This is a genomic window from Allobosea sp., assembly GCF_048595345.1.
In the GTDB taxonomy this organism is placed as follows: domain Bacteria; phylum Pseudomonadota; class Alphaproteobacteria; order Rhizobiales; family Beijerinckiaceae; genus Allobosea.
This window is the reverse complement of sequence record NZ_JBMDWH010000173.1, coordinates 1-54,706: the sequence shown is the minus strand read 5'-3', so window position 1 is coordinate 54,706 and position 54,706 is coordinate 1. Positions and strand designations below refer to the sequence as shown.

Genomic DNA, 54,706 nt, shown 5'->3' with positions numbered 1-54,706 from the left:
CACTGCCTATGACGCCAAACGCGACTCCACCTATTCGATGACGGTCAAGGTGGGAAAGGGCGAATTGACCACGCGCGGCTGCATTCTCGCCAAGCTGCTGTGCCGGGACGTCGGCTGGAAGGCGGTCGACTGATGACGACCGCGCCCGATCCTCACCCGGCAGTGAACCGCCTTCGCAACGGGGCCGTATGTTGATATGGCCTCGGCGCTCGTCATACCCTTCTCGGAGATGCGTGCGGCGCGGGCCGCCACGCAGCGCTACCGGTTCGTCGCCTTGTTCGACCCCAACGCTCTGATCGCCGCCATTGCGCGCTCGGCCGACCGGGACGCTTTTGCGCAGCTGTTCGACCATTTCGCTCCGCGCGTGAAGGGGTTGCTCATGCGCGGCGGCGCCTCGGCGGAGCTCGCCGAGGAAATCGCGCAGGAGACGTTGTTCTCGGTCTGGCGCAAAGCCGCATTGTTCGACCCGGGCAAGGCCAGTGCCTCGACCTGGATCGCCACGATCGCGCGCAACCAGCGGATCGATATCGCCCGTCGCGAGGCACGCTCGCGGCTTTCGCAAGTCTATGAGATCCTCGATGAAGAATCCCCAGAGCAACCCGACGAGACCCTTTCCGGCGCCCAGCGCGAGGCGCGGGTGAGGGCGGCCATGACCGGGCTTTCCAAAGAACAGTATCGCGTCGTCGAACTCGCCTTCCTCGAAGGGTTCAGCCATCAGGAGGTGGCTAGTCGTTTGTCGATTCCGCTCGGCACGGTCAAGTCGCGGCTGCGGCTGGCGCTGGCGCATCTGCGCTCGCGGCTGGAGGATCTGCGATGAGCGTCACCCATCGCCCTTCCGACGAGACGCTGGCCGCCTTCGCCGCCGGCCGTTTGGATGATGGTTTGGCCCTGGTCGTCGCGAGCCACCTCGAAATCGACCGCTCCAGCCGGGCGCGCGCCCGCGATTTCCAGTCCGTCCACGGCTCCCTGCTCGATGCGGTGGAGCCTGAAGAAATGGAGCTGACCGCGGCCGAGGCGCTCGCACGGATGCCCGCCATGCCGGCCCGGCGTGTCCCCGTCGCGCATGAGCCGGGCATGCCGCAGGTGCTTGCGCCTTATGAACTCGGCCCCTGGCGGAAGATCGGCCTGCGCCTCGCCATGCGGCGGGTCGAAGTGCCCGGCTCGCAGGCGCGCGTCTTCATGCTGAAGGCCGGCCCGGGTGTCGCCTTGCCGAACCACAAACATACCGGCTTCGAATGGACCACCATCCTGTCCGGTGCTTATGAGCACGAGTTCGGCCGCTTCGGCGCCGGCGATTTCGACGAGGCCGATGCCGAGCACGAGCACACCCCCCGCGTCGATCCGGTCGAGGGCTGCATCTGCATCGTGGCGCTGACGGGCGATGTGCTGCTGCAGGGCTGGTTCGGGCGGATGCTGCAGCCGCTGGTGCGATTTTGACGGCCGCCTCGCTCGGCCTGGCGCTTCTGTGCTTATGGCTGGCGATGGCGGCGATCATGGCCGGCGCCACGCTCATCGAGCGGCGAACCGGCAATTCGGGCTGGATCGACGTGGTCTGGACGTTCGGCCTCGGTTTCACCGGGTTGTGCGGCGTGCTGCTGCCCTTCGGTGACGGGCCGCTGAGCAGGCGGCTCGTCGTCGGCGCGCTGATCGTCGCCTGGGCGCTCCGGCTCGGGCTGCATATCGCCGGGCGCACCCGCGGCATCGGCGACGATCCGCGCTATGCGAAGATGAAGCGCGACTGGGGCGATCAGGCCGGCCGGAAGATCGCCGGGTTGCTCCAGATCCAGGCGGTCGCCAGCGTGCCCTTGGCGCTGGGCGTGATCCTCGCAGCGCATCGTCCGGCGCCCTTCGGCGATTGGCAGGACTGGCTTGGGCTGGCGGTTTTCGCCGCCGGAATCATCGGCGGCGGCGTAGCGGATTCGCAGTTGCGCGCCTTCGCGCGCTCGGGCGCGAAGAGCGTCTGCGACCGCGGCCTGTGGGCCTGGTCGCGCCATCCCAATTACTTCTTCGAATGCGTGCTGTGGACCGCCTATGCCGTGATCGCGACGAGTCCCGGCTTCGCCTGGGGCTGGCTCGCCTGGCTGGCGCCGGCCTGCATCACGCTGCTCCTCGCACGGATTTCGGGCATCCCACCGCTCGAGGAACACATGGTTTCCAAGCATGGCGAGGCCTATCGCGCCTATCAGCGCCGGACCAGCCCGCTCATCCCCCTGCCGCCCAAAGGAAACGCGCCATGACGATCATGCAGAAGCTGTCGAACTGGGGCGAGGCCTTGCCGGTGCCGGATGCGGTGAGCCGCATGGTGATCGGCTCGCTGGTCGGGCGCACCGATCGCGACCTCGCCCGCGCGCCGATCGACACCGCCGGCTTCGCGCGAGACATGGCGTCCTTCCCGATCGCGATGCATACCGACGCCGCCAATGCGCAGCATTACGAGGTGCCGGCCGCGTTCTTCGAGAAGGTGCTGGGGCCGCGCCGCAAATATTCCTGCTGCTACTACAACTCGCCCGCCGACAGCCTCGCCACGGCCGAGGAAACCGCACTGGCGCTGACCGCCGAGCATGCCGGGCTCGCCGACGGCCAGATGATCCTCGAACTGGGCTGCGGCTGGGGCTCTCTGTCGCTGTGGATGGCTCAGCATTACCCGCAGGGGCGGATCGTCTCGGTGTCCAACTCGGCTTCGCAGCGCGCTTTCATCGAGGAACAGGCGCGCGAGCGCGGCCTGACCAATCTCACCGTCGTCACCGCCGACATGAATGACTTTGCGACGCAGGAGCAATTCGACCGGGTCGTCTCGGTGGAGATGTTCGAGCACATGGCGAACTGGCGGTCGTTGCTCGAGCGCGTGCGCGGCTGGCTGAAGCCCGAGGGCCGCCTGTTCCTGCATGTCTTCACCCATGCGACCGGCTGCTATCGTTTCGACGTCGCCGATACGGGGGACTGGATCGCGCAGCATTTCTTCACCGGCGGCATCATGCCGAGCGCCGCGCTGGCCCATCAGTTCCCGGATCTGTTCACGGTGGAGCAGGACTGGCGCTGGAGCGGCGAGCACTACCGCCTCACGGCCGAGCACTGGCTCGAAAACTACGACCGGAACCTGCCTGAGATCGAGCCGATCCTGCGCTCGGTCTACGGCGACGACGCTTCTCTCTGGCGGCGCCGCTGGCGCCTGTTCTTCCTGGCGACGAGCGGCCTGTTCGGCCATGCGGGCGGCGCCTCCTGGGGCGTGAACCACTATCGGCTGAAGCCGGTCTGACCGGAGCAGCGCGCTAGCTGCCGCGCTCCTTCTCGCGACAGCGTTCGGCCATGCCGATGCAGAACCCAGGCGCTGGCCTTCTCCTGTAAAAAACCCCGGATGGCCGACGGCATCCGGGGTTTTTATCATGGACGAGGTCGAAGGAGGACGCTCAGAACCAACCCATCGCCGAGCCGCGGCGCACCACCTCGTATGAAATCCAGCTGCAAAGGCCGACGGCGACGGTGCCGTAGACGATATCCGCCATGGTGATCGTCAAGGTCCAGGGGCGCAGCGTGGCATAGTTGGTGAGGTCGTAGGTGGCATAGGCGAGCATGCCGATCAGCGCGCCGTTGATCAGGGCCTCGCTGCCGACGCCGCTGCGCAGGGCCGGCATCACCGCGAAATGCAGCACGCCCAGCGGGAAGCCGAAATAGAAGATGGCCGCCGGCACATAGCGGATCGGCTCGACGATGAGATCGCCCAGCGCCGGCCGATACAGCCTTGCGGTCATCGTGCCGAGCCAAAGGGCATCGCAGATGCCGAAGGCGATGAGAAAGGCGATGTAGCTCGCGGCGAAGCGCATGACGACCTCCAGAAGCGGATGCCACTGGATACGGCCCCCGAGGCCCAACGGTTCAGCGGGCTGCGATATCCGGGCTGCGCGTGAAGGTGAGGGTTGCGGAGCGACTCGGCTGGCGCCAATCGAACGCCTTGCAGCCCGAGAGCCGCCGGGAACCGAACACGATCGAAGGAGAGAGAATGTGGTAGCGAGGGAGGGACTCGAACCCCCGACACGCGGATTATGATTCCGCTGCTCTAACCAGCTGAGCTACCCCGCCACATGCGCCGCACGCCGAGGGCGCCCGTCACAGGGGCGCGGTATAGGCGGGGCCCGCCGGGCTCGTCAAGCCTCGGCTTGCGAATATTCCCGGCTCAGGATGCGAGCGAGGCGAGCTTGCGCAGCCGCACGACCTTGAAATAGCCCCGACCGACATGGACCGTCTCGTAGCGGCCGGTCGCCGAGGCCCAGTTCGTCAGGCGGCTGACCTTGAAGTCGCTGCTCCAGCCCACGGCCTTGGCCAGCGGCGCCACGGCTGCCCAGAACGGCGCGAGCAACCCGCCATCGTCGACCAGCCGGCTGGAGATGACGATCTCGCCACCCGGCTTCAGCACTCGGTCCATCTCCGCCAGCGCCTGCTCGGGCTGGGGGACGAGGGTGATGACGAACTGCGCCGTCACGGCGTCGAAGCGCTCGGAAGAGAAGCCGAGGCGACAGGCATCCATCACGGTCAGGCCGCGAACATGGGCGAGGTTCTGCGCCGTGACCTTGCGCTGCGCGACGCGCAGCATGTCGAGCGAGAGATCGGCGCCGACGACGCGGCTGGCGGGGTCGAAATAGGGCAGTGTCAGCCCAGTGCCGACGCCGATTTCGAGGATGTCCGGTCCGCAGGCGCAAGCGGCAGCGACGGCCTCCCGCTGCGGGCGGGCCAGCATGCGCTGATAGATGCGGTCGTAGAACTTCGCCCAGGTCGCGTAGACGCGCTTCTGGCCATCGAGGTCATAGGTCACCGGCATCGGCAGATCCGCTTCAGGGCAAGGCGCAGCAGGTCGCCGTCAGGACAGGGCGAGGGCGACAGGGGAGGCGGGCGCCCCGGCAGGTTCCGCAGGACGGCGCAGGATGGTGCCGCCGCCGAGGACGCGCGCGCCCGGACCGGCATCGGCATAGATCACGCAGGCCTGTCCGGGCGAAACACCTTCCTCGTCGGCCGCGAGCTCGATGCGCAGGCCTTCGGGGTCGCGCAGCAGGCGGGCGGGGCGGGGCGGGCGGGTGGAGCGCACGCGTACGGCGACCTCGAGCCCCTCGGGCGGCAGCCGGTCCAGCCCGGTCTCGCCGAGCCAGTTGATGTCGCGCAGCCGGATTTCCCGGATGCTGAGCGCTTCGCGCGGGCCCACGATCACCCGCGCGCCATCGGCATCCAGCCGCAGCACATAGAGCGGTTCGCCGGAGCTGATGCCAAGGCCCTTGCGCTGGCCCACCGTGTAGTGAAGCACGCCCTCGTGCCGGCCCAGCACCCGGCCGTCGAGATGCACGATCTCGCCAGGGCGGGACGCGCCGGGCTTCAGCCGCTCGATGACGTCGGCATAGCGGCCGTTCGGCACGAAGCAGATATCCTGGCTGTCGGGCTTGTCGGCGATGGCGAGGCCGAGTTCGGCCGCCAGAGCGCGGGTCCGCGCCTTGTCGATATGCCCGAGCGGGAAACGCAGCAGATCGAGCTGCTCCTGCGTCGTCGCATAGAGGAAGTAGCTCTGGTCGCGGTTGGCGTCCGCGGCGCGGAACAGCCCGCGATGCCCGCTGCCGAGATCGCGGCTGAGCACGTAGTGGCCTGTGGCGAGCGCATCGGCGCCCAGCTCCCGGGCGAGGTCCAGCAGGTCGCGGAACTTCACGGTGCGATTGCACTCGACGCAGGGAATCGGCGTCTCGCCGGCCAGATAGCTCTCGGCGAAGCGCTCGATCACCGCGTCGCGGAAGCGGCTTTCGTAGTCGAGGACATAATGCGGGATGCCGATGGTCTCCGCGACCCGGCGGGCGTCGTGGATGTCCTGCCCCGCGCAGCAGGCGCCGGCCCGGTGGACCGCCGCCCCGTGATCGTAAAGCTGCAGGGTGACCCCGATCACGTCGTAGCCCTCGCGCTTCAGCAGCGCGGCCACCACGGAGGAATCGACGCCGCCCGACATCGCCGCGACGACGCGCGTGGCCGCCGGCGGCTTGGCGATGTCGAGGGAATTGAGAATGGTCGTCATCCGAAAAGCGGGTTTAAGGACAGTGCGGGCTCGAAGGGCGCCGAAGGCCGCTTCTATACCGGCTTTGGCGCGAAGCTGCCAGCATGATCGGCAAATCCTGCCGGGGGCGGGTCGGATGAGGGCGCTTCCTGCCGCGGAGCGCAGGGCGCTGTTGCGTCCAAGTTACTGATATCAAACGATGTCGCCTCTGGCTTGCGTCTTGCTGCGCGGGCGGTGGGCGGCTCATGCGCCGCCATACGGACCCGACCATGGCCATCGATCCCGTTTTCTCGCCCCCTGTTCTGCCGGAGCCGGCTCCGCAGCGCCCCCGCGCCTCGGATGCCAGGGACGGGTCGGCGGAATTCACCCTGCCCGAGCGGCGGGACGACAAGCCCGCACCCGCACAGGACAGCCCCCGCCGCGCTGCCGATCCGGCCGCGAAACCTGATGCCCCGCCGCGTCACGACCATAAGGCGGAGGATGGCAAGGCGCCGTCCCAGGCCGCGAACGCCGGCGACTCTGCGACCGCCAAGCCCGCTCCCGCCGAGGGGACCGAAGCGAAGCCGGCCGCTGCGGTCGTGCGGCAGCCCGACGCCGCCAATGGCAAGGCCGCTCTCCCGATCAACGATATCGGCACTCTGGCGAGCCTGATCGTCGCCGCGCAGGATCAGGCGGCCGAGACGCAGGCCGCCCAGACACCGGCCCCTGCGAGTCCCGCCGCCGATCCGGCCAAGGCCGTGACGAACCCGGCCATGGCCGCGGTGGCTCAGGAGGCTGAAAGCACCCTTCTGACGCCCGGCAAGAAGAAGTCGGGCGAGGAGACGGAAGCCGCAGCCGAAGCGTCCGCCGGCGTGACGCAGCAGGCGCAGCTCGCTCCTGGCGATGCCGGCCTGCTCGCGCTGATGACCGCAGCCGCCACGACGCCCGCTGCGGCGCCGGCCTCGCAGCCGAACGCATCGGCCACCGCGGCGGTCGCGGCCAAGGGCCAGCCCGCATCCGGCGCCGCCGGCCCGGCCAATGCCGTGGCTGCACCGATCGGCGGCAATGCCGGGGCCGGTCCAGGCGATGGCGGTCAGGCCACCACCGGCGCAAATGCTGCTGCGGTTATCGAGGCCGCGCTGGGCGGCAAGGTCTCGGCGGAGGGCAAGGCCTCGGCCGACGGCAAGGTCCCGGCGGATGGGAAGGTTACGGCGCCAGCCGATCCGGCCGCCACCTCTGCCACACCGCAGCCGGCCGCCGAAGCGGCGGCGCGGTCGGAGACGCTTCAGCAGATCCTCGCGCCGATCGATCTCTCCGGGCTGACGGCCCATGCGGCAGGCAAGGCGCAAGGGCATCCGCAGGCCGCTCCCGCCGTTCAGGATCCTGCGGCGGCGGCCGCTCAGTTGCAGCAGGCGCAGGCCGGGGCGGGCGCGCCGACGCCGCTGCATGTCGTGCCGATCGAGATCGGCATGCGCGCGCTGGCCGGCGCCAAGCGCTTCGACATCCGGCTCGATCCGGCGGAGCTCGGTCGGATCGACGTCAATCTCTCGATCTCCGACAAGGGCGAGGTCCATGCCAAGCTCGTGGTCGACCGCGTCGAGACCCTCCATCTGCTCCAGCGCGATGCACGCACGCTCGAGCGCGCCTTCGAGCAGGCGGGCCTGAAGCCCTCCGATAGCGGCGTCGATATCAGCCTGCGCGACGATAGCGGCCAGGCCTTCCGCCAGCAGCGCCCGCAGGACGAGGCCCCGCAGCGCCAGCGCCGCGGCCGCGCCGGTGACGAAGTGGACGATGTCGGAACCATTGCGGCGACCGCCGCGCAGCCCCAACGCCGGATCATGCGCCTCGGCGGCGTCGATCTGAGCATCTGAGGAGGATCGCCCCATGTCCATCGTCACCAGCGGCGGCACGTCCTCCTCGGGAACAGCCTCCGGCAGCAGTGCCAGCAGTACGGCGAAGTCCGGCACGTCCAGCAGCGCGACCGGTATCGCCAATAATTTCGATCAGTTCCTCACCCTGCTGACGACGCAGCTGAAGAACCAGTCCCCGCTCGATCCGATGGACACCAACCAGTTCACCCAGCAGCTGGTGCAGTTCGCCGGGGTGGAACAGCAGCTGAAGACCAACGACACGTTGAGCTCGCTGCTGAGCCTGAACGCGGCCGGCACGGCGACCAACGCGGTCGGCTTCATCGGCTCGACGATCACGGCCGATGGCGCGACGGCTCAGCTGACGGATGGCAAGGCGGCCTGGAAGGTCAATTCCTCCGCCGGCGGCCAGGCGACCGTGACGATCAAGGACGCCAATGGCAACGTCGTGCAGACGATGACGCGCAGCCTCACCGCGGGCGACCAGTCGCTGAGCTGGGACGGCACGACCTCGGTCGGGACGCAGGCGCCGGCCGGGGCCTATACGATCACCGTAGACGGCAAGAGCCTGGCCGGCGATGCGCTGACGGTGAAGACGCAGATCAGCGGCACGGTGGACGGCGTGGACTTCACCAGCTCCGTCCCGACCCTCAAGATCGGTTCGATCGGCGTGGCGATCGACAAGGTCAAGAGCGTGGTGCGCAGCCAGTGAGGCCCGCGAATCACTCTGCGCGATCACGATCCATCGCTTTAGGCAAATCTTAAAACCGCATGGATACGCTCCCCTCCAGTAGCTCTGTTGAGTTGTGTGAGAGTATCATGACCGAGCCAATGCGACCGCGGGTAAAGTACGTGATCGGGCCGGACGGCAGTCCGCTGACGATCGCGGACCTGCCCCCGATGAACACCAGGCGTTGGGTCATCCGGCGCAAGGCCGAGGTCGTCGCCGCCGTGCGCGGCGGCCTGCTCAGCCTGGAAGAAGCCTGCCAGCGTTACACCCTGACCGTGGACGAGTTCCTCAGCTGGCAGATGTCCATCGACCAGCACGGCCTCGCCGGCCTGCGCACCACCCGCATCCAGCATTACCGGCAGTAATCCGGCTTCTGCAGGCGGATTTTTTGGCAGGCGCCGGTTCCTCGGGACCGGCGCCTTTCGCGTCTGAACCGACCCTCGAACAGGAAAGTTAACGCCGCGGCCGGAAAAATTAACCGACCGCTAACCATGCACCGGGAAAAACTTGCCTAGTGGATCGCGCCAGGCGCGCGGTGGCCACGGTCTTGTGGAACGGATGGCGGCGTGAACGCGGTTCTCGAGCAGTTTGCGAGGTTCGGCGCGGCGCGGCTGGCAGCCATGCTGGCTGTCACGCTCGTGCTCGTGGGCTTCTTCGCCTTCGTGATGATGCGCATGTCGCAGCCGGCCTTGACCGTGCTGTTCGCCGACCTGTCGAGTCAGGACGTCAGCGCCATCGTCAAGGACCTCGATACACGCGGCATCAAATACGAGCTTCGCGGCGACGGGCAGACCATCCTCGTTCCGAAGACCGACGTCGCCCGCCTGCGCATGGACCTCGCGGGCAAGGGCATCCCGGCCGGCGGCGGCGTGGGCTACGAGATCTTCGACAAGGGCGATGCCTTCTCCTCGACGAGCTTCGTCCAGAACATCAATCATCTGCGGGCCCTGGAAGGGGAGCTCTCCCGCACCATCCGCTCGATCGGCCGTGTTCAGGCGGCGCGGGTGCATCTCGTCATTCCCGAGCGGCGCCTGTTCGAGCGCGACCGCGAGCCGCCGCGGGCCTCGATCGCGCTCAAGCTCGCCGGCGAGCTCGATGCCGCGCAGGTGCGCGCGGTGCGTCATCTCGTGGCCTCGGCGGTCGACGGGCTCAAGCCGGAGCGGGTCTCGATCGTCGACGAGCGCGGCCGGCTGCTCGCCGATGGCGCGCAGAGCGATGGCGGCCTCGCCGGGCTCGGCGTCGAGGAACGGCAGACGGCGATCGAGAAGCGGCTGAAGTCGCAGGTCGAGGATATCGTGGCCAGCGTCGTCGGCTATGGCCGGGCGCGGGTGCAGGTCTCGGCGGCGCTCGACACCAACCGGGTGGAGAGCCGCTCGGAAAGCTTCGATCCCGAAAGCCGCGTGCTGCGCTCCAGCCAGAACCGCACGGAAGCCTCGACCACCAGCGATGGCGGCAACGGCACCGTCACCGTCGGCAACGAACTGCCCGGCGCCCAGCAGACGCAAGGCGCGCAGAGCCAGCGCGAAAACTCGCAGAAGAACGAGGAGGTCGCGAATTACGAGATCTCCAAGACGATCCGCACCGAGATGCAGGAGGGCGGCCGCGTCAGGAAGCTGTCGGTCGCGGTGCTGGTCGATGGCGTCTACACCCGCGGCGCCAATGGCGAGGCGACGTATCAGCCGCGCAGCAACGAGGATCTCGACCGGATCGGCGAACTCGTGCGCACCGCCGTCGGCTTCGACCAGGGCCGGGGCGACAAGGTCGAGGTCGTCAATCTGCGCTTCGCGGAGGCGCCGGCCGCACCGCAGGATCTGGTCGAGCAGAGCCTGGTGCAGCAGCTGATGTCCTTCACACGGGAGGATATCGTCCGCTTCGCCGAGCTGGCCGTGATCTCGCTGCTGACCCTGATCGTGCTCATGACGGTGGTGCGCCCGCTGCTGAAGCAGATCCTGGCGGCCGACAACAGTGTCGCCGTTCGCCCGATTCCGAGCTTCATGCGCACCGGCGCCGTCGCGGTGCCGGAAGGCACAGGCGATCCGGCCATGCTCCCCCGCAGCGCCGCTTCGGAGGTCTCGGCGGCCGATTACGAGATGCCCTCGGAAAAAATGCTCGCGATCGCTCAGATCAAGGGCCAGCTCAAGGCGCAGTCGGTCGAGAAGATCGGCGCGCTCGTGGCGCAGAACCCGGCGGATTCCGTCGCGGTGCTGCGCAGCTGGATCCACGAACGGGCGGCGGCGTGACGGAGGCCTGACCCATGGCGGATGCCCGTTCCCTCGTCGCCGGCAATATGAACCTCGGAGAGATCGAGGGCGGTGGCATCGGCGTCTCCACCCTCGCGGAGATGACCGGCCCGCAGCGGGCCGCCGTCATTCTGCTGGTGCTGGGCGAAGACCATGGCCGCACGATCTGGCAGCAGTTCGACGACGACGAGATCCGCATCATCACCCGCTCGATGGCCGAGCTCGGCACCGTCAATGCCGACGAGGTCGAGCGGCTGATGCTGGATTTCGTCGGCAAGCTCTCCAGCGCCGGCGCGGTGACCGGCTCCTTCGACCGCACCATCTCGCTGCTGGAGAAGATCCTGCCGACCGAGCAGGTCGCGCTGATCATGGAGGAAATCCGCGGCCCGGCCGGCCGCAACATGTGGCAGAAGCTCGGCAATATCGACGCCGTCGTGCTCGCCAACTTCCTCAAGAACGAATATCCGCAGACGATCGCGGTGATCCTCTCGAAGATCAGGCCGGAGCACGCGGCAAACGTGCTGCGCAACCTGCCAGGAGATCTCTCGATCGAGGTGGTGGGCCGGATGCTGCGGCTGGAATCGGTGCAGAAGGAGGCGCTCGACCATATCGAGAACACGCTGCGCACCGAATTCGTCTCGACACTGACCCAGACCCGCCGGCGCGATCCGCACGAGATGATGGCGGAAATCTTCAACGGCTTCGACCGCCAGACCGAGATGCGCTTCCTCTCCGCGCTGGATGTCTCGAACCAGGAGGCCGCCGAGCGCATCCGCGCTCTGATGTTCACCTTCGAGGATCTCGCCAAGCTCGACCCGGCCGGTTTGCAGACACTGGTCGCCCAGGCGGACAAGGCGGCGCTCGCCCGCGCGCTGAAAGGCGCCAGCCAGCCGATGCGCGACTTTTTCTTCGGGGCCATGTCGGCCCGCGCCGCCAAGAACATGCAGGACGACATGGAGGCGCTTGGCCCCATGCGGCTGAAGGACGTCGACGAGGCGCAGACGCAGCTGGTGCAACTCACCAAGGAGCTCGCCGACAAGGGCGAGATCACGCTCACCAAGGGCGGCGCCGAGGACGAACTGGTGTACTGACATGGCAGCGGCGACGAAATTCATGTTCGGGACGGATTTTCGCGAAGGCGGCCGCAAGGCCGCCGGCGAGGCCGATCTCGCCGCCGCCCGAGTCGAGGGTTTTCGCCAGGGGCTGGAGCAGGGGCGCCAGGAGGCGGAGGGACAGGTCGCCGGCCTCGCCGTGCAGATCGCGCGCTCGGCCGAGCGCCTCTTCGCGATGGAGGAGGCGCGGGTCGCGGCCATCGAGGAGCAGGCGGCGCAGCTCGCCATCGCCACGGCGCAGGCGCTCGCCGGCGCGGCGCTCGCCGAAAAGCCGCTCGCCCTGCTGGGCGACGCGGTGCGCGAATGCCTGAGCCATGCCCGCCAGGCCCCGCATCTGGTGGTGCGTGTCAATGAAGCGATGGTCGAGGCGGCCGAGACGCTGGTGAAGCGGCTGACGCTGGAAACCGGCTTCGCCGGCCGGCTGATCGTGCTCGGCGAGCCGGACATCATGCCGGGCGATGGGCGCATCGAATGGGCCGAGGGCGGTTTCGTGATGGATCGCGACCGCCTCACCGGCCTCATCCAGACCGCCGTCGCAGAGGTGTTTCCCGCCCATGCCGCCTCCGGCATGGCGGGCCATTGAAAGTCTGAGTCATGAGCCAGGACAACGACATCAATCTGCCTCCGCTGAACCAGGCCGACCTGTCTTTCGACATGGGGGAGGGATCGGTCGCGCGCTCCGGCCCGGTGCCGGTCAAGACGGCCGAGGATCTCGAGCAGGTCTTCGACGTGCCCGTGACGGTCTCGGCGGTGCTCGGCTCCTCCAAGGTCGCAGTCGGCGACCTGCTGCAGATCGTGCCCGGCACGATCCTGGAGCTCGACCGGCGCGTCGGCGAGGCGATCGACATCTTCGTCAACGAGCGGCTGGTGGCGCGCGGCGAGGTCGTGGTCGTCGAGGACCGCCTTGGCGTGACCATGACTGAAATCATCAAGGCGGATCGCTGATGCGCGCTGCGCCGATCCTCCTTTCACGCACAAGGACCTGAGCCATGCGCCTCATCATTGCCGGCGGTCTCAAGGGACAGATCATCGCCGCCGCCAGGATCGCCATGGCGAAGGGCGCGGCGGTGACGCACACCGAGAGCCTCGACCAGACTCTGGCGGTGCTGCGCGCCAAGGGCGCCGATCTCCTGATGATCGACGTCGCCCAACCGATCGCGGCCTATGTCGCCGCTCTGGAAGCCGAGCGCATCCGCACGCCCATCGTCGCCTGCGGCACCTCGACCGATGCTCGCGCGGCCGTCGCGGCGATCCAGGCCGGGGCGCGCGAATATGTGCCGCTGCCGCCGGATCCGGAGCTCATCGCCGCGGTGCTGGAGGCGGTCGCCGCCGACCAGTCGAGCCTGATCTGGAAGGATCCGGCGATGGAGCGCGTCGTTCAGCTGGCCAATCAGATCGCCCGGTCGGAAGCGCCCGTGCTCGTCACCGGCGAAAGCGGCACCGGCAAGGAGGTGATCGCCCGCCATCTCCACCAGAAATCCGGCCGCAAGGACAAGCCCTTCGTCGCGGTTAACTGCGCCGCCATTCCGGACAATCTGCTGGAATCGGAGCTGTTCGGCCATGAGAAGGGCGCCTTCACCGGCGCGATCGCGCGGCGCGTCGGCAAGTTCGAGGAAGCCAATGGCGGCACCCTCCTGCTCGACGAAATCTCGGAGATGGATGTGCGCCTGCAGGCCAAGCTGCTGCGCGCGCTGCAGGAGCGGATGATCGATCGCGTCGGCGGCACGCAGCCGGTGAAGGTCGATATCCGCATCATCGCGACCTCGAACCGCAATCTCGGCGATGCCGTCCGCAAGGGGGCCTTCCGCGAGGACCTGTTCTACCGGCTCAATGTGGTGCATCTGCGCCTGCCGGCGCTGCGCGAGAGGCCTGGCGACATCCTGGCGCTGGCGGAGCATTTCGCCCGCAAATATGCCGATCTCAACGGGCTGCCGCCACGCCCGATCGCCGCCGATGCGCGCAAGCTGCTGCTCGCCAATGGCTGGCGGGGCAATGTGCGCGAGCTGGAAAACACCATGCACCGGGCCGTACTGCTGGCGAGCGGGCCGGAGATCGCCGCCTCGTCCGTGCTGACACCGGAAGGCGATGCGCTCGGCGCCGCGCCGGGGCGCGATACGGCGTCGCGTGCGGCGCAGACGGCGGAGGCGGTGACGCGGTCTCTGGTCGGAAACACGGTGGCCGATGTGGAGCGCGAGCTGATCCTCGACACGCTCGACCACTGCCTGGGTAACCGCACGCATGCGGCGAAGATTCTCGGGATCTCGATCAGGACGCTGCGAAACAAGCTCAGCGAATACAGCTCCGCCGGCGTCAGCGTGGCGGAGCCGGGCCAGACGCGCATCAGCGCCGCCTGACCCGGCCCGTCATCCGATTTTACCAGTAGCGGCGGCGATAATAGCGCGGCCGGGGGCGGTAATAATAGCGCGGACGGTAATAGGGCCGCGGCCGGTAATAGGGGCGCGGGCGAGCATAATAACGCGGCCGGCGATAATAGTAGTACTGGCTGAACTCGGCGTCGGTCTTGTCCAGCGCCTCCTTCATCTCCGCCGTCACTGCCTCGTCGCCTTTGGGCTGAGCGGGTTCCGGCTGCGGGGCCGGCGCGGGCGGGGCTACCTTGGGCTGGGCTGCTTCGGCAGCGGCGATGCCGCCCATGCCGGCAGCCGCGAGGCCCCCGACCAGCGTCATCAGGAATGAGCGTCTGTCCACGACGACCTCCAGACTGTTTCCACCAATCCCGCGATCATAGGGCGGGCTCATCATAATGCACGCGGCGAGGCTCTTGTTCCACCCGGTACGAGGCAACGTGGTGAAGGCGCATCAATCCACGGCTGTCAGAGGCCGCGCCACCGCCTCCAGCGGCTGACGTTCCGCCCTGACGGCGAAGCGCGCGGCGACGAAAGCCGCGATCAGCATCAGCAGCGCGCCGAACAGATAGCCGCCGAAAACGCTGGCGCGAGAGCCGGTGTCGATCAGCGCGCCAAAGATCCAGGGGCCGGCGACACCGCCCGCGCCGGTGCCCACCGCGTAGAACAAGGCGATGGCGAGCGCGCGCATCTCGACCGGGAAGGTTTCCGAGACCGTGAGATAGGCCGAGCTCGCCGCGGCGGAGGCGAAGAAGAAGACGACGCTCCAGCAGGCGGTAAGCTGGCCCGCCGTCAGCAGGTCGCGCCAGAACAGATAGCCGGTGCCGGTCAGCAGGACGCCCGAGAGCGCATAGGTCGCCGCGATCATGCTGCGTCGGCCGACCGTGTCGAAGAGGCGGCCGAGCAGCAGGGGGCCGAGAAAATTGCCGGCGGCGAAGGGCAGGATGAACCAGCCGATCGAGGCCGAGGGCACGTTGTAGAAATCGGTGAGGATCAGCGCATAGGTGAAGAAGATCGCATTGTAGAAGAAGGCCTGCGCCACCATCAGCGTCAGCCCGACCAGCGCCCGGCCGCGGTGGACGACGAACAGCGCCCGCGCCACCTCGCCGAGCGGGGTGGCGGCGCGCGGACGTAGCCGCGTCATGGCCAGCCGCTCACCGGCCGGAGGCGTGAAGCCAGCCCGCCTTTCGATCTCGGCGACGATAGCGGCAGCCTCTTCGGGCCGGCCGTGGCTGATCAGCCAGCGCGGGCTTTCGGGCAGGAATTGCCGCAGCAGGAGAATGACCAGCCCCAGCGCCGCGCCGATGAAGAAGGCGAGGCGCCAGCCATGTTCGGGGTCGATATGCGCCGGGTCGAGCAGCACGATCGCCCCCACGGCGCCGATCGCTGCGCCGACCCAGAAGGAGCCGTTGATCACCAGATCGGTCCAGCCGCGCATGCGGGCCGGGATCAGTTCCTGAATCGTCGAGTTGATGGCGGTGTATTCGCCGCCGATCCCCATGCCGGTGAGGAAGCGGAAGATCAGGAAGCTCCACAGGTTCCAGGAGAAGGCCGTCGCGGCGGCGGCCGCCAGATAGACCAGCAGCGTGATGGTGAAGAGCTTCTTGCGGCCGAGCCGGTCGGTCAGCCAGCCGAAGACGACCGCGCCGAGAACGGCGCCGGCGATATAGGCCGCTCCCGCCAGACCCACCTCGGTATTGGTGAATCTCAGGACGGGGCTTTCCTTCAGCGCGCCCGATACGGCTCCCGCCAGCGTCACCTCCAGCCCGTCGAGAATCCAGGTGATTCCCAGAGCGGCCACGACCATCGTGTGGAAGCGCGACCAGGGCAGCCTGTCGAGCCGCGCGGGGACGTCGGTTTCGATGATGGCGGCTGGCTGCGCGTTTCGCACGGTTCCCCCGATCCGTCCGTGCCGGCGGCACGTTTGCGACCCGGCGGCGCCGGGCCTCTGTCGGCTCTCGACAACCGGAGCCCGGCGGCAAAGGTTCCGGCCGGCGCGGGGATGGCGCCGATCTTAACCACTCGTTCACCATAAACCCGGCAAGAATTGCCGAGCTCGGCGACCGTTCCAGGTCTGCCGCGGCATGGCCAGGGACGAGGCGGTCGATGACCGATGTGACGGCAGGGCAGGCGGGCGGGTTCGGCATGCCGAGCCGGGGCGGGCTCGCCAAGATGTTGAGCCGGCCGGACCTGTTCCTGGCGGCGGGCGTCATGGGCATCCTGGTGGTGCTCATCTTCCCGATGCCGGCGATCCTGCTGGATCTGATGCTGGCGCTCTCCATCATCGTCTCGGTGCTGGTGCTGATGACGGCGCTGTTCATCGAGGAGCCGCTGGAGTTCTCGTCCTTTCCGACGGTGCTGCTCATCGTCACCATGTTCCGGCTGGCCCTGAACCTCGCCTCGACGCGCCTTATCCTGGCGCATGGGCATGAGGGCACGGCGGCCGCCGGCCATGTCATCGAAGCCTTTGCCGGCTTCGTCATGGGCGGCAATTTCGTGATCGGCGTGATCGTGTTCACGATCCTGCTGATCGTGAACTTCATCGTCATCACAAAGGGCTCCGGCCGCATCGCCGAAGTCGCGGCGCGCTTCTCCCTCGACGCGATGCCCGGCAAGCAGATGGCGATCGACGCCGATCTCTCCGCCGGCCTGATCGACCAGGACACGGCAAAGTCGCGGCGCCGCGCGCTAGAAGACGAATCGGCCTTCTTCGGCTCGATGGACGGTGCTTCCAAATTCGTGCGCGGCGATGCCATCGCCGGCCTGCTGATCACCTTCATCAACGTGCTCGGCGGCATCGTCATCGGCGTCGCGCAGCAGGGGCTGAGCTTTGGACAGGCGGCCACCAACTACACCCAGCTGACGATCGGCGACGGCCTCGTCAGCCAGATCCCGGCGCTGATCGTCTCGACCGCGGCCGGCCTGCTGGTCTCGAAGGCCGGCGTGCGCGGCGCGGCCGACAAGGCGCTCGGCCAGCAGCTCTCCGGCTATCCCAAGGCGCTCGGCATGTCGGCGGCGGTGATGCTGCTGATCGCGCTGCTGCCGGGCATTCCGATGCTGCCGTTCCTCGCGCTCGCGGGCGGGGCGGGTTACCTCGCCCGTCGCTTCGGCCGGTTGGCGAAGGAGAAGGAGGCGGCTGCGGCCACCGCGCCCGGCGCGGCCCAGGCCGGCGGCGGCACCGCGGCAGACGGCTCGGCCCGCGAGGAGACGCTGAACGATCTGCTCAAGATGGATGAGCTCAAGATCGAGATCGGCTACGCCCTGCTGCCGCTGGTCAACTCGACGAGCGGGCAGGACCGGCTGACCGACCAGGTGCGGGCGCTGCGGCGCCAACTGGCGGCCGAGCTGGGCTTCGTGATGCCGGCCGTGCGCATCGTCGACAATGTCCAGCTCGAGTCGAACCACTACTACATCAAGATCAAGGAGATCGATGCCGGGCACGGCATCGTCTATGCCGGCCAGTACATGGCGATGGACCCGATGGGCGGCACGGTCAACCTGCCGGGCCACAACGTGCTGGAGCCGACCTTCGGCCTGCCCGCGACCTGGATCGACGGGGCGCTGCAGGACGAGGCCCAGCTGCGTGGCTACACGGTGGTGGACGCGGCGACCGTGATCTCGACGCATCTCACCGAGGTGCTGAAGTCGAACATGCCGGAGCTGCTCTCGCATGGCGAGGTGCAGAAGCTGCTGCGCGAACTGCCGAAGGACCATGCCGATCTCGTCAAGGAGATCGTGCCGATGCAGATCTCGACCACGGGCATCCAGCGCGTGCTGCAATTGCTGCTGGGCGAGCGCGTCTCGATCCGCGACCTGCCGACCATCATCGAAGGGATCGCGGAGGTCGCCGGCGGCGTGAAGAACCCGCGCGACATCGCCGAGCATGTCCGGGCCCGCCTCGCGCGCCAGATCTGCGCCCAGTTCTCGGACGCCAACGGCACGCTGCCGATCATCACCCTCTCGCCGGCCTGGGAAAGCGTCTTCGCCGAATCCGTCATTGGCCAGGGCGAGGACCGTCATCTGGCGATGCAGCCCTCCCGCCTGCAGGATTTCGTGCGCCATGTCCGCGAGCGCTTTGAGGACGCGGCGCGCATGGGCGAGATGCCGGCGCTGGTCACCTCCGGCCTTGCGCGGCCCTTCGCCCGCCAGATCATCGAGCGGTTCCGCCGGGAGACGCCGGTGCTGTCGCAGGCGGAGATCCACCCGCGCGTGAGGCTGCGCAACGTCGGTAGCGTCTGATTCCACGCCCCCCGGATGCCCGCCGCGCAATGGTCATCGGCCAGGCGCAGGGCTAAGCCCGAGGCATGAGCCGCAACGCCGCCCTGTTCGCCGTGATGTGCCTGGTCTGGGGCCTGACCTGGCTGCCGGTCAAGGTGGGCGCAGCGCATGTGCCGCCGGTGTTCCTGGCCGCAGCGCGGTTCTCGCTGGCCGGGCTGCTGATGCTGCTCTGGGCCGGGCGCGATGTCGGCAAGGTGCCGGCCGGCGCTTGGCCGCGGCTGATCGTGACGGCGCTGCTGCTCAACACCGGCAATTACACGCTGCTGTTCTGGGGCACCGCCCACGCCCCCAGCGGCCTCGCCGCCATCGTCAATTTCGCGACGATCCCGATCTTCACACTGCTGGCGAGCCGCGCCATCGCGGGGGAGCCGATCGACGGGCGCAAGCTCGTGGCGATCGGGCTGGGCACGGTCGGGCTCGCCTTCCTGTTCGCGACGCGGGCGCTTGGCGGCCTCTCCTCGGCGCAGGGCGATCCGCTGGAGGCGCTGGCGCTCGCGGCCGTCGCGGCCGGCACGCTGCTCTATTGCACGGGGGCGGTGCTGGCGCGGCCGATCGCGGGCGCGATGCCGACGCTCACGCTCGCCGGCTGGCAGACGCTGATCGGCGGCATCGGATTGACGGCGGTGTCGCTGGCGCTGGAGCCGGTCACCAGCGCCGATCTCGCCAGACTGATGACATGGCCCGTATTGCCGGCCGTGATCTTCCTGATCATCGGCGGCTCGCTGATGGGCTTCACCATCTATATGCGGCTGCTGCGCGACTGGGGCGCCTTCCGGGCGGGGCTCTATGCCTTCGTCAGCCCGGCGATCGCGGTGGCGGTCGGTGTCGCGGCGCTGTCGGAGCCGTTCGGCTGGTCGGAGGCGGTGGGGGCGCTGCTGATGTTCGGCGCCGCCGCGATCGCGCTGAAGCGGCCTGGGCGGGAGCGCGCGTAACCCGCGATGACGGCTCCTGCTACGGAGCTGGCGCGATGCGGGTGCTGCGCTTGAGCTGCGCGCGTTCGAAGGCGATCACGATGGGCAGGGAGATCACCAGCGGAATGATGAGGTAGAACAGCCGCCAGATCAGCAGCGCGGCGAAGACGGCGGGGGCCGGCATGCCCGGCATCACGGCGAGGAACACCGCCTCCATCACGCCGACCCCGCCCGGGACCTGGCTCAGAAGCCCGGCCGAGAAGGAGAGCAGGAAGGCGCCGAGCACGATCATGAAGCCGGGATTGCCCTGCTCAGGCAGGGCGAAATAGATGATGCCGGCCGCGCCCGCCAGCTCCAGCGGCGCGGCCAGATATTGCCGCGCGACGATCGGCAGGCGCGGATAGATGACTTCGAACTTGCCGATCTTCAGAGGCCTGAACTTCAGCCAGGATCCCAGCGTGTAGAGCGCCACGAAGGCGAGCATGCCGACGCCGATCATCCGCGCTGTGCCGTCGCCGATGGCGAACCATTTCGACATGCGCGTCAGGGGCCGCAGGATCTCGGGTTCGTAGATGAGCACGATCCCCATCAGCAGCAGGGTGCCGAAGGCGAAGGTGAAGGAGCACAGCGCGATCAGCACCGCGACTTCGGCCGCATTCAACCCCTTCGCCGTGTAGGCGCGGAACCGCACCATGCCGCCCGAGAACACCGAGGCGCCGATATTGTGCGAGAGCGCGTAGGTCACGAAGGAGCACAGCGAGATGTAGAACCAGGAAATGCCCTTGGCCTTGCCCAGATGCATCAGGGCGATGCGGTCGTACCAGGCGAGGGCGGCGTAGGCGACGAGCGTGGCCAGTGCGGCATGGAAGAAGGCGTCGGGCGGGATCACCGCGATCTTGTGGCCGATGCGCTGGGCGATGATCTTGATGCTCTGCCAGAGATTGGCGTTCTGCAGCAGCGCCTCGACGGCAGCATCCGAGCCTGCCTCGGACTTCAGCTTGTCCCAGAGCAGTTCGACCGACCAGACCACCGCGACGAGCCCGATGATCGGCCAGAGATAGTCGAGATAGCGTTTCATCGGGCGCGGGGCTTCGCTGCAGCGTGAGGGGCGTGCGGCCCACGTCGTCACGCTGGACCATCGCGTGTCCGCAAGGACGCGATTGCGATGATCCAGCCTGTGCCGAGGCGCCGGATGTTTCCGGCAAGCGGGTCCCGCTTCCCGGTCCGATGCTTTAGCGGCGCGAACCTTAAAGAGCCGTCTTGCCAGTCGCCGGAGCGGGGCGCAAGCGGCGAAAGGCCGGCGGCGTCGCCGCTGCCGGCCTCTGGTGCGGCGGCTACTTGCCGAGCTTCTTCAGCATCTCGCGCATCATCGCGACCTCCTTCTCCTGGTCGCGGACGATGGCTTCGGCGAGCTTGCGAACCTCGGGGTCCTTGCCATGGCTGAGAACGATCTTCGCCATCTCGATCGCACCCTGATGATGCGGGATCATCCCGCGCAGGAAATCGACATCGGCATCGCCGGAATAGGCGATGTCCATGTCCTTGTGCATCTTCATGTTCGCGGCCTTGTAGGCCTGTGTGGAGGCTGTCTCGGCCTTGGTGCGGGAGGCCGGAGCCGCGCCGTGCTGATGGCCCTGTTGGGCGAAAGCGGGGGCGGCGAGGCAGAGCCCGAGCACCAGGGCGGCGGTCTGCGAAACATAACGGTTCATCGTGGCAATCCTTTAAAATGAGCGACGTGGCCGGGCGCCTCGGCTGGCCGGCGGCTTCGTCGGGAACGGGTTCAGGCGCGGAGCTGTTCCGTTCGGGGTGGGGGCTTGGCCGGCTCCGGCGAGAGGCCGGCGCCCGGCGGTCTTTCGGCCTCCCGCCAGGGCTCCCAGACGATGAGGCGCGCGGGCAGCGCGATCGAGACCGGCGCCGGCAAGAGCGTGCAGGCTGCGACGCAGCACGCCGGTGCCTTGGGCGGAAGGGCCCGGTCGGTACCGGAATCGTGGCAGGGCGCGAGGGACGCGGGCGCATGGTGCGACATTCCCGACGAGGCGGGGCGGGGCGTTGCGAGACCGGGGGCGGCGAGCAGCGTCAGATGCGGCATCACCGCCGCGAGCATGACCAGCAGCGCGAGCAGGACACGGCCCGGCCGGGGGTTGCGGCTCGGCTGCGGATGTGAGGGACCGGCATGCATCATCGCACCCTGACCTTTCGGCGCCGATCATGTCATCATCGCGGCCGGATTTTCCATTCGGACGATGATGGCATGAGCGGCACCCTGACCATTACCCTGACCGGAACGACCGATCTGCCGCCCGGCAAGATCGCGGCGATCGTGACTTCGCTGGAGATGACGGCCCGGCCGCCGGTCAAAGCCGATCCGCCCGGCACGGAGGAGCTGTCCCTCGAGCGGCTGAGCGGCAGCCAGACCGAGCGCTATCTCGCGATCTACAGGGTGCTGGGCGAGCGCTGGATGTGGTTCAGCCGCCTCGTGATGCCGAGGGTTCAGCTCGAATCGATCCTGACCGATCCGGCCGTCGCGCTCTATGTGCTCCGGTGGGAGGGCTGCGATGCCGGCCTGCTGGAGCTGGATTTCCGCGTCGCCGGAGAATGCGAACTCGCCTTTTTCGGCATCGACGAGCCCGTGCTGGGCAAGGGCGCCGGGCGCTGGCTGATGAACCGGGCGCTGGAGCTCGCCTGGGCCGCGCCGATCCGGCGCTTCTGGGTCCATACCTGCACGATCGACCATCAGGGCGCGGTCGAGTTCTACCAGCGCTCCGGCTTCAGCGTGTTCAAGCGCGGGGTCGAGGTCGACGACGATCCGCGGCTGAAGGGCGCCCTGGGGCGCGAGAGCGTGCCGCATCACCCGGTTGTGGAGCCGGGCCGAGCGGCGGGCTGAGGCTCGGGGCCGGCGCTATGGACCGGCCCGGCCTCATGGACAGGGCCCTCGCTCTTCGTCAGGATCGGTCCGCTGACTAAGGCGCCGGTCCGTTCTCGTTCCGGCCGCAGTCGCGGAGATGCGCAGGCATGTTCAGAGACACCAGCGACGAATGGCCGTTCGGACCCGGCGATGGGCCGAAACCGGCGCCGAAACGGCCGAACCTCTCACCGGCGGATCGGAGGATGCTCGGCCGCGTGCTCGGCCTCAACGCGGTGCTGCTCGTGATCGCGCCGATCGGCGGCGCGACCCTGATTCATCCGCTCATCGCCTGGCTCACCGGACCTTGAGGGCCTCACGGCGCGCTGGCTCGCATCATGGCAGCCCGCAGGCGCCCGGCCTCCGACGCATGAAAAAGCCCGCAGGAGCGGTCCGGCGGGCTTCGTGAATGAGGAGGGGTCGCTCAGGCGCGCGAGCGCAGGCCGATGGCGTCCATCGTCGCCTGGTCGCGGGCGGCTTCGGCGGCACGCTCGGTGGCGCGTTCGCGATCCTCGAGGATCTCGACCTTCTTCATATCCTCGAAGGCTTCCTGCAGCTCGGCCTTCGCCTCGTCGAGCTGGCCCTGCAGATTGTCGGCCGACTGGCGCAGGTTGTCGCGGCGGCCGAGCGCGGCCTTGGCATAGGTCGGGTAGGCGAAATGGCCGGGATCGGTGATACCGGCGCGGGCCTCTTCGGACTGGATTTCGCGATCGAGATCGCTCGCCATCCGGTGGAAATCGGCGATCATCATCTCGATCTGGGCCACACGCCGACGCTTCTCGTCGACCTGGAACCGTTTGAGCCGAAGCAGCGTCTCTCGCGACTTCATGTCGTTTCGTACTCCATTACGCATCGGCAGCGACCGACCCCTCGATCGACGACCGAACTCCATCCGCGAGACCCGAGCACCTTGGCGCAAGGAGGTTGACCTTTCCTTACCGCAATGCCCTGCTTTCAACGCATGTTCAGGTCGCTTCCGGGCTGCTGCCAAGGGCTGGCATGATGATCTAGCAGAGGCTCCCCGGCCCCGTGGCCTCCCCCGGATCCTCGCGTCTTGCCTGCTCTGCTTCCTCGCTTCGCCGGTCACGGACCACTCCTGAGCGGTCTCGTCGTGACGCGGCTGATCGGCTGGGGCACGACGTTCTATTCGCCCTCTGTGCTCGTGCAGGCCTTCGACCGGGAGCTCGGGCTCAATGCCGAGATCGTCTTCGGTGGCATTACGGTGCTGCTGATCACGGGGGCACTGGTGGCGCCCGCCATCGGCCGCCGGCTCGACCGCCACGGGACGCGCGGCACCATGTGCCTCGGCGCCGTCATCTGCGCACTCGGCTTCGTGCTGCTGGCCGCGGTGCAGGGACCCTGGAGCTATCTCGCCAGCTGGGCGGTGATCGGGCTCGGCCATGCCATGTCGCTGGCGAATGTCGGCAATGTCACAGTCGCACAGCTGATGGGGGACCGGACCCGCCGAGTCATCGGGCTGATGATGCTCGTGACGGGGATGGCGTCCAGTATCTTCTGGCCGGTGACGGCGTTTCTGACCGAGCGCTATGGCTGGCGGGACACGGTGCTGGTCTTCGCCGCGCTGCAACTCCTCGTGGTGCTGCCGATCTATGCGATGGTTCCGCGCCATCGCGGCCATGCCGCAGGGCCCTCCACGCCGCTCGCCGTCGCGGTGCCGGAGGCTGCGGATGTTGCGGTGATGGAGACCGGGCGCGTTGCTGCCTGCCGGCGCAACCAGGCCTTCTGGCTGGTGGCGCTCGCCTTTTCCGCCAGCGGGCTGGTGTCCTGGGGGCTACCGCTGCATCTGATCTCGCTGTTCCAGGCCGGAGGGCTCAGCCCGGCGGAGGCGGTCTGGGTCGCGACGCTCAGCGGGCCGGCGACGATCGCGGCCCGCGCCATCGACGCGACCGTGGGGGACAAGCTGCCGGCGGAGCGGGTGGCGCTGATAGGGTTGCTGCTCGGGCCGCTCTGCTGCGTGGCCTTGCCGCTGCTGCCGATGACCATGTCGGCGGCGACGGGCTTCATCGTCGTGTTCAGCGCCGCGCTTGGTGTCATCTCGGTGGCGAGGGCAACCCTGCCGCTGGCGCTGTTCGGGCGCCGAGGCTTCGCCTCCATGCTGGGCCGCCTGACCGTGCCGCAGAACATCGCCTTCGCGGCGGCTCCCCTGCTCTTCGCCGTGCTGATCGAGCGCTTCGGCCCCTCCCAGACGCTGGCGATTTCGGCGGCGATCCAGTTCGTCGGCTTCTTCGCGATGCTCGCTCTGGTGCGGATGCTGGCGCAGGCCGAGGCGACTCAGTAACCCGCGACCAGCGCCAGCAGGGCGAGCGCGGCGGGCAGAGCCTGCACATAGAGAATCTTGCGGCTGGCCGTCAGGGCGCCGAACAACCCGGCGACGAGGACGCAGCCGAGGAAGAACAGCTTGATCGCGAAGCCGCTCGGCCCAAGCCACAGTCCCCAGGCGAGGCCGGCGACGAGGAAGCCGTTATAGAGACCCTGATTGGCCGCCAGCGTCTTCGTCTTCAGGGCGAAGTCCTCGGTCAGGCCGAAAGCGGCGCGCCCGCGCGGCGTCGTCCACAGCACCATTTCGAGGATGACGATGTAGACGTGGATCAGTGCCACGAGGCCAGTGAGGAGAGTGGCGACCATGCCCGGTCCGTTCCTGTCAGTTGGAGGCGGCGCCCACGATCTCGGCCAGCCTGGCATAGCTCTCAGGCAGCGAGGTCGCGTCGTCCTTGGCCTGTTTGAGAAAGGCTTCCAGCGCCGGGTTGAGGCGGATCGCCTCGTCGACCTCGGCCGAAGCGCCCTGACGGTAGGCGCCCAGCCGGATCAGCTCTTCCATGTCGGCATAGGTCGCCAGCGTCGCGCGGGCCTTCTGCACGACCGGATAATAGGCCGGATCGCAGGAGCGCGGCATGGTGCGCGAAACGGATTTCAGGATGTTGATCGCAGGAAAGCGGCCGCGCTCGGCGATCGAGCGCTCCATCACGATATGGCCGTCGAGAATGCCGCGCACCGCGTCTGCCACCGGTTCGTCATGGTCGCCGCCATCGACGAGCACGGTGAAGAGGCCGGTGATGGCGCCGTCTCCCGTGCCCGGGCCGGCTCGCTCGAGCAGACGCGGCAATTCGGCGAAGACGGTCGGGGTGTAGCCCTTCGTCGTGGGCGGCTCGCCGGCCGCAAGGCCGATCTCGCGCATCGCCATGGCGAAGCGGGTGACGGAATCCATCAGGCACATGACCTGCAGGCCGCGGTCGCGGAAGAATTCGGCCAGCGCCAGCGTCGTCAACGCCGCCTGCTTGCGCATCAGCGCCGGCTCGTCCGAGGTCGCGACGACGACGATGGAGCGCGCCAGGCCCTGGGGGCCGAGGTCCTCCTGCAGGAACTCCTGCACCTCGCGGCCGCGCTCCCCGACGAGGCCGATGATGTTGACATCCGCCTTGGCATAGCGCGCCAGCATCGAGAGCAGGACGGATTTGCCGACGCCTGACCCTGCGAAGATACCCATGCGCTGGCCAAGGCAGCAGGTCAGGAAGGCGTTGAGCGAGCGCACGCCGAGATCGAGCGGGCGGCCGACGCGGCGGCGCGAATGGGCCGGCGGCGGATCGGCGCGGAAGGGATAGAGCGTGTCGCCCTCGGGCAGCGCGGCCCCGCCATCGACCGGGTTGCCGAGCGCGTCGATGACGCGGCCGAGCCACGCCGCGGTCGGCTTCAGGCCCGGCAGGATGCGGTCGACATGCACCGGGCACCCGCGCCGCACGCCGTCCAGGCTGCCGAAGGGCATCACCAGCGCCTTGTCGCCCGAGAAACCGACCACCTCGCAGGGGACCCGCTGGCCAGGCGCGATCTCGATGCCGACCCGCCCGCCCAGGCTCATGGCGCCGATCGGGCCGGCCACCTCGACCAGAAGGCCGCGCACGCCGGTCACGCGGCCATAGAGCGAGACCGGCTCGATGGCGGCGACCGTGCGGGTGAGGGCGGCGAGCCGACCGGGGCCGTGCGCGGTGCCACTCATGGGCTCACCCGTTCCCGTCCGTCGCGACGCGGGCGTCCAGCGCGCGGCGGCGAAGGAGGCGGGGCGTGCGGCGGCTCGTGCATGATCTGTTGATCTCTCCTAACAAATTGCGAGGATTTACGCTTCATTAAGTCGTGTGATTAACACTGGGCATCGAGAGCTGAATCGTCTGACGGGGACAACACCCCCGTTTTCGGAGCGGCTCTCCGCGAAAAGGCGTTTTCGCGGATGGAGTGTCGGGCGATCCGTGTCAAATTCGACTCACGTCGACAAGGATCGTGCACTTTTTCCGAGACAGCGCTTGCGCACGGGAATCACGGTTTGTTAACCAATTCGTCGTTAGCGTGTCGCGTGGCGTTTCATCGGGCAAGTGCGTTGTCGCCGAGGGCCGTTCCGGTCCGGGCCAAGCAAACGATCAACCTTGCCCTGCGGGCGAAATTGGGGACGTGGACATGCGGGTTCTGCTGATCGAGGACGATAGCGCGACCGCCCAGTCGATCGAGCTGATGCTCAAATCCGAGAGCTTCAACGTCTATACGACGGATCTCGGGGAGGAGGGCGTCGATCTCGGCAAGCTCTACGACTATGATATCATCCTGCTCGATCTCAACCTGCCGGACATGTCGGGCTACGAGGTGCTTCGCTCCCTGCGTGTCGCCAAGGTCAAGACGCCGATCCTGATTCTCTCCGGTCTCGCCGGCATCGAGGACAAGGTGAAGGGCCTCGGCTTCGGCGCCGACGATTATCTCACCAAGCCGTTCCATAAGGACGAACTCGTCGCCCGCATCCACGCCATCGTTCGCCGTTCGAAGGGCCACGCCCAGTCGGTGATCACGACCGGCGACCTCGTCGTCAATCTCGACACCAAGACCGTCGAAGTGGACGCCGCCCGCGTGCATCTCACCGGCAAGGAATACCAGATGCTGGAGCTGCTCTCGCTCCGCAAGGGCACCACGCTCACCAAGGAAATGTTCCTGAACCACCTCTATGGCGGCATGGATGAGCCGGAGCTGAAGATCATCGACGTCTTCATCTGCAAGCTGCGCAAGAAGCTCGCCAATGCGTCGGACGGCAAGAATTACATCGAGACGGTCTGGGGCCGCGGATATGTGCTGCGCGAGCCGTCCGAGGCGGATGAGCGCATCCCCGCCTGAGGCGACATCATCGCGTCGCGGGAGCGTCACGCTCCGGTCACGCAGAACGCCGATAACAGTTTTGATCTGATCGTCGGATGTAAACGACAGGTCGACGGGACCCCGCCGCGAGGCGGGGTTTTTGTCGTTCAGGGGTGCCCGAAGACCGCTCGGGCCGGCGCGCAGCCGGTGTCCGCGGAGGGGCGCCGCCTTGCGTGCCGGGTCCTGCTCGAGCCCGCGACCGGCGTCAGAGCGGCCGGGCGAGGCCGGCGCCGCGGGCCGCCATCGGCAGGGGCAGGGGCGAGGGGCGGATGTCGCGCGACAGCCGGATCAGACCGCGATTGTCGCGATCCGGCGTGAAGTCGGAGGGCAGGCCGAGGACGGTTTCGGTCGCGCCCAGCACCAGCGAGGCCTGCGGCGCCAGGCGCTGCGCCAGACGGGCGAGGACGCGCGTCTTCGTCGGCGGGTCGAAATAGATCAGCACGTTGCGGCAGAAAATCGCGTCGAACTGGCCGAGCGAGTCGCTCGCGTCGAGCAGGTTGTGCTGGCGGAATTCGACCATCGACCTCAGCCGGTCCGAGATGTGCCACTTGTCGCCGACCTGGGTGAAGTGGCGCAGCAGCATCTGGATCGGAAGGCCGCGCTGGACCTCGAACTGGCTGTAGACGCCTGCCCGAGCCTTCTCGAGGATTTCGCCGGAAATGTCCGTGCCGAGGATCTCGATGCGCCAGCCGGCGAGGCGCTCGGCCATGTCTTCGAGAATCATGGCGAGGGAGTAGGCTTCCTGCCCGCTGGAGACGGCTGCGCACCAGATCCGCAGCTGGCGGCGGGCGGCATTGACCGCGAGGCGCTCGGGCAGGATCACGTCCCTGAACAGCGTGAACGGCGTCTGGTCGCGGAAGAACAGGGTCTCGTTCGTGGTCATCGCCTCCACGATGGCGGATTCCAGCTCCGGCTCGCGCCCAAGCCTCAGCTGGCGCATCAGCGTGTCGATCGAGTCGACGTTGCGCTTGCGGCACAGGATGCTCAGACGGCTATCGGCGAGATAGAGCTTGTCGCTGCCGAGCGCGATGCCGGATTTGCGCTGGAGAAGGGCGCGGAGGAAGGCGAAATCGCTCTCGTTCATCAGGCGCCGCCCCCTTGCAGGAGCGCGCGGATCGCCGTGCCGATGTCGTCGAGCGAGATGGTGGCGCTGGCCTGGCCGGCCCGGACGACCGAGCCCGGCATGCCCCAGATCGTGCTGCTCGCCTCGTCCTGGGCGATGACGGCGCAGCCGGCCCGCCGCAGCGCGCCGGCGCCGTCCGTGCCGTCGCTGCCCATGCCGGTGAGCACGAGGCCCATCGCAGCCGCACCCAAGTGGCGCGCCGCATCGGTGAACAGCACATCGACCGCCGGACGGCAGAAATGGACCGGAGGGCCGTCGGTGACCGTCGCGACGATATGGCCGAGCCGCCGGTCGATGCCGAGATGGCGCCCGCCCGGCGCGATATAGACCGAACCGCGGTTCAGCCGCTCGCCATCATAGGGCTCGCGCGTCGGCACACCGATCTGGCTGCCGATCTGCTCGGCGAAGGAGGCCGTGAACAGCGGCGGCATATGCTGGACGATGAGCGTGGTCAGATGGTTCAGGTGCTCGCCGATGTCGAACAGCACCTTCGCCACGGCGCGCGGGCCACCGGTCGAGGCGCCGATGACGAGATAGCGCGGCATGATCGAGACGTGTTGCGACAGATTGCCCAGCCGCTGCGGAGCGGGCTCGGAGGAGTGATCGGCCGCCGGAACGCCCAGCTTCCCCGGGAGGCGGGTGATGTTGCCGAATTTCTGCAGGAACTCGCTGCGGAAATCGAGCGACATCGTCATGCCGGTGCGGCTGTCCGGCTTCGAGACGAGGTCCGTCGCGCCCCTGGTCATGCATTCCAGCGCCACGCGGGTGTTGCGCTCGTTGAGGGTCGCGGCGAGCAGAATGCTGGTCTGCGGGCTTTCGCGCAGGATCTGAGGCATGGTTTCGGCGCCCAGCACCCCCGGCATGTCGAGGTCGAGCACCATCACATCGGGCTTGAAGCGGCCGGCATGGGCGAGAGCGGTCTCGCCGTCGCCGGCGACCGCCACGACCTGAACATGGCCGACCTCGCCGAGCCAGCGCGCGAACAGGCCGCGCACCACGACGGAATCGTCGGCGATCACCACCGTCTTGTAGCGCGAGGCCTGGCCTATCAGGGAGGACGAGCCCATCATGGGATCCGATCGTTCCGGAAGACGGGCAACAGCCGTCTCGTGATCTGCCGTCAGGCTCAGAGCAGCCCGACCTGATGAAACTTCGACGCCACGATCTCCTTGTCGAAAGGCTTCATGATGTACTCGTCGGCACCGGCGTGCATGGCGCGCGCGATATGGGCGATGTCGTTCTCGGTGGTGCAGAAGACGACCTTGGGCCGCTTGCCGCCCGGCATCTGACGCAGCGCGCGCAGGAACTCGTAGCCGTCCATGATCGGCATGTTCCAGTCGAGGAGCACGGCATCCGGCATCTCGCCCTTGCAGGAATCGATGGCGCGGGCGCCGTCCTCCGCCTCGGCGATGCGGAACTGGAGGCCCTCCAGAATGCGGCGGGCGACTTTTCGGATCACGGCCGAATCATCGACGACGAGACAATATTTCATGATGCGGTTCTCCGAAGAGGCGGTGTGCGGCTCAGGCAGCCACGCGAAGGTCGAAGTCGAGCACGACATCCAGATCGAGGACGACGAGCAGTTGATCGGTCAGGCGGTGGACCCCGCCGGCCAGCGCCGTCCAGGCGGCGTCCAGATGGCCAGGCAGGGGTTCGAGAGTCGATGGGTCGAGGCGAAGAACCTCGCCGACCGCATCGACGATGAGGGCGTAGGCCTCGCCGCGATGATCGAGACCGATGGCGGTGAGGTTCAGCGCGCCCCTGTCGACAGGCAAGGCCGGCAGCTGCAGCCGCTGGCGCAGACAGATGGCCGTCACGACCCGGCCGCGCAGGTTCAGCAGGCCGACGATCTCCGGCGGCGCGCCGGGAACGACCGTGATCCGGTCGGCGATGAAGACGTCGCGGACGCGCTGGATCGGCAGGCCCAGAAGCTGGGTGCCGATGCGCACGGTGACATAGTCGAGCGAGCCCTCGAAAGGCTCGGGCGAGGCGTCGCGGGCGGGGTGATGGTCGGTCATGCCGCGTCCCTCATCTCGCCGCGGGCGTGCAGCTCCGAAAGGAGAGCGCGCCGGTCGAACTTGGCGTGGACGTCGTCGGCGCCGACGCGGTTGGCGCGGATCTGGAGATCGGGCGTGACCAGCGCGGTCAGCCCGAGGATTCGCACCGGGCGCCCGGCCGCCGCCGAGCGCAGATCGGCGATGAGCCGCAGCGCCGCATCGGTGTCGCGGTCGAGATCCACGAGGATGGCGCGGGGCGAGCTGTCCCGCGCCAGGTCGAGCGCCGTCGAGGGATCGGCCGCCGCCAGCACGGCGCGTCCCGAGGCCTTCAGCACGGGGCTCAGCATCTCGCGCAGGAACTCCGAAGGCTCCACCAGCAGGATGCTCTCGCTGCGATCGTGAGCGGGCATGCCGAACCAGCCGGGCTCGTCGAGCGGCAGGTAATGCGACAGATCGACGATGTCGGTGGCGCGTCCACGGATCATCGCCGATCCGATGACGCCGCGCTCGGTGGCCCCCGTCATTTCGAGCGCGAAGGGCTCCTCGACGATGTCGATGATCGATTCGACCGCCAGAGCCACGTTCAGCTCGCCGTTGGAGACGATGATGAGGGGTTGCAGCCCCTCGCTGCACAGCTTCGTCTGCCCCAGCGGGGTCACGGGCACGAGCCGGTTGCCGTAATGCAGCAGAGTGCGGCCCGCGCTCTTCTGGAACTGGGCGCTGTCGATTTCCTCCAGCCGGGCGACGAGAGACAGCGGCAGTGCCTGGGTGCGGTCTCCGCCTGTGCGGAAGACCAGCATGGTGGTCCGCTCCGGGCCGGCTGTGCGCGCGTGGCCGGACGCCTCCCCGCGTTCCGCTTCGGCGGGCGGGATCCGGCCGATGCCGGCGGCCACGCCGTTGGGGTCGACGATGAGGACCACGCTGCCGTCGCCCAGGATGGTGTTGCCCGAGAACAGCGGAATCTGGCGCAGCCGGCTGGCCATCGGCTTCACGACGATTTCCTCGGTATGGAAGACGCCATCGACCAGAATGCCGAACTGGCGCTCCCCGACCTGGGTGATCACGATGAAGCCGTCCTCGTGGGAGGCGCGGCAGGAACACATCAGCCCCGAGAGCGCGACGATCGGCAGCAGCTTGCCGCGCAGGCGCAGGATCGGCGCGCCGTTGATCTCCTCGATCCGATTCTCCCCGTCCGCTTTCACGCGCACGATTTCGCGCACCACGACCTGCGGGATCGCGTAGCGCTCGTCGCCGCAGACGACGATCAGCGCGGAGATGATGGCCAGCGTCAGCGGGATCTTGATCGTCATGGTGCAGCCGAGGCCGGGGCGGCTGACGATGTCGATCTGGCCGCCGATGGAATCGACATTGGCCTTGACGACATCCATGCCGACGCCGCGGCCGGACACGGCCGTCACCTGATCGGCGGTGGTGAAGCCCGGGTGGAAGATGAAGCGGCTGATCTGGGCGTCGCTCATGCGCTCCGCCTCGCTCTGGCTGGCGAGGCCGCGCGCGACGGCCCTGTTGCGGATGCGCTCGATGTCGAGCCCGCGTCCGTCATCGGCGACGCAGATCGTGACGGAGCCGCCCTCGTGATAGGCGCTGAGGCGGATGGTGCCGTGCTCGGGCTTGCCGGCGGCGAGGCGCTGCGGCGGCATCTCAATGGCATGGTCGGCGCAGTTGCGGACCATATGGATCAGCGGGTCCTTGATGAGATCGAGGATCTGCCGGTCGAGCTCTGTGTCGGCGCCTTCGGTGACGAGCTCGATGCGTTTGCCGAGCTCGGCGCTGAGGTCGCGCACGATCCGCGGAAGCTTCGACCAGGCGTTGCCGATCGGCTGCATGCGGGTCTTCATCACGCCGTCCTGCAGTTCGGCGGTGATCAGCGAGAGGCGCTGCAGCGGCGCCTTGAGGCCAATATCCTCCTTGCGGCGGGAGACTTCCAGCAGCTGGTTGCGGGTCAGCACCAGCTCGGACACCATCGTCATCAGATGCTCGATGGTGTCGACGGCGACACGCAAGGTGGCGGGACCGCCGCTGCGCGGCTGGCCGGCCTCGTGGCCGGTCTCCAGGACCGCGAGGCGACCATCCGGCCCGCGCTCGGGATCGGGCGCGCGCTGGAAGACGATATCCTCGGCGGGCGCGGCTGCGGCGAGCGGCGCGGCCTGTCCGTGACGGGCGAGATAGGCGGCGACAGGATCGATCGGCGCGTCCGGGCTCGGTGCCGGCGCCTCGGCCTGCTGCGTCGACGCCAGCTCGGCGCGGGCGACGGAGGCCAGGGTCTGCAGTTCGCTAATCAACCCGTCGTCGCTGCCGGCCGGCTCCTGCCCCTTCTCGGCGAGCTCGGCCAGGATGTCCTTCACCCGGTCGATCGTTTCGAGGATGGCGGTGACGGCGGTCGGGCGCACCATGGCGCCGTCGCGGAACTGGCCGATGACGGATTCGGCCGCATGGGTCAGCGCTTCCAGACGGGGCAGGCCGATGAAACCGCAGGTGCCCTTCACCGTATGAACCAGCCGGAAGATGTTCCGCAGAATCTCGCGGTTGTTGGGCTCCTGCTCGAAACGGACGAGTTCCCGATCCACCGTGTCGAGATTCTCGCCGGTCTCAGTCAGAAACTCTTGCAGCAAGTCGTCCATGCAAGGACCATCACCCAACGCAACACATGGGGCCATTAGGGCCCAGAAGGGTTGATGATCGGTTGAAGACTTGCTGCGTCATGCGAGATTTTCCGGCGCGGGCGCCGAATCTCCGGTCATGCCCCCCGATCCGGGGTCAGGCGGCCTTGGCTGCGGCGATCGAAACCGTGTCACCCTCGATCGCGAAGGTGATCTCCATCCCGGCGGCGCGCGCCACCATGCCGGTGTAGAGCGGCTGCACCGCGTGGGCGTCGATCGTGCCGGTCTCCGAGCGGCCCGCGATCAACTCCTCGACATGCGCCGGAATGCGGGCATGCGAGCCGGTGGCGGTGATCTCGAAGCGGGCCTGCTCGCCCTCGACCGTGGTACGCGAGATCAGCTTGCCGCCGCGCGGGACGGCCTGCGTCGCGATGACGAGCAGGTTCAGGAGCAGCTTGACCTGGTTCTTCGGCAGCAGGGCGCGCGGCGCGTCCCAATCCAGCGAAAGCTTGTCGTCGTTGAGGAAGCCGTTGGCGACGTTTCCGGCGTCGCCGAGGTCGATCATCGCGCCGGCCGAGCCGGCGGCGCCGACGGCGAGGCGGGCGAATTGCAGCCGTGCGGAGGCGCTGCGGGCGCTCTTCTTGATCAGTTCCAGTGCGAAATCGCGCATGGAGGGGTCGTCTTCCTCCAGGACTTCCAGCGCATTGACAATCGCGCCGACCGGGCTGATCACATCATGGCAGACGCGGCTGCAGAGAAGCGCGGCCAGATCGAGCGAATCGAGCGAGATGGCGGTCATGGAGGCGAAATCCCGGGGTGAGCGCTGCGCCGAGAGCGTGGCGCCGTTGCGCTCTGGTATGCTGCCCTCTTGGTTTTCATGTGGTTAATCACCAGATTCAGCCCGCAATGTTCAAGGATGGGCCGCGATGATCGGCCGTGACGATCCCCGCCTCAAAGACCGTGACGCCATTGCGCGCAAACTGGCCGCGGCCGCGCGCGCGGCCAGCGTCGCCCTGCTCCAGAAGCGCGCCGCCTACGAGGTCCGGCTCAAGACCGACGGCTCGCCCGTCTGCTCGGCCGATCTGGCGGCGGATCTGGCGGCCAAGGCGGCGCTCGAACGCCTGGCGCCGGGCATCCCCGTCGTGAGTGAGGAAACGGTCGAGACCGTGCAGCCGGGCCCGGTCTTCATCCTGCTCGATCCGCTGGACGGCACGCGCGAATTCATCGCCGGCGGGGATAATTACTGCGTCGCCATCGCGGTCGTCGTCGATGGCCGGCCGATCGCCGGCGCCATCGCCGCGCCCGCGCTGGGCCGGCTGTGGTTCGCGGGCGAGCATGCCTATGCACAAGGGTTCGGCATGGGCGGCGCACCCGTGGGGCGGGCCCGCCTTGTCCATGTGCGTGAGGTTCCGGACGCCGGGCCGCGCCTGCTGGTCAGCCGTTTTCACGGCGACGGCCGCAGCGACGGCATCGCCGCATCCTTGTGTTCGATGCAAGGCGTGCCCGTCTCCTCCGCGATCAAATTCGGGCTGCTGGCGGAAGGGGAGGCGGATCTGCATGTCCGCTGCGGCCAGACGATGGAGTGGGATATCGCGGCAGGCGATGCGATCCTGTCGGCGGCGGGCGGGGTCGTGCTGACGCTGGACGGGGCCGTGCCCCGCTATGGCGTGGTGGAACGCCAGTTCCGCAACCCGCCCTTCGTCGCGGCGTCCAGCGAGGCGCTGGCGCGCCGGGCGATCGCGGGCGACGCAGCCGCCTGACCGGCGACGATCAGCGCACGAGCTGGCGGGATACTTCGGCCCAGCGCTCGCGGGCGCGGGAGAGCAGGCCGCGATCGGCGAGAAAGCGCGTGCGGTTCTCGGCGCTGCGGAAGAGAAAGAGCTGGGTGCCCACCACCGCGTAATAAAGAGGTTCGCTGTCCACGGCGGCACCGGCCGCCACGCCCGTGGCATCGAAGCCGCCGAAGGCGGGGGCGTAGATTTCCGGCGCATCGCGGAACGCCGCGAGATTGGCCGATGAGGCGAAGCGCCATGCGATCCCGTTGATCATCAGCTCGAAATCCGGGGAGCCGGCGGTTGGTGCGCCGAGCCGGTAGCTGACGGGGTCGAAGCCGTTGAGGGCGAGGCCGAGGCGCAGATCACGCTGCATCGTCTCGCCGACGGAGGGCAGCTCGGGCAGGCCGGATGGCAGGTCGCGGTTGGCCGAGGACGAGTTGGTGCTCTTGCCGGGGACGGCCTGCGTCGGCGGGTTCGGCGCATTGGCGAAAGCAGGGTGGCTCAGAACCGACAGCGCAACCATCCCGACGGCCAGCGCTATCCAGCGCTGCCATGTTACCGCCTTCATCCGCGCAAATCCTTCATTGCTCCGCCAAACGAGGCAGGCTGTTCAAATTCACCCCTTGGATAGATTTGCGGCGTATCAACCAGGTAACCGAATTGATTCGGATTTGTCGGATCCGTGCATTTTCTGCATGTCGATGACTGCCGACCGGCCCAGGATCGGTGCGCCTGCCGCGACGCAGCCGCGCCGCCATCGTCCGGATGGACCTGGCGATCCGGCCTCTCAAGCGTCCCGCCGTCGGCACCCGGCGGCCCCTATTCGGAGATCGCCTGCATGATCCAGACCCGCCGCAATCTGATCAAGGGTGGCCTGGCAGCGGCCCTGACCGGCACCAGCCTGTCCAGTCTCGCCACCGCCGCCCTTGCCCAGAATTACGACGGCCAGCGCTCCTTCTCGCAGAACGAGCTGGTCGATTCCGGGCATAAATTCTTCGGCAATGTCTCGCGCGGCCTCGCATTGACGATCGAGGAGGCGGTTCGCCGCTGGGGAGAGCCCAACGGCTACATCCTCGGTCAGGAGGCCGCCGGCGCCTTCGTCGGCGGGCTGCGCTATGGCGAGGGCACGCTCTACACCCGCAATGCGGGCGACCGGCGCGTGTTCTGGCAAGGGCCCTCGATCGGGTTCGATTTCGGGGGCGAGGGTGCGCGCACCATGATGCTGGTCTATAATCTTCCGCGCGTGGATGCCGTCTATCAGCGCTTCGCCGGTGTCGACGGCTCGGCCTATTTCATCGGCGGCTTCGGCTTTACCGCGCTGACCGCGGAGGGCATCACGCTGGTGCCGATCCGCACGGGCGTCGGCTGGCGGCTGGGTGTCAATCTCGGCTATCTCAAATTCACCTCGCAATCGACCTGGAACCCTTTCTGAGCCGGTCCCGACTCTCCAAGCCGCTGCGGAAGCGTCGGATTCTCCTCGAGCGTCGCTGCTGCTTCCGCGCCGGGTGCTCTGGCAAGGCGGGCGGCGGCATGGCAGACTCGTTTCCTCGCTCGATCGGAGGCGCGTGACGTGATCCAGGCCGCGATGTTGATCGCGCTCGGCTTTCTGTGTGCCTCGCTCCTGGCGCTCGCGCTGTTGCCGGCGCTGGCGCGCCGCGCCGAGCGTCTGGCCCGGCGGCGGGCGGAAGCGGCATTTCCTCTGTCCTTGGCCGAGATCGCAGCGGATCGCGACCATTTGCGGGCCAAATGGGCGGTCAAGATCCGCGCGGCCGAACAGCAGGCCGAGCGCGGCTTCGCCGCCAGGGCCGAGAGCCTCCAGACCCTCGGCCGTCGCGACATGGAGATCGCCCGGCAGCAGCAGGCTCTGTCCGAAACCGAGCATCGTCTCGCGCTGATCACGGCGGAGCTGGCGCAGACCCAGGCGGAGCTCGCCACACGCACCGAGGAACTGGCGCGGGACGCTGCTGCGCTGCGCGATGCGCAGGCATCGCTGTCGGAGCGCGAAACTCAGCTGGCTGCGCTTCGCCACGAATATGAGAGCCTTCGCGTCGCCCAGGTCGAAAGCCGCACCGAAATCCTCGTCCTGCAGGGCAAGCGCGACGAACTCGCTGTCGCCTTGGCGGCGGCGAGCGAGCAGGGCGCCGCCTCTGAAGCGGCTTTCGGCGAGATGTCCGCACGGCACGAGGCAGAGCGGCTGCGGGCCGAGGCGCTCGCGGCGCGGATCGGGCAGGCGGAAGCAGGGCTGGCGGCGGCCGATGCGCAGGCGAGCGCCGCTTCGGCCGCGCTGCTGGAGGCGAGGCGGAACCATGCGGAGGAGATCGGCGCCTTGAATCAGGCAGACACCGAACGGGAGGCCCGCATGGAAACGCTGCGGGCCGAACTGATGTTGCTGGAGGGCGCGCTCGCCCAGGCGCGGGCCGATGGCGAGGAGGCGCGGCAGGCGCTTTCGTCCGCAAGACGGGCCGTCGTCGAACCGGCCGATGCCCCGGCGCTGCGCCGCGAAATCGTCAGGCTGGCCGACAGCCTGATGGATACCGTGCCGAAGCAGCACGCTGCGGAGTAGCCGCGTCCGGGGCGATGCCGCACTCGAGCTCGTCCGGGTCGGCGCCGCGTGTCTCGAGAGGCGGCTCGCTTTTGCCGGTCACCGGCCCGCCCAGCGGGAAAAGCGCATGACAGGGCTCTCGCCGATGCTGTAGGAGGAGGGCGCTGCCCGAGGCGCTTCCTGCGCCATTTAAATGGTTTGAAATCCCGTGACGGCCAGACATTTCGACCTTCTCTGCCTCGGCGAGCCGCTGGGCGAGTTCAACGCGACGCGGGGCGAGGCCGGCGCCTTTCTCTTCGGCCATGGCGGCGACACGTCCAATTGCGCGGTGGCGGCGGCCCGGCAGGGCCTCAGCGTCGGCTATCTCGGTGCGCTGGGGGACGACAGCGCCGGCCATTCGCTGCGCGCGCTGTGGAGCCGCGAGGGGATCGACGACAGCCATGTCGCCACCCATCCCACAGCGCCGACAGGGCTCTATTTCGTCGAGCACGGCCCTGCCGGCCATGTCTTCTCCTATCTGCGCGCGGGGTCTGCCTCGAGCCTTTACGGCCCGCGCGACCTGCCGGCCGACGCGATCCGTTCGGCGCGCATCGTGCAGGCCTCCGGCATCAGCCAGGCGATTTCGGCGAGCGCCTGCGACGCGGTGTTTGCAGCCTTCGAAACGGCACGTCAGGCCGGGGTCCTCACCGCCTACGACACCAATCTTCGGCTGAAGCTCTGGCCGCTGACGCGCGCGCGGGCGATCATCCACGCTGCCTGCGCGCTCTCTGATATCGTTCTGCCGGGGCTCGACGATGCGGCCCAGCTCACCGGGCTGAGCGATCCCGACAGGATCGCGGATTTCTATCTCGGCCTCGGCGCCAAGGTCGTGGCCCTGACCATGGGCTCGGAAGGCTCGCTCGTCGCTACCCCGCAGCGGCGCGAGCGCTTCCGGCCGATCAGGGTCGAGGCGATCGACGCCACCGGGGCCGGCGATTGCTATGACGGCGCCTTCCTCGCCGAATATCTGCGCACCGACGACGCCTTCGCCGCCGGGGCCTATGCCAATGTCGCGGCCGCGCTCTCGACCCAGGGCTATGGCGCTGTGGCGCCGCTGCCGCGCCGGGCCGATGTCGAGGCCCGGATCGCGATGGAGGCGGCCGGCCGATGAGCGTTCCGGTTCTGGAGAGGGCGGGCGATCTGCTGGCGCGCTACGAGGTTCTGGTCAGCGATGTCTGGGGCGTGGTTCATGACGGGCTGTGGGCGCTGGAGCCGGCCTGCACGGCGCTGACCGCGTTCCGCGAGCGCGGCGGGGCGGTGGTGCTGCTGTCCAACGCGCCCGGCCCTTCGCAGCAGGTCGCGGGCGTGCTCGACGCCAAGCGCGTGCCGCGCGGCTGCTGGGACAGGCTCGTGACTTCGGGAGACGTGACCCGGGCGCTGATCGCGCAGAGCCATCACAAGCGCGTCTATCACATCGGCTGGCACAGCGATCTGTCGGTGTTCGAGGGGCTCGGCGTCGAGCTGGTCGGCGCCGAGGAGGCCGACATCGTGGTCGCGACCGAGCTGAACGATTATCGCACCGAGACCCCGGAGCAGTATCGCCCGCTGCTGGCAGGCTTCGCCGCGCGCGGCCTGCCCTTCATCTGCGGCAATCCCGATCTCGTCGTGCATGTCGGCGAGGATCTCCTGCCCTGCGCCGGGGCGCTTGCGACGATCTATGAGGAGCTTGGCGGCTCCGTCGCCTGGGCGGGCAAGCCCTATCGGCCGGCCTATGATCTAGCGCTCGCCGCCGCGGCCGAGACCCGCGGCGGGCGACCCGTCGATCCGGCGAAGGTGCTGGTGATCGGAGATGCGGTGCGCACCGATCTCGCCGGCGCGCGACTGATGGGCTTCGACAGCCTGTTCATCGCCGGCGGCATCCATCGCGACGAGACGATGCGCGGCGGCCGTGTCGATCCTCAGGGGCTGGCCTCAGTGCTGGAAGGGCTCCCGGTGCAGCCGGTCGCGGCGATGGGCGCGCTGGGCTGAGCGTCACGGTGCACGGTCGCTGCCGCGCTTCGTCAGCCGCGCCATCACATCCCGCCACAACCCCTCCAGTGGCCGGAAGACGAAGCGCACGGTCGAGCGGCCGGGCGGCACCGCGACGGCGCGGAACAGCACATTGGCGCGCAGGATCTCGGCGGGCCGGCCGTCGATCTCGACCTGCCACCAATGGTGCCAGACGTCGTTGAGCACGACATAGCCGCCGGAGGGGGCGTCGACGGCGAGGTTGATCGTGGTCGTGCCGTAATCGCGGATCGCGACGGCGCCGGGCTGGGCCGGGCCGGGCTGCGCCGAGGCGCTCGGAGGCGGGCGGTCGAGCAGCACGGTGCGGCGCGGATCGAAGCCCTCCGGCCATTGGCCGCTCGCCAGGATCGCGTCGAAATCGGCCTGCCTGGCCTCGCCGACGACCAGCACGCGCGGCAAAGCGCGCGGGTTCTCGTAGATATAGGCGTCCTGCGTGCGCGCGATGGGCGCAAGGTCGCCCGGTTTCAGCCTGCGGTCGATCTCATCGGCGGGTACGCCGGTGGCGATGAAGCGCAGGCCCAGCATGTCGGCCAGCAGCGAGCGGTAGCCCGGCATCAGCGGCGAGAATTTGCGCTGGTCGGGCAGGGCGACCTGATCCTCGGCGCCGGTCGCCTTGGTGTAAAGGCCGAGCCTCAGCGGATTATAGCCCAGCGTGTTCTCGAGCTGGTGGACGAGGCTCGCATTGGGCCAATGGAAGTCGATCGCCGCGAGCTCGACCCGGTCGCGCCGGTCCGGGGCGGCGGTTCGGGCGGTTTCGCGCTTGAGCACCGCGATGGTCTCGTTGCCGGTGTCGCGGCGCAGCACGTCGAACATGGCCGAGGGCAGGGCGGTGGATTCGCTGGGGCCGTTATTGACCGACAGATCCACGGTCATCGTCGCCCCCAGCACGATGGCGGCAGCCATCGCCGCGCCGCGCCGGGCGAAGCCGCGCGCGGCGACAAGCGCCCCGGCCACGAGCACGCCGCAGAGAAGGGCGGTGGCGAGCGGCACCAGCGCGACATGAACGCGCCCGATCGTCCAGGCAAGCCAGAGCGCGGCCACGAAGGCGCCCGCGAAGATCAGCGCTTCGAGCGCGATCTGCCAGCGCTGCGGCTTCGGTGCGAGGCCGGAGAGAAGGAGATGGGCGAGATAGCCGCCGAGAATCGCGAAGAGCGCGCCGAGGATGAACAGCGCATCGGCGGGGCGGCGGTAGAAGTCGATCCCCGGCAGCATGAACAGCAGGCGAAAGCCGGGCGTATAGCGGCCGAGCGCGAAGACGAGCATGATCGCGGCGGCAATGGTGAGGGCGACGATCTCGCGCCGGAACAGAGCGCCGCGCACGAGTCCCACGGTGAGGATGAGCGCCATCGGCAGCAGGCCGAGATAGAGCTGGCTCATATTACGGGCGAGGAAGAGCTCGAGCGGGCCGAACCGCGCCTCCCAGGCCGGGCTCGGCGCGCCCCAGAAATCGGCGAGCGGACCCGCGGCGCCATAGAGATTGGCGATGAGCCCGGTCAGGAGCGAGGCCGGGTGCAACGAGCCCTTGCCCGCCTCGACGAAATCGATCACCGGCCGGTTGGATTCCTGCGCGATGAACAGCGTCAGAAGGATCGGGATGGTGGCGACGAGCACGCCGCCGAGCGCCCCGGCCAGCAGCGGCTTCACGCTGGAGCGCAGGGCGCGCAAAGGCTGGCGCGCCATCCCGATCGCTGCGGCGACGAGCCCCGCCAGCACATAGACGCCCAGCAGCGCGACCTGATCGCGCCCGAGCACCATGAAGCCAGCCACCAGCCCGGCGGCAAAGCCATAGCGGATGCAGCCGCGTTCGAGCGCGCGGGAGAGCAGGAAGAGCGCGATCGCGAAATAACCCAGGCTGAGGACCTGCCCGATATGCTGGATGCGCCAGGCGGCGGCCGCGCCGAAGGCGAAGGCCAGGCCCGCGACCACCGCGCCGCCCGGATGCCAGCCGCGATCGCGAAAGATCATCACGATCGCCAGCGCTCCGGCGAGCAGCGTGCCGAGCGCGGCGCCATCGAACAGCCGGAAGCCCGGGTCGGAATCCAGCGCCGCAACCAGCGCGTAAGGCGGCGAGAAGATCAGCGATTGCGGGTCGGCGACCTGGGGCGAGCCTGAGAACACATAAGGCGTCCAGAAGGGCGAGAGGCCCTGGTGCCAGCTCGATGCCAGAAACTGAAGCTGCGGATAAAAATGGGCCTTGGCGTCCCAAGGGATGGTGAGGGCGCCCGAAAGCCATGGCCATGACAGGCATAGCCAGGCCGCGCAGACGATGAAACAGACGCCGGCCAGCGGCCAGCGTCGGGTTTCGTCGGCATCCATGTGATCGTCGGGCCTCGCCATGGGAGCGGGGTGTCCGAAAATCGCCGGGCGGTCAATCCGTCGGCGCGGCGCGCGCCATCAGCGCGTCCATGTCGATGATGTGGCCGGCGCGGTCGCGCTTGGAAGCGAGATAGCGGACGTTGTGGGCGTTGGGGCGGCCCAGAACGCGCTGGCTCGCCGCAACCTCGAGGCCGGCGGCTTCGATGGCGCCGATCTTCTGCGGGTTATTGGTGAGCGCGACGACGTGAGCGACGCCGAGCTGCTTCAGCATCGTGGCGGCGAAGTCGAAATGGCGCTGGTCGAGATCGAAGCCCAGCACCTCGTCGGCGTCATAGGTGTCCCAGCCCTGGCTCTGCAGCTTGTAGGCGCGCATCTTGTTGGAGATGCCGTTTCCGCGGCCCTCCTGGTCGAGATAGAGCAGGATGCCGCCCTCGTTCTGCGCCATCCAGTGGACGGTCTCGCGCAGCTGGTCGCCGCAGTCGCATTTCAGCGAGCCGAAGAGGTCGCCGGTGAGGCAGGCTGAATGCAGGCGCACCGGCACCGCCTTCGACAGGTCCGGCTTGCCGACGACGATGGCGACCTGATCACGTAGGCCTTCCCCGCCGCGGAAGACGACGAATTCGGTTTCCGAGGCGCCCTCCAGCGGCACCGGCGCACGGCCTACGATCTTGAGCGTCGCGGCCTGGGCCGCCCGGTAGCCGCCGATCGCGTTGGTGGAGACCTCGATCAGTGGCTCGGCCGCAATCTGCTCGGCCGTGACATAGACCAGCATCACCGCCGGCAGGACCAGCGACAGGCGCGCCAACTCCAGCGCCGCTTCGTCGAGCGCCGAAGCCGGTGCGATCGGCGCATCCATGCGGCCGTCGATCTTCAGGGCCAGCGTCTCGACTCGCTCCAGATCGATGCTCGGCAGGGCGAAAATGCCGGCTTCCTCGCGCCCCTTGGCGCCCAGACGCCGCAGCCGCGCAGCAGAAAGCACGAGATGAGCCCCGCCGGAGGCCAGCGCATCGAGGCGTGCGACCAGGTCGGGGTCCGCCAGTTCCGCCGAGAGAGCGATGGCGAGGCGATCGTCCTGCCGCAGCAGAACGGGCCGCCCGGACCGGAATTCGGAGATGGCCCTGTCGACGGTGACGAGATCGGTTTCACCGGGAAGGCCCAGGAGACTACGCGACTCAGGCATGAGGGAAATCCATCAGAGCGGGCCGTCTGGCCCAGGAATGTCTCAGATACGCCGGACCGTGGATATAGGATCACATCCCGCACACCGCTACCAACGTCTGCGATATCGGAGGAGTTCCTCCGGTACGGCCCCTTCCGGAGCCGCACCCTGTCGCAGTCGAGATAGCCGCAGCGCAGCCCATAGGCCTCCCGGATTGAACATGGCATGAATGACGTTACGATCACCGCCGCGGAGCAGGCCATGCCGAGAGCAACCCCGGAAACGCAGCGCGTCTATGCGCGGCCGGCCCGCATCCTGCACTGGCTAACCGCCATCGGCGTCTTCGTCCTGCTGCCACTGGGGCTGGCGATGACCTATCGCGGCAAAACCCTCGATCTCTGGGACGGGCTGACCGAAGCGCTCTACAGCGCGCATAAGCTCGGGGGCTTCATCCTGCTCTGGTTGGCCGCCGGGCGGCTGATCTACCGGCTGCTGCATGGCGCCCCGCCGGACGAGCCGTCCCTGTCCGGCCCGCAGCGCCTTGCCGCCCATCTCGTCCACTGGGCGCTGTACGGGCTGCTGCTGGTGGTGCCGCTGCTCGGCTGGATCGGGATTTCGCTGTTCCCGGCACTGGGCGTCTTCGGCCTGTTCGATCTGCCGGCTCTCGCCAAGCCGGACGAGGCTGCGGCCGGCCGCGTGCTCGGGCTGCACGGGACGCTCGCCTTCGTGCTGGCCGGGCTCGTCGGGCTGCATGCGGCGGCGGCTCTGTTCCACCGCTTCGTCCTGCGCGACGGGGTGCTCGGCCGCATGTGGCCGAGCCGCCGCTGAGCGAGGCTCAGACCGGACGCGCCCACAAATCGTGATGGCCGACCAGCGCGCTGCTGGCGGTCTTCCGCGCGGCGAGCCAATCCTCCAGCAGGCCGGGATCGAGATGGCCGGTTTCGGCCGCCGCATCGGCGATGCCCTGCGCCAGCATTTCCAGCAGCGGAGCGTGCCGGTCATTCAGCCGCCAGGCGCTGTCTCCGGTCGAGACGGCGAACCCGGATTTGCGGAAGGCCTCCGCCAGCAGATCGCAGGCATCGGGACCGGCCGAGGGGCCAAAGCCCTTGTCGCCATGCTGGTGATGCTTGAAGGCGGCGTGGACACCGGCATCGGCACGGTGCTCGGGCTTCCATTGCTCGCGCCCGTCATAATTCAGCGCGGCGTAAAGCGGCAGCTTGAGGCTGGTGAGCACGGCGACGAAGCGCTCGATCCAGCGTTTGGAGACCAGATCGAACAAAGCGGCGGCCGTGACCAGATCAGGCTGCCAGCCCAATACCCATTCCAGATCCTTGGCGAGATCGACCTGGCGGGTGTCGACGGTCAGGACCTTTGCGCCCTTGGTCAGCACCAGTTCCTCGCCCTGCTCGCGTGCCTCGTCGGCCCATTCGGTGAGGCGCCGGCGAGCGTGGGCCAGCAGGTCGGCGTCGTAATCGACAAGGGTCCAGTGCTGGCGGTCGGGCAGAGCGGCAAAGCTGCCGCGCAGAGTGGAGCCGGCACCGCAACCCAGATCCACGACCGACACGGAGGCCCGGCCGGCGAAATGCGATCCGACGGCGCCGAGAACCTGCGGATTGCGCGCCGCATGATCGGCGGGCTCGCGCAGAGCGAGCCAATCGGGAGAAAACCCAGCCATCAGTTCATCCTTGCGCCGGCGCCGAGGCATGCCTCCGCGACGGTTCGTGCCGTGTCCCGCCAGCGTGGGAGCGCGGCGGCTCCAGCCCAGGCGGCATCCGCGCGCGCGATCCGCTCGGACGGCGCATCAATCAGAGTTGCCAGCGCCTTGGCAAGTGCCGCTACGTCACCTGGAGGGGTCTTGAGCGCCGCCGCCTCGGGCAGCGCCTCGGCGCCGGCGCCGCGGCGCGAGCAGACGATCGGCAGGCCGCGAGCCAGCGCTTCGGTCAAAACCATGCCGTAGCCCTCATAAAGCGAGGGCATGACGAAGATGTCCGCCGTTGCGTAAAGGGTGTCCAGCCGTTCGGCGTCGACGGCCCCGGCGAAGGCCACACGCTGCGACCAACCCTGGCCGGCGACCGTCTGCTGCAAGCTGGCCGCCGTGGCTGGGGCATGGTCGGGCGAGCCGGCGATGGTGAGGTGCCAGGGCCGGTCGGCGATGGTGGCGAGCGCCGCCAGCAGGACTTCATAGCCCTTGCGCGGGATCAGCGAGCCGACTGCGAGCAGTCGGACGGTTTCCGTCGCGGCGCGTGCGAGCGTCCGCGGGGCGGGATCTGTGCCGGGGATGGCGATGGCGACGGATTGCTCCGGCACGCCGAAATCGGAGACGAGGATGTCCTTGGTCGGCGGGCTGGTCACGATGACGGCGCGGGCATGGCGCAGGGCCGCGCGCTCGCTGGCGCGCAGAGCCTCCTCCTGTGGACCGGACAGGCCCGTTTCGAGAGCGAGCGGATGGTGGACGAGCGCGACGATCCGATCGCCGAAGCGTCTGGCGAGCTCTTCCGGAAAGGCGCCAAAGGCCAGCCCGTCGATCAGCAGAGTCTCACCGGGCGCCGCCGACGCGAGCAGGGCCTCGGTCGCCGCGATATCGGCCTCGCCCGGAAAGGGGAAGAAACCCGGCAGAGCCAGATGGCGGGCGGGGATGCCAGCCTGCCGCCATTCCTGCAGCAGGCGCCGATCATAGGCGTAACCCCCGGTCGGCAGGTCGATGTCGCCGGGGATGGCGAAGGCAATCCCGCTCACGCGAGCGCGCCCTCGAAGCTGGCGCGGGCGAGATCGGTCTCGTGCAGCGTGACGCGGATGCGGGATAGCCCGGCGCCATCGGCCCCGAGGGCGCCGGACAAGGCCGCTGCCTTCATGGCGTCGAAGATGTGCTTGCAGAGGAATTCTGTGGTGGTGAGCACCCCTGCAAATTGCGGGAGCACGTCGAGATTCTGGTAGTTCAGCGGCTTCAGCGTCTTCGAGAGCACGTCCAGCGCCGCGCCGATATCGACCACGACGTTCTGGCGGTTGAGCTGTTCACGGAAGAAGGCGACATCGACCACGAAAGTCGCGCCGTGCATGGCCTGTGCCGGGCCGAAGAAGGGATCGGGCAGCGAATGGCCGATCATGATGCGGTCGCGGACCTCGACGGAAAACATGCGATCTCCTGTGGCTCAGAGCGAAGCGGCCCGGGATGGGCGCCGGCCGAGCGGCTGCGAGAAACGCAGCAGATAGCCGTCCGGATCCTGAACGAGGAATTGATGGACGCCGGTTTCTTCATGCGGGGAGACCCGGTACCAGCGCTCCTCGGGGCCGAAGAAGAGCGGCCAACCGCCGCGCGAGAGCGCCTCCAGCAACAGTCCGACATCGCGCACGGTGATCTCGAAATTGATCCCGCGGCCATAGGGCCTTTCGCGCGGGCCGGTGTCCCAGATGCCGAGACGCTCGTCCGGGCCGGTGTCGTATTCCTCGAGCATGAACTCCACGCCCTCGCGCTCGATCGCGGCGAAGCCTTCTTCGGGGCGGTCATAGAGGATGCGGAAGCCGAGCAGGTCGCGCCAGAAGGCGAGGCTCGCCGGCAGGGAGGTGATGTTCAGCTCCGGCACGAGCATGGGGCGGGGCTGGCTGCGGTCGGTGGTCATGTCGGCTTCAGTAGCGGATCGCGGCGGTGAGGGCGCGCGATTCCGGCGACAGAATGCGCGGCAGTTCGACGGGCGCGTCGGCGAAGGCGATCTCCTCGCTGATCAGCGCATCCAGCCGCTCGTCCGCGAGCAGGCTCAGGGCAGCGCGGGTGCGCCGGGCATAATCCCAGCGCGGCCGGCGCGAGGGGGCGATCATGCCGACCTGCGACGAGACCAGTTGCAGCCGGCGCGCATGGAAGGCGCCACCCAGCGAGGCCGGGATCTCGCCCTCGCCATACCAGCTGAGCTCGACGATGCGCGCCTCGATGCCGGCGCAGCCGATCGCCGTTTCCAGCCCCGCGGGGCTGGCGCTGGTGTGGAAGACCAGATCGGCATCGGCGGGGGCCTGCTCCGGCAAGGCGAAACCGATGCCGAGATGCTCGGCCAGCGCCGCCCGGCCGGGCTCGACATCGACCAGGGTCACTTCGGCCCCCGGCATGCGCCCGGCCAGCCAGGCGACCAGAAGCCCCAGCACGCCGCCGCCGATAACGACGATGCGGTCAGCCGGGCCGGAGCCGGCATCCCAGTGGGCGTTGAGCGCGGTCTCCACATTGGCGGTGAGGATGGCGCGGCGGGCCGGTACGTTGGGCGGGACCACCGAGACCCGGTCGGCCGGCACGACGAAGCGATCCTGATGGGGATGGAGGCAGAAGACGGTGTGCCCTATCAAGCCGGCGGGGCCCTGCTCGACGCGGCCGACGGCGCAATAGCCATACTTCACCGGGAAGGGAAAATGCCCCTCCTGAAAGGGTGCGCGCATGCGCTCATGCTCGGAAGCCGGGACGCGGCCCTCGAATATCAGCCGCTCCGTTCCGCGGCTGATGCCGCTCCAGAGCGTGGTGACGAGACAGTCCTGTGCTCCAGGGGCAGGCAGGCTCTGCTCATTCAGACTGCATTCACGGGGCGCCGTATACCAGAGCGCACGGGCTGCAATCCGTGCCTCTCCCGTGGTTGCCGGTTCCGTCTCCCGCGCCATCGCATCCGATCTCTTCAGCCCGAGCCTGCCTACCTGCGCCCCATGACAGACACCGTCACGAACCCGCGCCTTGCTCCGACCACGTTCGCGCAGCCCGCGCAAGCGATCGAGGCCATCGGCCTCACGCCCGCCGGCATCCAGAGTGCCGCCACTCTGGCGCGCCGGCGCTTCGTCGTGCTCGCTCTCAATCTCGTCACGCTCGCAGCGCTGGTCTACGGCCTCGCTCATGTGCTCGGCGCCGGTGGCTGGAGCGTCGCGGACGGTGTCATTCTGGTCGCCTTCCTGTTCGGCGCACCCTGGACGGTGCTCGGCTTCTGGAACGCGGTGATCGGGCTGTGGTTGCTCCACCGTCGCGGCGACGGGCTCGCCGAGGTCGCGCCCTTCGCCGCAGCGGGCGAGGACGGCAAGCCCCTGGCGCTGCGCACCGCCGTGCTGATGACGCTCCGCAACGAGGACCCGGCGCGCGCCTTCCGCCGGCTGCGGGCGGTGAAGGCGAGCCTCGACGCGACCGGCGAGGGCGTCTGGTTCGATTACTTCGTGCTGTCCGACACCAATGACGCCGCGGTGGCGACGGCCGAGGAGGCGCTCGCAGCCGCCTGGGCGCGGGAGATCGGCGAGCCGGCGCGGCTGACCTATCGGCGCCGCAGCGACAATGCCGGGTTCAAGGCCGGCAATGTCCGCGATTTCTGCGAGCGCTGGGGCGATCGCTACGAGCTGATGCTGCCGCTCGATGCCGACAGCGTCATGTCCGGCGAGACCATCCTGTCGATGGCGCGGATGATGCAGGCCTATCCGCGCCTCGGCATTCTGCAGAGCCTCGTCGTCGGCATGCCGAGCCGCTCGGCCTTCGCCCGCATCTTCCAGTTTGGCATGCGCCAGGGCATGCGCCCCTACACGATGGGCTCGGCCTGGTGGGGCGGCGATTGCGGGCCGTTCTGGGGGCATAACGCGCTGGTGCGCGTCGCGCCTTTCCGCGATCACTGCCATCTGCCGATGCTGCCGGGCAGGGCGCCGCTCGGCGGGGCCGTGCTGAGCCACGACCAGGTCGAGGCGGTGCTGATGCGCCGGGCCGGCTACGAGGTGCGCGTGCTTCCGGTCGAGGGGGGCAGCTATGAGGAAAACCCGCCGACGCTGCTCGACTACCTCAAGCGCGACCTGCGCTGGTGCCTCGGCAATCTGCAATATCTCAAGCTGCTGAATCTCGGCGGGCTGAAGCCGATGAGCCGCTTCCAGCTCGCCTGGGCGGTGCTGATGTTCCTCGGCCTGCCGGCCTGGACGCTGATGATCGGCCTCCTGCCGCTCAAGGTGCTGGAGGACCGCGCCATCGCCGATTATCCGGCCGGTGTCGCGATCGGGCTCTATCTCGTCTTCCTGGCGATGTATCTTTCGCCCAAGCTCGCCGGCTTCGTCGACATCCTGATCAGCAAGGGAGCGGTGCAGCGTTATGGCGGCCTCCCGCGCTTCCTCGCCTCGATGGCGATCGAGCTCGTCTTCGCCTTCCTGCAGGGGGCCGTGTCGTCCCTGCGCACCACGATCTTCATGGTCGGGCTTCTCTTCGGCCGCTCGCGGATCGGCTGGAACGGGCAGGCGCGCGATGCCCATGCCCTGTCCTTCGCCACCGCCTTCGCCGGGCTCTGGCCACATCTGCTGTTCGGCGGCTTCCTTTTCGTCGCACTGGGGCTGCTCTCGCCGGCTGTGCTGTTCTGGTCGCTGCCGATGACGGCGGGCTATGTTCTCGCCATCCCCTTCGCGATGATCACGGCGCTGCCCGCGCTCGGTGCCTGGCTGGAACGGCGCGGGCTTTGCGGGATTCCGGAGGATTTCGTGACCGCACCGGTGCTCGAAGCCATCGCCAGCACCGGCGTGAGCGCCGAAGCGCCAGAGCTGCCGAAGGCCGCCTGACGTCATCTGCGGCTTGCGCGACGCCGCCCGGGCAGGCCATCTGACGACCAAACCCATCGACGACGAACGGGACCGACCAGCCATGACCGTTTCGCGCCTCCGCGCCGCCGCCCTCCTGCTCTGCCTCGGATTCGCCGCGCCGGCCTTCGCCGCCGGCGACATCGCCGTCGAGCTCAAGAACGAGTCCGAGCCGGTGCTCTGTGCCGAGAAGGACAACGTCACCATCAAGGCGATGTCGCCGCAGGTGCGCCGCTTCCAGATCGAGGCGGCTCATCCGGCCTATGCCGCCGGTCTCGTGCGCGATAATTGGGACGCCGACTGGGCCAATTGCGACATGAAGGGCGACCCGTCCTTCGCGCCGCCGACGCCGCCTCGGCGCATCACCTTCTACGAAAGCATCGACTACTGGCTGGTGGGCTACACCTTCCCGACCTTCTGGCGCCCCGCCGACACGACGTTCCGGGTCGGCGACCGGGTGGAGAAGGGGCTGCATCTCGTCCAGCTCTGGAAGCTCGGCAAGGACAAATCCTACGAGGTGCTCGTCGTCTATCCGCAGGACGGCTATTGGCGCGCCCGGCCGATGCCGCCGCAGGGCCTCGGCTTCAACTCCTATGGCTCCTCCTTCCTGTTCGGGCCGATCGAGCAGGAGGGCCGCCCGGTCGTGAATATCAGGGAGATCGAATTCGACCCGAAGACGGTCTCGTTCAAGATGCATTTCAAGGATGGCAATGCCGGCACGCTGACGCTGGCCAGCGTCGACGAGAACCGCATGGTGCTCGACGCCGTGCTCGACAGGCCGGTGGGCGAGGGCAAGGGCTTCGTCGCGCTGCGCTCGATGTACGTGACCGAGTTCAACAACGACGTGGCCCGCATCGCCATCCGCGAGCCGGGCGCCAAGGGCTGGCGCGAGGAGCCGCTGATGCCCTTTCAGGGCGGCAAGGCGACCGATGTCTGGATGGGGCGCACCAATTACTCGCGCCACAACACGTCTTCGCCCGACATGATCTTCCGTCACTTTTCGGCCGATCCGAACCCGCCTGCTCAGGCGGAGAAGAAGTGAGCGGGGCTGCCCCGCTGACGTCACGCCCTTGGGTCATCCCGGACAAGCCGCTTCAGCGGCGCCGATCCGGGATCCATGCCTGAACCTTTCCTGGACGTGCTCCGGCATGGATCCCGTCTGCGCTTCGCTCCGCCCGGGACGACGGCGCGTTTTGGCTTGGGCGGAACGCTGCCCCGCCGTTTCGCGTTGCCGCATGACGCGGGCAGTCGCACAGGCTAGCCTGCGACCACGATCGCTCGACGCCCAGAGACGCCCATGCCGCGCTTTGCCGCCAATCTCTCGATGATGTTCACCGAATGGGACTTCCTCGACCGCTTCAAGGCGGCGTCGGACGCCGGATTCGAGGCGGTGGAGTTCCTGTTTCCCTATGAACACGCGCCCGAGCAGATCGGGCTGGCGCTCGCAGGCGGCGAGCTGGAGCAGGCGCTGTTCAACCTGCCGCCCGGCGACTGGGCCAAGGGCGAGCGCGGTATCGCGGCCTTGCCGGGACGCGGTGGCGAGTTCCGCGCCTCGATCGACCAGGCGCTGCCCTATGTCCATGAGACCGGCGTGAAGCGGCTACACATGATGGCCGGCCTTGCCGATGCGGACGATCCGGAAGCGCAGCAGAGCTATCGCGAGAACCTCGCCTATGCTGCCGATAAGCTCCGCGAGCATGGCATCGACCTGCTGCTGGAGCCGATCAACGGCAAGGACATGCCGGGTTACTTCCTCAACGATTTCGACCGCGCCGCCGCTTTCGTGAAAGAGGCGGGGCGGCCCAACGTCAAGCTCCAGTTCGACATGTATCATTGCGAGCTGATCCATGGCGACGTCTCCGCCAGGCTCAAGGCGCTCTATTCCCTCGTCGGTCATGTCCAGGTCGCACGCGCCAAGGGCCGGCACGAGCCCGATGCGTCGGGCCCGGATTATCCGGCACTGTTCTCCGAGCTCGACGGGCTCGGCTATGGCGGCTTCGTCGGCTGCGAATACCGGCCCGAGCATGGCACGCTCGAAGGCCTCGGCTGGTTCGCGCCGTTCCGGAAGCCGCTCTGATGCGCCCGCCCTCCATCGCCTATCCGGTTCTCATCGCCGATATCGGCGGGACGAATTGCCGCGTCTCGCTGGTCGAGGATGCGGAACGGCCGCATCGCCATCTCGCCCGCATCGGCACCGGCAGCTTCGCCACCGCCGAGGAGGCGTTCGACAGCGTGATCGCAACCCTGCCGCAACGACCGCGCTCGGCCGTGCTGGCGGTGGCGGGCCCGATGGAGGGGCGCATTGCGCAGCTTACCAATGCGAGCTGGCATTTCGACGGGCCAAGGATCGCCGGCCGGCTCGGGCTGACGCAAGGCCTGCTCGTCAATGATTTCGAGGCGCTCGCCGCCTCCCTCGCGGTGCTGAAAGCCCACGACGTCGAGACGCTGATCGAAGGCGAGCCGGAACAGGGGGGTGTCAAGCTTGTCCTCGGGCCGGGGACCGGGTTCGGCGCGGCGGCGCTGCTGACGCAGGGCGAGCGCGGCTTCCTGCTGCCGACCGAATGCGGTCATCTCGGCCTCGGGCCGGAAGATCCGGCCGAAGAGAAGCTCTGGCCGATCCTCGCCGCGAAGGAGCCGCGGATGACGATCGAGACGCTGCTCAGCGGCGACGGGCTGGTGCGGCTGCACAAGGCGGTCGCGGCCAGTTCCGGCCTCGACGAGCCGCAGATCAGCGCCGCCGACATCAGCCGGATGGCCCTGGACGGTGACCCCGCGACGCTGATGACCGTGGTCTGCTTCTGGCGGCTGCTGGCGCGTGTGGCGGGGGATCTCGCGCTCGCCTTCAAGGCGACGGGCGGGGTCTACATCGCCGGGGGGATCGCGCCCCATCTCTTGCCGCTGGCCGACAGGGCCGCGCTGCGCGCCGTCTATGTCGCCAAGCCGCCGCTCGAGGAGCTGATGGCCAAGATTCCGCTCCACGTCGTCACGGCGCAGGACGCGGCCGAGCAGGGCCTCGCCGCCATCGCCGCGCAATTGTCGCGCTTCGGCCTCGACGATCCCCGGCGCTTGTGGTTTGGCTGAGCGCTCCCGCCAGCCCAACCCAACGACGAAGCAGCGTGCCGTCCATCTCCTCCATCCAGGTTCTGCGCGCGCTCGCCGCCCTGATGGTGGTGGTCCACCATGTTCAGCCCGACGCTGCGCTGCTGGCACAAGTCAGCGGTAGCGCATTTCACCCGGCGCACTTCCTGCCGTGGATGGCGGGCGTCGACATCTTCTTCGTCGTTTCCGGCTTCATCATGGTCCACAGCTCGCGCGAGCTGCTGGGCCGGCAAGGTGCCGCAGGTCTCTTCCTGCGGCGCCGGCTGGTGCGGATCGTGCCGCTCTACTGGGCGATGACGGGTCTGTTCCTGCTTGTAGGGGCGGTGAAGCCTTCCGTGCTGAACTCGGGCCCGCCCGACGCCGCGCAGATCCTCGGCTCGCTCCTGTTCTGGCCGATGCTGTCGACGCAGGGCTTCGTCCAGCCGGTCTATTCGCTGGGCTGGACGCTGAATTACGAGATGCTATTCTATGGGGTGTTCGCCGCCGCGCTGCTGCTGCCGGCGCGTTGGGTGCTGCCGGCCGTGTCGATGGTGCTCGCCGGTCTCGTCGCGACGGAGGCGCTGCGGGGGCCGCTGCCGCTGCCCTTCGGCTTCTGGGGCCAGCCGATCGTGCTGGAGTTCGCCGCCGGCATGGGGCTGGCCGTGCTGCGCGGCCGGGGCCTGCGTCTGAATGCGCCGATGCGCAGCCTCGCCGCGCTGGCCGGGGTTGGCGTGCTGCTGTTGGCCGCGCGGCAGGGCGAAGGCGCTGGCTGGAGCGTGGTGGCGTGGAACGGCTCGGCCGCGGTGCTGCTCGTGCTGTCTGCGGTCTGCGGTCGAGAGGGGGGGGAGCCGCCTGCCGCCGTCAAGGCGCTGGCACGGCTCGGAGACGCCTCCTATGCGCTCTATCTCGTCCACCCCTTCGTGATCCGCGGACTGCGCGAGCTTGTCCTGCAAGCGGGGGGCGTCTGGCCGCTCGCCTTCGTCGCCCTCGCCATGGCCGCCTCCGTGCTGGCGGCGCTGCTGCTGCATGCCGGGTTCGAGCGCCCGATGCTGCGTCTGCTCCGGCGCCGACCGGTCCCCTGAGCCGCCCGGCGCGGGGCGTGACAGGGGCGCGGTGCCGGTCTATCCCGCTCGCTGGCTCACGGAACGCGGTTCCGTTCATTGGACAACACATGGCTCCTCTGCTGCATCTTCGCGACGTCGCGCTCACCTTCGGCGGCCAGCCGCTGCTGGAATCCGCCGAGATCGCGGTTTCGGCCGGCGAGCGCGTCTGCCTCGTCGGGCGCAACGGCTCGGGCAAGTCGACGCTGCTGAAGATCGCCGCCGGCATCGTCGAGCCGGACCATGCCGAGCGTTTCGTCCAGCCGGGCTCGACGATCCGTTATCTGCCGCAGGAGCCGGACTTCACCGGCTACAAGACGTCTCTGGCCTATGTCGAGGCGGGCCTCGGTCCCGGCGACGACGCCTATCGCGCGCAGTATCTGATCGATGAACTGGGCCTCACCGGCAACGAGGACCCTGCCTCGATGTCCGGCGGCGAGTCGCGCCGCGCCGCGCTGGCGCGCGTTCTGGCACCCGAACCCGACATCCTGCTGCTGGACGAGCCGACCAACCATCTCGACCTGCCGGTGATCGAATGGCTGGAGCAGGAGCTGAAATCGCTGCGTTCGGCCATGGTGCTGATCAGCCATGACCGGCGCTTCCTCACCTCGCTCTCGCGCGCCACGGTCTGGCTCGATCGCGGCGTGACGCGGCGGATGGAAAAGGGCTTCGGCGAGTTCGAGGCCTGGCGCGACGAGGTGCTGGCGCAGGAAGAACTCGACCGCCACAAGCTCGACCGCAAGATCGCCCGCGAGGAAGATTGGCTGCGCTATGGCGTCAGCGCGCGCCGCACGCGCAACCAGCGCCGGCT

The 54,706-nt window shown here is 68.4% G+C and carries 55 protein-coding genes and 1 tRNA gene (1 of these 56 cut by a window edge); 30 read left to right on the top strand and 26 right to left on the bottom strand.

The annotated features are described in order from the left end of the window. The 5 genes from ACOJTB_RS15715 to ACOJTB_RS15695 form a co-directional block, all read left to right on the top strand. A protein-coding gene (locus tag ACOJTB_RS15715; RefSeq protein ID WP_420103460.1) for a DUF2147 domain-containing protein crosses the window boundary here: on the top strand, window positions 1-133 show its 3' end. 236 nt of this gene lie to the left of the window's left edge; only the last 133 of its 369 coding nucleotides appear in the window; the start codon falls outside the window, past its left edge; it ends in the stop codon at window positions 131-133. Window positions 134-196: 63 nt separating this feature from the next. Then, a complete protein-coding gene (locus ACOJTB_RS15710; RefSeq protein WP_420103459.1) occupies window positions 197-817 on the top strand; it encodes a sigma-70 family RNA polymerase sigma factor in 621 nt (206 codons plus the stop codon). Continuing rightward, window positions 814-1,437 carry a ChrR family anti-sigma-E factor gene (locus ACOJTB_RS15705; RefSeq protein WP_420103458.1) on the top strand — a complete coding sequence of 208 codons (624 nt, stop codon included), beginning with the start codon at window positions 814-816 and terminating at the stop codon, window positions 1,435-1,437. The genes ACOJTB_RS15710 and ACOJTB_RS15705 overlap by 4 nt, the downstream gene beginning before the upstream one ends. Further along, window positions 1,434-2,237 carry a DUF1295 domain-containing protein gene (locus ACOJTB_RS15700; RefSeq protein WP_420103457.1) on the top strand — a complete coding sequence of 268 codons (804 nt, stop codon included), beginning with the start codon at window positions 1,434-1,436 and terminating at the stop codon, window positions 2,235-2,237. The genes ACOJTB_RS15705 and ACOJTB_RS15700 overlap by 4 nt, the downstream gene beginning before the upstream one ends. After that, window positions 2,234-3,256, top strand: a complete 1,023-nt coding sequence (locus ACOJTB_RS15695) for an SAM-dependent methyltransferase (protein ID WP_420103456.1) — start codon at window positions 2,234-2,236, stop codon at window positions 3,254-3,256. The genes ACOJTB_RS15700 and ACOJTB_RS15695 overlap by 4 nt, the downstream gene beginning before the upstream one ends. A gap of 151 nt (window positions 3,257-3,407) precedes the next feature. Here the strand turns inward: ACOJTB_RS15695 and ACOJTB_RS15690 are convergent, their stop codons facing one another. The 4 genes from ACOJTB_RS15690 to mnmA form a co-directional block, all read right to left on the bottom strand. Next, complete coding sequence (locus tag ACOJTB_RS15690; protein ID WP_420103455.1) at window positions 3,408-3,821, bottom strand: DUF2177 family protein; 414 nt, start codon at window positions 3,819-3,821, stop codon at window positions 3,408-3,410. Window positions 3,822-4,000: 179 nt separating this feature from the next. After that, a tRNA-Met gene (locus tag ACOJTB_RS15685) sits at window positions 4,001-4,077 on the bottom strand. A 94-nt stretch (window positions 4,078-4,171) separates the two neighbouring features. Further along, window positions 4,172-4,813, bottom strand: a complete 642-nt coding sequence (locus ACOJTB_RS15680; protein ID WP_420103454.1) for a class I SAM-dependent methyltransferase — start codon at window positions 4,811-4,813, stop codon at window positions 4,172-4,174. Between the two features lie 39 nt (window positions 4,814-4,852). Next, window positions 4,853-6,040, bottom strand: a complete 1,188-nt coding sequence (mnmA, locus tag ACOJTB_RS15675; protein WP_420103453.1) for a tRNA 2-thiouridine(34) synthase MnmA — start codon at window positions 6,038-6,040, stop codon at window positions 4,853-4,855. A gap of 248 nt (window positions 6,041-6,288) precedes the next feature. Between mnmA and ACOJTB_RS15670 the strand changes: the two genes are divergently transcribed. The 8 genes from ACOJTB_RS15670 (at window position 6,289) to flbD (ending at window position 14,302) form a co-directional block, all read left to right on the top strand. Then, window positions 6,289-7,869 (top strand): flagellar hook-length control protein FliK, encoded by a 1,581-nt coding sequence (locus ACOJTB_RS15670; RefSeq protein ID WP_420103452.1) that lies wholly within the window; start codon window positions 6,289-6,291, stop codon window positions 7,867-7,869. A gap of 13 nt (window positions 7,870-7,882) precedes the next feature. Next, the gene (locus tag ACOJTB_RS15665) at window positions 7,883-8,578 is read left to right on the top strand and encodes a flagellar hook assembly protein FlgD (protein WP_420103451.1); all 696 of its coding nucleotides are present in this window, start codon (window positions 7,883-7,885) and stop codon (window positions 8,576-8,578) included. 107 nt (window positions 8,579-8,685) lie between these two features. After that, entirely contained in the window at window positions 8,686-8,961 is a 276-nt protein-coding gene (sciP, locus tag ACOJTB_RS15660; RefSeq protein ID WP_076437672.1) for a CtrA inhibitor SciP, read from the top strand. Between the two features lie 201 nt (window positions 8,962-9,162). Beyond that, complete coding sequence (fliF, locus tag ACOJTB_RS15655; RefSeq protein WP_420103450.1) at window positions 9,163-10,836, top strand: flagellar basal-body MS-ring/collar protein FliF; 1,674 nt, start codon at window positions 9,163-9,165, stop codon at window positions 10,834-10,836. 47 nt (window positions 10,837-10,883) lie between these two features. Next, the gene (fliG, locus tag ACOJTB_RS15650; RefSeq protein WP_420103501.1) at window positions 10,884-11,927 is read left to right on the top strand and encodes a flagellar motor switch protein FliG; all 1,044 of its coding nucleotides are present in this window, start codon (window positions 10,884-10,886) and stop codon (window positions 11,925-11,927) included. A 1-nt stretch (window position 11,928) separates the two neighbouring features. Then, window positions 11,929-12,531 (top strand): FliH/SctL family protein, encoded by a 603-nt coding sequence (locus ACOJTB_RS15645; RefSeq protein WP_420103449.1) that lies wholly within the window; start codon window positions 11,929-11,931, stop codon window positions 12,529-12,531. Between the two features lie 11 nt (window positions 12,532-12,542). Further along, window positions 12,543-12,893: a flagellar motor switch protein FliN gene (gene fliN, locus ACOJTB_RS15640; RefSeq protein ID WP_420103448.1), complete on the top strand. Its 351-nt coding sequence runs from the start codon at window positions 12,543-12,545 to the stop codon at window positions 12,891-12,893. A 44-nt stretch (window positions 12,894-12,937) separates the two neighbouring features. Beyond that, window positions 12,938-14,302, top strand: coding sequence for a sigma-54-dependent transcriptional regulator FlbD (gene flbD, locus ACOJTB_RS15635; RefSeq protein ID WP_420103447.1), 1,365 nt, complete (start codon window positions 12,938-12,940; stop codon window positions 14,300-14,302). A 19-nt stretch (window positions 14,303-14,321) separates the two neighbouring features. Here flbD and ACOJTB_RS15630 read toward each other — a convergent pair whose 3' ends face one another. Both ACOJTB_RS15630 and ACOJTB_RS15625 read right to left on the bottom strand, forming a co-directional pair. Continuing rightward, window positions 14,322-14,654 carry a hypothetical protein gene (locus tag ACOJTB_RS15630; RefSeq protein ID WP_420103446.1) on the bottom strand — a complete coding sequence of 111 codons (333 nt, stop codon included), beginning with the start codon at window positions 14,652-14,654 and terminating at the stop codon, window positions 14,322-14,324. A gap of 111 nt (window positions 14,655-14,765) precedes the next feature. Continuing rightward, window positions 14,766-16,202 carry an MFS transporter gene (locus ACOJTB_RS15625; protein WP_420103445.1) on the bottom strand — a complete coding sequence of 479 codons (1,437 nt, stop codon included), beginning with the start codon at window positions 16,200-16,202 and terminating at the stop codon, window positions 14,766-14,768. 254 nt (window positions 16,203-16,456) lie between these two features. Here ACOJTB_RS15625 and flhA point away from each other — a divergent pair, with 254 nt between their 5' ends. Both flhA and ACOJTB_RS15615 read left to right on the top strand, forming a co-directional pair. Continuing rightward, a complete protein-coding gene (flhA, locus tag ACOJTB_RS15620; RefSeq protein WP_420103500.1) occupies window positions 16,457-18,550 on the top strand; it encodes a flagellar biosynthesis protein FlhA in 2,094 nt (697 codons plus the stop codon). Between the two features lie 65 nt (window positions 18,551-18,615). Then, window positions 18,616-19,521: a DMT family transporter gene (locus ACOJTB_RS15615; protein ID WP_420103444.1), complete on the top strand. Its 906-nt coding sequence runs from the start codon at window positions 18,616-18,618 to the stop codon at window positions 19,519-19,521. Window positions 19,522-19,540: 19 nt separating this feature from the next. On the opposite strand, the gene ACOJTB_RS15610 is transcribed toward ACOJTB_RS15615, so the two are convergent. The 3 genes from ACOJTB_RS15610 to ACOJTB_RS15600 form a co-directional block, all read right to left on the bottom strand. Continuing rightward, window positions 19,541-20,578 carry a lysylphosphatidylglycerol synthase transmembrane domain-containing protein gene (locus ACOJTB_RS15610; protein WP_420103443.1) on the bottom strand — a complete coding sequence of 346 codons (1,038 nt, stop codon included), beginning with the start codon at window positions 20,576-20,578 and terminating at the stop codon, window positions 19,541-19,543. Between the two features lie 256 nt (window positions 20,579-20,834). After that, window positions 20,835-21,209: a CopM family metallochaperone gene (gene copM / locus ACOJTB_RS15605; protein ID WP_420103442.1), complete on the bottom strand. Its 375-nt coding sequence runs from the start codon at window positions 21,207-21,209 to the stop codon at window positions 20,835-20,837. A gap of 71 nt (window positions 21,210-21,280) precedes the next feature. Continuing rightward, window positions 21,281-21,682, bottom strand: coding sequence for a hypothetical protein (locus ACOJTB_RS15600; RefSeq protein WP_420103441.1), 402 nt, complete (start codon window positions 21,680-21,682; stop codon window positions 21,281-21,283). A gap of 69 nt (window positions 21,683-21,751) precedes the next feature. Between ACOJTB_RS15600 and ACOJTB_RS15595 the strand changes: the two genes are divergently transcribed. Then, window positions 21,752-22,384 (top strand): GNAT family N-acetyltransferase, encoded by a 633-nt coding sequence (locus ACOJTB_RS15595; protein WP_420103440.1) that lies wholly within the window; start codon window positions 21,752-21,754, stop codon window positions 22,382-22,384. 442 nt (window positions 22,385-22,826) lie between these two features. Here ACOJTB_RS15595 and fliJ read toward each other — a convergent pair whose 3' ends face one another. Beyond that, on the bottom strand, window positions 22,827-23,231 hold the full coding sequence (gene fliJ, locus ACOJTB_RS15590) for a flagellar export protein FliJ (protein ID WP_420103439.1): 405 nt from the start codon (window positions 23,229-23,231) through the stop codon (window positions 22,827-22,829). Window positions 23,232-23,456: 225 nt separating this feature from the next. On the opposite strand from fliJ, the gene ACOJTB_RS15585 reads away from it, so the two are divergent. After that, a complete protein-coding gene (locus ACOJTB_RS15585; protein ID WP_420103438.1) occupies window positions 23,457-24,701 on the top strand; it encodes an MFS transporter in 1,245 nt (414 codons plus the stop codon). On the opposite strand, the gene ACOJTB_RS15580 is transcribed toward ACOJTB_RS15585, so the two are convergent. Both ACOJTB_RS15580 and fliI read right to left on the bottom strand, forming a co-directional pair. Then, window positions 24,695-25,048 (bottom strand): DUF1304 domain-containing protein, encoded by a 354-nt coding sequence (locus ACOJTB_RS15580; protein ID WP_420103437.1) that lies wholly within the window; start codon window positions 25,046-25,048, stop codon window positions 24,695-24,697. The two genes, ACOJTB_RS15585 and ACOJTB_RS15580, sit on opposite strands and share 7 nt — an antisense overlap. A 16-nt stretch (window positions 25,049-25,064) precedes the next feature. After that, window positions 25,065-26,414: a flagellar protein export ATPase FliI gene (gene fliI, locus ACOJTB_RS15575; RefSeq protein WP_420103436.1), complete on the bottom strand. Its 1,350-nt coding sequence runs from the start codon at window positions 26,412-26,414 to the stop codon at window positions 25,065-25,067. Between the two features lie 452 nt (window positions 26,415-26,866). On the opposite strand from fliI, the gene ctrA reads away from it, so the two are divergent. After that, entirely contained in the window at window positions 26,867-27,568 is a 702-nt protein-coding gene (gene ctrA, locus ACOJTB_RS15570; RefSeq protein ID WP_089174306.1) for a response regulator transcription factor CtrA, read from the top strand. A 226-nt stretch (window positions 27,569-27,794) separates the two neighbouring features. Here ctrA and ACOJTB_RS15565 read toward each other — a convergent pair whose 3' ends face one another. The 6 genes from ACOJTB_RS15565 to chpT all read right to left on the bottom strand — a co-directional run bounded on the left by ACOJTB_RS15565 (window position 27,795) and on the right by chpT (window position 34,126). Next, entirely contained in the window at window positions 27,795-28,673 is an 879-nt protein-coding gene (locus ACOJTB_RS15565; RefSeq protein WP_420103435.1) for a CheR family methyltransferase, read from the bottom strand. Continuing rightward, a complete protein-coding gene (cheB, locus tag ACOJTB_RS15560; protein ID WP_420103434.1) occupies window positions 28,673-29,779 on the bottom strand; it encodes a chemotaxis-specific protein-glutamate methyltransferase CheB in 1,107 nt (368 codons plus the stop codon). The genes ACOJTB_RS15565 and cheB overlap by 1 nt, the downstream gene beginning before the upstream one ends. 59 nt (window positions 29,780-29,838) lie before the next feature. Next, window positions 29,839-30,204 carry a response regulator gene (locus tag ACOJTB_RS15555; protein WP_420103433.1) on the bottom strand — a complete coding sequence of 122 codons (366 nt, stop codon included), beginning with the start codon at window positions 30,202-30,204 and terminating at the stop codon, window positions 29,839-29,841. 31 nt (window positions 30,205-30,235) lie between these two features. Continuing rightward, window positions 30,236-30,730 (bottom strand): chemotaxis protein CheW, encoded by a 495-nt coding sequence (locus tag ACOJTB_RS15550; protein WP_420103432.1) that lies wholly within the window; start codon window positions 30,728-30,730, stop codon window positions 30,236-30,238. Continuing rightward, on the bottom strand, window positions 30,727-33,348 hold the full coding sequence (locus ACOJTB_RS15545; protein WP_420103431.1) for a chemotaxis protein CheW: 2,622 nt from the start codon (window positions 33,346-33,348) through the stop codon (window positions 30,727-30,729). Before ACOJTB_RS15545 ends, ACOJTB_RS15550 begins: the two co-directional genes overlap by 4 nt. Before the next feature lie 136 nt (window positions 33,349-33,484). Beyond that, on the bottom strand, window positions 33,485-34,126 hold the full coding sequence (chpT, locus tag ACOJTB_RS15540) for a histidine phosphotransferase ChpT (RefSeq protein WP_420103430.1): 642 nt from the start codon (window positions 34,124-34,126) through the stop codon (window positions 33,485-33,487). Window positions 34,127-34,253: 127 nt separating this feature from the next. Here chpT and ACOJTB_RS15535 point away from each other — a divergent pair, with 127 nt between their 5' ends. Then, the gene (locus ACOJTB_RS15535; RefSeq protein ID WP_420103429.1) at window positions 34,254-35,087 is read left to right on the top strand and encodes a 3'(2'),5'-bisphosphate nucleotidase CysQ family protein; all 834 of its coding nucleotides are present in this window, start codon (window positions 34,254-34,256) and stop codon (window positions 35,085-35,087) included. 10 nt (window positions 35,088-35,097) lie between these two features. On the opposite strand, the gene ACOJTB_RS15530 is transcribed toward ACOJTB_RS15535, so the two are convergent. Further along, window positions 35,098-35,670, bottom strand: coding sequence for a YHS domain-containing (seleno)protein (locus ACOJTB_RS15530; protein ID WP_420103428.1), 573 nt, complete (start codon window positions 35,668-35,670; stop codon window positions 35,098-35,100). Window positions 35,671-35,940: 270 nt separating this feature from the next. On the opposite strand from ACOJTB_RS15530, the gene ACOJTB_RS15525 reads away from it, so the two are divergent. The 4 genes from ACOJTB_RS15525 (at window position 35,941) to ACOJTB_RS15510 (ending at window position 39,651) form a co-directional block, all read left to right on the top strand. Continuing rightward, window positions 35,941-36,534, top strand: coding sequence for a DUF1134 domain-containing protein (locus tag ACOJTB_RS15525; RefSeq protein WP_420103427.1), 594 nt, complete (start codon window positions 35,941-35,943; stop codon window positions 36,532-36,534). 138 nt (window positions 36,535-36,672) lie between these two features. Continuing rightward, window positions 36,673-37,665 carry a coiled-coil domain-containing protein gene (locus tag ACOJTB_RS15520; RefSeq protein ID WP_420103426.1) on the top strand — a complete coding sequence of 331 codons (993 nt, stop codon included), beginning with the start codon at window positions 36,673-36,675 and terminating at the stop codon, window positions 37,663-37,665. A 187-nt stretch (window positions 37,666-37,852) separates the two neighbouring features. Further along, window positions 37,853-38,794, top strand: a complete 942-nt coding sequence (locus ACOJTB_RS15515) for a sugar kinase (protein ID WP_420103425.1) — start codon at window positions 37,853-37,855, stop codon at window positions 38,792-38,794. Then, complete coding sequence (locus ACOJTB_RS15510; RefSeq protein WP_420103424.1) at window positions 38,791-39,651, top strand: TIGR01459 family HAD-type hydrolase; 861 nt, start codon at window positions 38,791-38,793, stop codon at window positions 39,649-39,651. Before ACOJTB_RS15515 ends, ACOJTB_RS15510 begins: the two co-directional genes overlap by 4 nt. Before the next feature lie 3 nt (window positions 39,652-39,654). Here ACOJTB_RS15510 and ACOJTB_RS15505 read toward each other — a convergent pair whose 3' ends face one another. Together ACOJTB_RS15505 and ribA are read right to left on the bottom strand one after the other, a co-directional pair. Further along, complete coding sequence (locus tag ACOJTB_RS15505; RefSeq protein WP_420103423.1) at window positions 39,655-42,027, bottom strand: glycosyltransferase family protein; 2,373 nt, start codon at window positions 42,025-42,027, stop codon at window positions 39,655-39,657. A gap of 31 nt (window positions 42,028-42,058) precedes the next feature. Next, window positions 42,059-43,186 carry a GTP cyclohydrolase II RibA gene (gene ribA, locus ACOJTB_RS15500; protein ID WP_420103422.1) on the bottom strand — a complete coding sequence of 376 codons (1,128 nt, stop codon included), beginning with the start codon at window positions 43,184-43,186 and terminating at the stop codon, window positions 42,059-42,061. A gap of 240 nt (window positions 43,187-43,426) precedes the next feature. Between ribA and ACOJTB_RS15495 the strand changes: the two genes are divergently transcribed. Next, entirely contained in the window at window positions 43,427-43,993 is a 567-nt protein-coding gene (locus ACOJTB_RS15495) for a cytochrome b (RefSeq protein ID WP_420103421.1), read from the top strand. Window positions 43,994-44,000: 7 nt separating this feature from the next. On the opposite strand, the gene ACOJTB_RS15490 is transcribed toward ACOJTB_RS15495, so the two are convergent. From ACOJTB_RS15490 to ACOJTB_RS15470, 5 genes are read right to left on the bottom strand one after another with little or no spacing between them, the layout of a single operon-like run. Continuing rightward, window positions 44,001-44,840, bottom strand: a complete 840-nt coding sequence (locus tag ACOJTB_RS15490) for a class I SAM-dependent methyltransferase (protein ID WP_420103420.1) — start codon at window positions 44,838-44,840, stop codon at window positions 44,001-44,003. Continuing rightward, window positions 44,840-45,901: a glycosyltransferase family 4 protein gene (locus tag ACOJTB_RS15485; RefSeq protein ID WP_420103419.1), complete on the bottom strand. Its 1,062-nt coding sequence runs from the start codon at window positions 45,899-45,901 to the stop codon at window positions 44,840-44,842. Before ACOJTB_RS15485 ends, ACOJTB_RS15490 begins: the two co-directional genes overlap by 1 nt. Then, window positions 45,898-46,299 carry a 6-pyruvoyl trahydropterin synthase family protein gene (locus ACOJTB_RS15480; protein ID WP_420103418.1) on the bottom strand — a complete coding sequence of 134 codons (402 nt, stop codon included), beginning with the start codon at window positions 46,297-46,299 and terminating at the stop codon, window positions 45,898-45,900. The genes ACOJTB_RS15485 and ACOJTB_RS15480 overlap by 4 nt, the downstream gene beginning before the upstream one ends. A gap of 15 nt (window positions 46,300-46,314) precedes the next feature. Next, window positions 46,315-46,782 carry a bleomycin resistance protein gene (locus ACOJTB_RS15475; RefSeq protein ID WP_420103417.1) on the bottom strand — a complete coding sequence of 156 codons (468 nt, stop codon included), beginning with the start codon at window positions 46,780-46,782 and terminating at the stop codon, window positions 46,315-46,317. A 7-nt stretch (window positions 46,783-46,789) separates the two neighbouring features. Further along, entirely contained in the window at window positions 46,790-47,581 is a 792-nt protein-coding gene (locus ACOJTB_RS15470) for a zinc-dependent alcohol dehydrogenase (protein WP_420103416.1), read from the bottom strand. A gap of 258 nt (window positions 47,582-47,839) precedes the next feature. On the opposite strand from ACOJTB_RS15470, the gene mdoH reads away from it, so the two are divergent. The 6 genes from mdoH to ACOJTB_RS15440 all read left to right on the top strand — a co-directional run. Beyond that, window positions 47,840-49,699: a glucans biosynthesis glucosyltransferase MdoH gene (mdoH, locus tag ACOJTB_RS15465; RefSeq protein WP_420103415.1), complete on the top strand. Its 1,860-nt coding sequence runs from the start codon at window positions 47,840-47,842 to the stop codon at window positions 49,697-49,699. An 82-nt stretch (window positions 49,700-49,781) separates the two neighbouring features. After that, complete coding sequence (locus ACOJTB_RS15460; protein WP_420103414.1) at window positions 49,782-50,759, top strand: hypothetical protein; 978 nt, start codon at window positions 49,782-49,784, stop codon at window positions 50,757-50,759. 255 nt (window positions 50,760-51,014) lie between these two features. Continuing rightward, entirely contained in the window at window positions 51,015-51,794 is a 780-nt protein-coding gene (gene otnI / locus ACOJTB_RS15455; RefSeq protein ID WP_420103413.1) for a 2-oxo-tetronate isomerase, read from the top strand. Further along, window positions 51,794-52,798, top strand: a complete 1,005-nt coding sequence (locus ACOJTB_RS15450) for a glucokinase (RefSeq protein WP_420103412.1) — start codon at window positions 51,794-51,796, stop codon at window positions 52,796-52,798. Before otnI ends, ACOJTB_RS15450 begins: the two co-directional genes overlap by 1 nt. A 35-nt stretch (window positions 52,799-52,833) precedes the next feature. After that, window positions 52,834-53,877, top strand: coding sequence for an acyltransferase family protein (locus ACOJTB_RS15445; protein ID WP_420103411.1), 1,044 nt, complete (start codon window positions 52,834-52,836; stop codon window positions 53,875-53,877). Between the two features lie 89 nt (window positions 53,878-53,966). Next, window positions 53,967-54,706 (top strand): ATP-binding cassette domain-containing protein (locus ACOJTB_RS15440; protein ID WP_420103410.1); only part of this gene is annotated, 740 nt, incomplete at its 3' end.

Bases quoted from the DNA above. Each gene is read 5' to 3' on its own strand.
- ACOJTB_RS15670 (WP_420103452.1), top strand. From the start codon at position 6,289: ATGGCCATCGATCCCGTTTTCTCGCCCCCTGTTCTGCCGGAGCCGGCT.
- ctrA (WP_089174306.1), top strand. From the start codon at position 26,867: ATGCGGGTTCTGCTGATCGAGGACGATAGCGCGACCGCCCAGTCGATC.
- mdoH (WP_420103415.1), top strand. From the start codon at position 47,840: ATGACAGACACCGTCACGAACCCGCGCCTTGCTCCGACCACGTTCGCG.
- ACOJTB_RS15710 (WP_420103459.1), top strand. From the start codon at position 197: ATGGCCTCGGCGCTCGTCATACCCTTCTCGGAGATGCGTGCGGCGCGG.
- ACOJTB_RS15505 (WP_420103423.1), bottom strand. From the start codon at position 42,027: ATGGCGAGGCCCGACGATCACATGGATGCCGACGAAACCCGACGCTGG.
- ribA (WP_420103422.1), bottom strand. From the start codon at position 43,186: ATGCCTGAGTCGCGTAGTCTCCTGGGCCTTCCCGGTGAAACCGATCTC.
- flhA (WP_420103500.1), top strand. From the start codon at position 16,457: ATGCCGAGCCGGGGCGGGCTCGCCAAGATGTTGAGCCGGCCGGACCTG.
- ACOJTB_RS15580 (WP_420103437.1), bottom strand. From the start codon at position 25,048: ATGGTCGCCACTCTCCTCACTGGCCTCGTGGCACTGATCCACGTCTAC.
- ACOJTB_RS15690 (WP_420103455.1), bottom strand. From the start codon at position 3,821: ATGCGCTTCGCCGCGAGCTACATCGCCTTTCTCATCGCCTTCGGCATC.
- ACOJTB_RS15705 (WP_420103458.1), top strand. From the start codon at position 814: ATGAGCGTCACCCATCGCCCTTCCGACGAGACGCTGGCCGCCTTCGCC.
- ACOJTB_RS15460 (WP_420103414.1), top strand. From the start codon at position 49,782: ATGACCGTTTCGCGCCTCCGCGCCGCCGCCCTCCTGCTCTGCCTCGGA.
- fliI (WP_420103436.1), bottom strand. From the start codon at position 26,414: ATGAGTGGCACCGCGCACGGCCCCGGTCGGCTCGCCGCCCTCACCCGC.
- flbD (WP_420103447.1), top strand. From the start codon at position 12,938: ATGCGCCTCATCATTGCCGGCGGTCTCAAGGGACAGATCATCGCCGCC.
- ACOJTB_RS15535 (WP_420103429.1), top strand. From the start codon at position 34,254: ATGATCGGCCGTGACGATCCCCGCCTCAAAGACCGTGACGCCATTGCG.
- ACOJTB_RS15475 (WP_420103417.1), bottom strand. From the start codon at position 46,782: ATGACCACCGACCGCAGCCAGCCCCGCCCCATGCTCGTGCCGGAGCTG.
- cheB (WP_420103434.1), bottom strand. From the start codon at position 29,779: ATGGGCTCGTCCTCCCTGATAGGCCAGGCCTCGCGCTACAAGACGGTG.
- ACOJTB_RS15450 (WP_420103412.1), top strand. From the start codon at position 51,794: ATGCGCCCGCCCTCCATCGCCTATCCGGTTCTCATCGCCGATATCGGC.
- ACOJTB_RS15615 (WP_420103444.1), top strand. From the start codon at position 18,616: ATGAGCCGCAACGCCGCCCTGTTCGCCGTGATGTGCCTGGTCTGGGGC.
- copM (WP_420103442.1), bottom strand. From the start codon at position 21,209: ATGAACCGTTATGTTTCGCAGACCGCCGCCCTGGTGCTCGGGCTCTGC.
- ACOJTB_RS15510 (WP_420103424.1), top strand. From the start codon at position 38,791: ATGAGCGTTCCGGTTCTGGAGAGGGCGGGCGATCTGCTGGCGCGCTAC.
- fliJ (WP_420103439.1), bottom strand. From the start codon at position 23,231: ATGAAGTCGCGAGAGACGCTGCTTCGGCTCAAACGGTTCCAGGTCGAC.
- chpT (WP_420103430.1), bottom strand. From the start codon at position 34,126: ATGACCGCCATCTCGCTCGATTCGCTCGATCTGGCCGCGCTTCTCTGC.
- ACOJTB_RS15545 (WP_420103431.1), bottom strand. From the start codon at position 33,348: ATGGACGACTTGCTGCAAGAGTTTCTGACTGAGACCGGCGAGAATCTC.
- ACOJTB_RS15610 (WP_420103443.1), bottom strand. From the start codon at position 20,578: ATGAAACGCTATCTCGACTATCTCTGGCCGATCATCGGGCTCGTCGCG.
- ACOJTB_RS15555 (WP_420103433.1), bottom strand. From the start codon at position 30,204: ATGAAATATTGTCTCGTCGTCGATGATTCGGCCGTGATCCGAAAAGTC.
- ACOJTB_RS15490 (WP_420103420.1), bottom strand. From the start codon at position 44,840: ATGGCTGGGTTTTCTCCCGATTGGCTCGCTCTGCGCGAGCCCGCCGAT.
- mnmA (WP_420103453.1), bottom strand. From the start codon at position 6,040: ATGACGACCATTCTCAATTCCCTCGACATCGCCAAGCCGCCGGCGGCC.
- ACOJTB_RS15665 (WP_420103451.1), top strand. From the start codon at position 7,883: ATGTCCATCGTCACCAGCGGCGGCACGTCCTCCTCGGGAACAGCCTCC.
- fliG (WP_420103501.1), top strand. From the start codon at position 10,884: ATGAACCTCGGAGAGATCGAGGGCGGTGGCATCGGCGTCTCCACCCTC.
- ACOJTB_RS15550 (WP_420103432.1), bottom strand. From the start codon at position 30,730: ATGACCGACCATCACCCCGCCCGCGACGCCTCGCCCGAGCCTTTCGAG.
- ACOJTB_RS15480 (WP_420103418.1), bottom strand. From the start codon at position 46,299: ATGTTTTCCGTCGAGGTCCGCGACCGCATCATGATCGGCCATTCGCTG.
- ACOJTB_RS15525 (WP_420103427.1), top strand. From the start codon at position 35,941: ATGATCCAGACCCGCCGCAATCTGATCAAGGGTGGCCTGGCAGCGGCC.
- ACOJTB_RS15695 (WP_420103456.1), top strand. From the start codon at position 2,234: ATGACGATCATGCAGAAGCTGTCGAACTGGGGCGAGGCCTTGCCGGTG.
- ACOJTB_RS15470 (WP_420103416.1), bottom strand. From the start codon at position 47,581: ATGCGCGCACCCTTTCAGGAGGGGCATTTTCCCTTCCCGGTGAAGTAT.
- sciP (WP_076437672.1), top strand. From the start codon at position 8,686: ATGACCGAGCCAATGCGACCGCGGGTAAAGTACGTGATCGGGCCGGAC.
- ACOJTB_RS15495 (WP_420103421.1), top strand. From the start codon at position 43,427: ATGCCGAGAGCAACCCCGGAAACGCAGCGCGTCTATGCGCGGCCGGCC.
- ACOJTB_RS15680 (WP_420103454.1), bottom strand. From the start codon at position 4,813: ATGCCGGTGACCTATGACCTCGATGGCCAGAAGCGCGTCTACGCGACC.
- ACOJTB_RS15600 (WP_420103441.1), bottom strand. From the start codon at position 21,682: ATGATGCATGCCGGTCCCTCACATCCGCAGCCGAGCCGCAACCCCCGG.
- ACOJTB_RS15595 (WP_420103440.1), top strand. From the start codon at position 21,752: ATGAGCGGCACCCTGACCATTACCCTGACCGGAACGACCGATCTGCCG.
- fliN (WP_420103448.1), top strand. From the start codon at position 12,543: ATGAGCCAGGACAACGACATCAATCTGCCTCCGCTGAACCAGGCCGAC.
- ACOJTB_RS15530 (WP_420103428.1), bottom strand. From the start codon at position 35,670: ATGAAGGCGGTAACATGGCAGCGCTGGATAGCGCTGGCCGTCGGGATG.
- otnI (WP_420103413.1), top strand. From the start codon at position 51,015: ATGCCGCGCTTTGCCGCCAATCTCTCGATGATGTTCACCGAATGGGAC.
- ACOJTB_RS15645 (WP_420103449.1), top strand. From the start codon at position 11,929: ATGGCAGCGGCGACGAAATTCATGTTCGGGACGGATTTTCGCGAAGGC.
- ACOJTB_RS15565 (WP_420103435.1), bottom strand. From the start codon at position 28,673: ATGAACGAGAGCGATTTCGCCTTCCTCCGCGCCCTTCTCCAGCGCAAA.